We start from the raw sequence: 54860 nt of genomic DNA, 5'->3' as shown, positions 1-54860 counted from the left end.
ACCCAGCGTTGCTGCGCCGGTCGCCGCTCCCGAGCCGGTTGTGGAGCCCGTGCCACAACCCTCCGGCCCGGCCGCCGAGCCGGTTGCGCCTTTCTACCTGCAGCTCTGGCAAGCGGGCCCCTGTATGCTGCTAGTCGAAGTGCCCGAGCCAGGTCTGGAAAGCGCTATGCCGGGGTTCATCCTGCTGCAGGACATTCTGCGCGCCGTACAGCTGCCGGATCGCCCGGCGCTGCTCGGCGACTTCCGCTGGCCGCTGAACCGCAATCCGCAACTCGACCGCAGCGCCGGCGCCGCCAGCCTCGGCTTGCAGGCATTCATGCGCGGGCGGGTAGAAGGGCGCGAGCTGGTGTCGCTGGGCTGCTTTGGCTCTGCCACCACCTTGCTGGTCGACGCCGATCTCGCCCAGGCCGACACCCTGCTGGGCTGCGAAGAGGCGCTGGATGACTTGCCCCCGGCCTGGTTTGCCCCTGATCTTGAGTCGCTATTGCGGCAGCCGGCGCGTAAGGCCGAGTTGTGGGCGTTGTTACGCCGTGTGCGTTCTCGCTGGCAGGGGACACAATGAGCGAATTGAGTTTTCGCCGCATGCAGGAGTCGGATCTGGATGCGGTGCTGGCGGTCGAGTTTGCTGCCTTCAGTCACCCCTGGACGCGTGGCATCTTTCTCGACTGCATCCAGTCCGGGCATGAGTGCTGGCTGGCGTTCAGTGGCCGCCAGCAGGTTGGCCACGGCGTGCTATCGGCTGCCGCAAGCGAGTCGCATCTGCTGAATCTGACCGTCAAGCCCGAGAGCCAGGGCAATGGTTATGGCTATGCGTTGCTCGATCATCTTATGGCGCAGGCGCGCGTGCGGGATGCGGAGGAAGCCTTCCTGGAAGTGCGGGCCTCAAATCAGACCGCTGCACGGCTATACGAGCGCTATGGTTTCAACGAGATTGGCCGGCGCCGCAATTATTACCCGGCCGTTGGCGGACGCGAAGACGCGCTGGTGATGGCCTGCTCGCTGATTGACTGAGCGCACGCATACGGGAGGCCACATGTTTTTTTCCACGCGCCATGGCGCTATCTGCGGACTGGTTATCGGCGCCCTGGCTTGGGCCGGCAACGCCTTGGTCGCGCGTGCCAGTGCTGGCCTGCTGCCTCCGGTGGGGTTGTCATTCTGGCGCTGGCTGACGGCCCTGGCCCTAATACTGCCGTTCACGCTGCCCAGCCTGATACGTCACCGCCATGTACTCGCCGCGCACTGGCCGCGTATTGCCCTGCTTGCCGCGTTGAGCATCGCCTCTTACAACACGCTGATGTATCAGGCAGCGCAAAGCACCACCGCCATCAATATTACGCTTGTCAACACCGGGCTGCCGGTGGCCGCGTTTATCTGGTCCATCTTGCTGCTGCGGCAATGGCCCACGCGGCTCACCTTGGCCGGCACGCTGTTGTCCTTCTGTGGGTTGCTATTCATTCTTGGACGCGGCGAACCGACACAGGTATTGGCTCAAGGAATGAATAAGGGTGATCTGATCATGGTGCTGGCGGTGCTGGCCTGGGGGCTTTACTCGGTGCTGCTGCAGCGCTGGCCGGTGCCTCTTCCGGGCTTCACATTGCTGGCGGCCATGTTGCTGTTTGGGGTACCGATATTGTTGCCGGTTTATCTCTGGGAAGTGTCGCAGGGGGCTAGCATGCCGCTCTCCACTGTCTCAGTTGGCGCCGTGCTGTATACGGCGATCATGGCCTCGCTGGTTGCCTACTCTGCGTGGAATAACGGCGTACGGGTACTGGGCCCGGCCACTGCGTCTCTGTTTAGCTACCTGATGCCGGTATTTACGTCGCTGTTTGGTGTGCTGCTGCTTGGCGAGCAGCTGCATGGCTACCACCTGCTTGGCGGTAGCCTGACCTTTGCCGGTCTGTTGCTGGCCACGTCGCAGGGGCGCAAGGCATGAAGAGCCTGTGCGTGATTGCTGGAGATGGTATTGGCCCTGAGGTAGTACCGGTCGCCGTGGATGCGCTCGAGCGTCTGCTGCCGGGTTTGCGCACCTGTGAGGCTGATGCAGGTTGGGGCTGTTTTGAACGCATGGGCACATCAGTGCCGCAGGCGACGCTGGATCTCATGAAGGATTGCGGGGCCGGTATCTTTGGCGCCGTGTCTTCGCCTTCCCACGCAGTTGCTGGTTACCGTAGCGCCATTCTGACCTTACGTCAGGCGCTCGCCCTGAACTGCAACCTGCGCCCGGTACGCAGTTGGCCCGTAATCTCCCCCCAGCCGAATATCGACATGCTCATCCTGCGGGAAAACAGCGAAGGGCTTTATGTCGGACGTGAGCGCATGGACGGAGAGGGGCGCGCCCTGGCCGAGCGCCAGATCACGCGTCGGGCCAGCGAGCAACTGGCGCAGCGCACGGCTGAGGTCGCCGCCTTGCGTAACGCACGGCGCATTACTCTGGTACACAAAGCCAATGTGCTGCCGCTGACCTGCGGCCTGTTTCGCGACAGCGCCCGGCAGGTGTTGGCCCAGGCGGGGTGGGATGCACGTGTTGACGAGCGCCTGGTGGATGTCGCCGCCCTGCAATTGGTCGCCTCGCCGGAGCAGTTTGACCTGATCGCCACCACCAACCTGTTTGGTGACATCCTCTCCGACCTGGCCTGTCACTGGTCTGGCGGCCTGGGCACCGCGCCGTCGCTCAACTGGGGCGACGGCATCGCGCTGGCCGAACCCGTGCACGGCAGCGCTCCCGACATCGCCGGTACCGGCCGTGCTAACCCCCTGGCCGCGCTACTTAGCGCCGCTCTGCTACTGCGTTATCACTGGCAGCTGCCATCACTGGCGGATCAGTTGGAAGTGGCGGTAAGTGACTTTCTGAAGGACGCAGGCACCGTCGATTTCGCCGACCGCACAACCCGTGTCATTGCCGATGGGGTTTTGGCGCGTCTGGGGTAGGGCCTTAGCGGGGCAGCTGGGCTCAGCCAAAAGGGCATAAAAAAAGGCTTAGCCGAAGCTAAGCCTTTGAAAAGGTTGGTGGCTACACCGGGACTTGAACCTGGGACACCAGCATTATGAATGCTGTGCTCTAACCAACTGAGCTATGTAGCCATCCGAGGCGCGCATTATTCATTTTGGCGGATACCTTGTCAAGCCTGTTGCACTCATTTTTTTGGCTGCCATTTCAATCGCTTAACCGGTGGCGCTGTTGGGCTACTGGCTATCGAGGTGCAGTGGCACGCTGACGCGTTCGCTATCGCTGGTTTGCGGTGTGGACACGTCGATCAGATAAAGGCGTTGGGCGTCCAGACCGCCGCGCTCTACCAGGTAGGCCTTGATCTCGGCTGCGCGGGCCTGGGCCAGGCGGCGCAGCACCAGTTCGTTGGTGCTCCAGTAGGCGAGCACGGCCTGTTCGAGTTGGGAGGCGCGTTCTTCTGGTTCCAGCTCTGCCCATTCGGGCGGTGGTTGGTGCTTCAGTCTACTGCGGTAGATGCCTTCCAGCAGGGCGGGTTTGTCGTCCTCTTCTACTGTCAGCTCATTTGGGCTGGCGGGGACTTTCGCTCCGCTGCGTTGCAGGGACTGAAATAGTAGCTGTTGGTATTCTTCTTCCAAGCGGGCTGCGGCGAGCGGCGGGCCGTCTTCGTTCAGGGTGCTCAGGCCTTCGATTTCCAGTGCCAGGGCAGGGCGCTCCTGCAGGGCGCTGGCCAGCGTGTCGAGGGCGCTTTGGGCGCTGCCGTCCAGTTCTTTCTGTCCGGGGGCAAAGCTGACCTGGCTGAGGTCCTGATCGTCCCCTGAGACTAAGCCTGCGATGAATTTGAACGGCGCCTGGGTGGCGCGCAGCAGCAGATTGCGCAGCGTCTGCCAGACAATCGGCATGACGCTGAACTGCGGGTCTTCCAGGTTGCCGGAGACCGGCAGCGACAGGTCGATATTGCCGTTGGTGTCCTTGAGCAGTGCCACGGCCAGGCGCACGGGCAGGTCGACGGCGTCGGGGCTGTCGACCTTCTCGCCCAGTTGCAGGCCTTCAAGCAGTAGCTTGTTTTCCGCGTTCAGCTGGCCCTGCTCAATGCGGTAGCGCAGGTCGAGATTCAGGCGCCCCTTGCGGATGCGGTAGCCGGCAAACTTGCCGGAGTAGGGTGTGAGCGTTGTCAGTTCAACGTTGCGAAAACGCGTGGCGATGTCGAGGCTGTTGAGCGGGTCAAAGGGGGTGAGGCCGCCTTTGATGGTCACCGGGGCGTAGCGATCAACTCGGCCCTCGATATCCACGCTGGCTACCAGCGGGCGCTGGTTGTCGATGGTGCCGATGCTGCCGTTGAGTTGACCCAGGGCGGTGGCGAAGTTGGGCGTCAGGCTGAAGTCGGCGAAGTTGGCGGAGCCGTCGTTGATTCGGATGCCGCCTATGCGCAGAGCCAGGGGCTTGCTGCTAGCTTGCGGCTGGCTTGCGGGCGTTGATGCAGCGGGTTGCTCGACCAGCAGGCCACTGAAGTTGGTGGTCAGGTTTTCATTGATGATAAAGCGCACATACGGTTGTTGCAGCGCGACGCCATCAATGGACAGGCGATCTGTCTGGTAGTCGATGCCGTTGAGCTCCAGACGTTGCCATTTCAGCAGGTCGCGTTTGCGGGCGCTGTCGACGATGTGCAGCTGCGTGACGTCGGCGTCGCCACTAACGCCGATATCCAGAGGTTGCACTCCGCGCAGTTGCACTTGCAGTTGACTGCCCAGCAGGCCGCTACGCAGTTGGATGCGCACCAGGGGTTCGACGTAGGCACGTACCAGCTGCAGGTTCAGATCACTACTGCTGACCTGCAGGTTGGCGCTCAACGGCGTGAGCGAGACGTCGCCGCTGGCCTGCAGCTGGCCGGTGGTGTTAACGCCGGTATCCAGTGACAGCTGGAAGGGCGCTTGCCCGCTGCTGTCAAAGTCGCGCAGGCTGAGGTTGAGTGGAGCCAGTTCCAGTTTGACGTCTTGCGCGGGTTGACGGTCTTCCAGGTGCAGGCGGTAGTTGTTCAGATCAACGGCGCTGACCTTGAGCTGCCAGGGCGGCGGCGGAGCTGTGGGTTCGATGGCTGTGTCGGTGTTGGGCTCAGCTTCAACGGGTGCAGGGGCGCGGGCGTCGACGGCGTCGGTGTCAGCACTGTCGCTGTTGTTTGCGTCCGGGTCGGTGGCGGGCAGCAGCGCCAGCAGGTCAATGTCGCCCTGTTCGGTGCGTGCAGCCCAGGCTTCCAGTCCTTCGCTTTGCAGGGCGCCCAGGCGCGCCTGGCGTTGGGCCAGGTCCATCGACCCGTCGCTGAGGGATAGCGAGGGGATACGCAGTAGCGGGCGGTCCTCGGCATCAAGGTTGAGGTCCTGCAGGTTCAACTGCGCGTTGCTCAGTGTCACGTCTGTGCGCTCGGACAGGTCGATCCGATAGTCGGTGCTGGCACTTAGCGCCCCGCTTTGCAGGGTGATGGCTACGCGGTCGCGCACGTACGGCCAGATCGTTTGCAGTTGGGCGGCATTAACGCTGACATGGCCGCTGGAGCGTAGCGGCAGCAGGCTGAGCGTACCTTGCCAGTCCAGGCGGGCACCGTAGGGGCCGCTGGCGCTGAGGGTCATATCGCTACTGTTGTCGGGCAGGGTGCTGAGATTGTGCAGCTCCAGCGACAGGTCGTCGTAGGCGAAGACCACCGGCTCGCTGGTGCGCTGATCTTCAAAGTACAGGCTGTTCTTGATCAGCGCGATGCGGTCCAGCTCAACGGGAAAGGGTTGCGAATCCGTTGCGGGCGGCTCTGGCTCGGTGCGCTCGGGTAGGTTGAACAGCTGCAGCAGGTTTAGCTCGCCGTCCTGGTTGAAGCGCACGTCGCCGTGCGCGCGCTCCAGCTCTATGTCGGTCAGGTGCAGTGCGCCGCGCCACAGGCTGTCCAGCGATAGGTTAGCGTACAGGCGGCGGAAGGCGATTTGTGGGGCGTCGGGCTCACCGATGTGCAGGTTCCACAGGGTCGCTTCAAAGCTGAATGGGTTGAACTCCACACGTTCCAGGCGGGCAGGCGCGTTGCTCAAGGCAGTCAACTGCTGGTTGGCAACATGTAAGACGATAGCGGGCAGCAGCAGTATGCCGATCAGGCTGTAGGCAAAGACGGCAACCAACAGTGATACCAGTACGGTTTTTTTGCGTAGGCGCATGGGGATCGTCGCAACAGAGGTCACCAATCAAGTATGGCACGGGAAGTCAGGCCGTGTGCCTCAATATCGGCGTAAATGCCCTGTTTTGAGCGGTGAAGGGACACACAATAGAGGAGAACCAAATGCAGACCGCCGTTACCAGACAGCCAGTGGTCAGGTGCTGAATGCGGCGCAGGCAATCAGTGTGCGGCAGGCATTGCGGGCGATGACCATCAACGCGGCCTGGCAACTGGACATCGAGCAGCAGGCAGGGAGTCTGGAGGTCGGCAAGTGGGCTGATCTGCAGATTGTGGACCAAAGCCCTTACGCGGTGCCGGCCCAGAGGCTGAGCGCACTAAAGGTGGACGAGGTCTATCTGGCTGGCGCACTGCAGTATCGCCGGGAGTAAGGGGCGTCGCCCGCGCATTGCGCGGGCGAGGTTGGTGTGCGGCGCCAGGCGTTGCGCGCCGCAAAAGGAGGTTACCAGGACAGGGTGCCGACTACGCCCAGGGCGCGTGGATCGCCGTAGACAGCGTTGCCGTAGGTGGAGTCTTCGCGGAAGCGCTCGGTACGGTACTCGCGATCGAACAGGTTGTTGGCGTACAGATAAGCGCCCCAGTTGTCCTGCTCGTAGCCGGCTTTCATGTTGACCAGCGCGTAGGCGTCGGTTTCGGTGTCCGGGGTGTTCAGCAATGTGGCACCCTCGCTGGCGTAGGAGACGTTACCGTTGAGGAAACAGCCGTTGGCAAAGCGCCAGGTGCTGGCCACATTACCGGTCCAGTTGCGGGCAAACTGGAACTCTTCACCGGAATAGTCAACGCCGTTGTTCTCAAGCTTGTCGAACTCGGTCTTGCTGTAACCCACACCGGCTGACAGATCCCAGTTGTGGTTGACGGCGTATTTGCCCTCCAGCTCAAAGCCGTACACGTGCGACTCGCCTGCGTTGACGACAAATCGGTCCAGTGGGTGGATGGCGCCAGCGGGCGCGATGGTCACTTGCTGGTCGGTCCAGTCGGTGAAGAACAGGTTGAAGTTGACTGCTAGTCGCTGGTCCAGCAGCAGGGCGCGCAGGGACGATTCGTAGTGGGTGGTGAATTCTTCGTCGTATTCCTGCACCTGGCCGCGGATCGGGTTGGTGGATACCCCGCCCGAGCGATAGCCGCGCTGGACCAGGAAGCCGGTCGACAGGGTGTCGCTCCACAGGTAGTTGAAGCCGATCTTGGGCAACAGGTTAAAGGCGTCGGTTTTGCCGTCTTGCTGACCGGGGCCCATCAATCCGGCGAGGAAACCGTCGATCAGCGGGTCGAAGCCTGGGCCGTAGGAGACGGCGCGCTCAATAGTAGTGCGCACGTCACTCTCACGCTCCTCGTAGTCGGCGCGCAGACCGGCCAGCAGTACCAGTTTGTCGGTCAGGTGGTAGTCGATGTCGGCGAACAGAGCGGCGTTCTTGTAGCTCTCTTCGGTGTAGTTGGAGGAGTTGAGCGCGATGGGGATGGGCAGCAGTCCGCCAGTATCCAGCTCGACGTTGCTGGTGGTATAGCCGTCATCCAGTGTGCCGGTGGATAGATACAGGCCGGTTACCGAGCGGCGCCGATCGCCGTTATAACGCAGCAGAAACTCCTGGTTGAAGGTGTAGTCGTCGGTTTGCTGTTGCAGGGTGGCTTCGCCCGGGCTGCCGTCAAAGTCGTTGTCGCGCTCAAAGTCGCTCTGTACAAAGCCGGTGTTGGCCTCAAAACTCAAGCGCTCGCTCAGCGGTTGCTTGAAGCTCAGAGACAGGCTGTCGCTCATGGTTTCCCAACTGCTGGGGTAATTCAGGCGGCTTTCGCGGCCACTCTGGCGGTCATCCACTGCGGCGTCGCCATCTTCGCGAAAGCGGTTGTGGCTCAGCGTCAGGAGAATCTCGCCGTCGCTTGGCAGCAGGTACAGCAGCTTGCCGCGCAGGTTGCCGTTGTAGCTGCTGTTGAAGTCGCTCTGGTTGAGAAAGTCATTGTTCACAAAGCCGTCGGTACGCTGGTAATCACCGGTGATGCGGTAGGCCAGGTTGTCGGTCAGCGGGCCGGTTTGCATGATCGCGGTCTGGTAGGTGTGGTCTTCATCGTAGACCAGCTTGGCCGCGCCGTTGCTGGCGAACTCGGGATCGCGGGTCTTGAGGGTAATCTGACCGGCCAGCGAGTTGCGGCCGGAGGTGGTGGATTGCGGGCCGCGCAGTACTTCGACGCTTTCCAGGTCCCAGGTGCTGATGGCGTTGTCCTGAATGCTGCGGCTGGTCAGCAGGCCGTTGTCCAGGTACACGCCGATGGTGCCGGCGCCGTTGTCTGCGCCGGTTGGGCCGGCGTTGGCGATGCCGCGAATCGACAGGCTATTGAAGCCACTGGTATTGCCGACGTTGGGCACGCTCTCGATCAGGTCGTAAAGGTTGTCCATGCGCGTGCCGTTGTCGATCTCATCCCCATCGACAACCTGTGCGCTGGCAACGGTTTCCAGCTGGGTGCGCTCAATCTTCTGGCCGGTGATGAGAATTTCCGGCAGCGCCAGTGTGCGGCTGTCGTTTGTCGGCTCAGCGGCCAGCGCGAGGCCGGGGCTGAGAGAGGCGAGCAGGGCGCCGCCCAGACGGTGAGCCTTGTTGATTTTCATTGTGTGATCCCTGAGGTAATTGGCAGATTTATAGTTTGATTGCTAAATGTAGTGCGAATGAGAATCTTAACCAATTGTGATTTGGGCGGGATGTTGGATAGCTGGCGCAGGTGATCGCTGCTTTGGGGCTGGGTCAGGGGAGGGAGTGGGCGCGCGCTCGGGGCGAGGCTGCGCTTCAGGCGTATCACCAGCAGCCTGGTGCTGAGCATGAGAGGGGGCTGATCCGCAGCGTTAATGGGTTATCCGTCAGCAGTAGCCGGGGCGATCTCCCGACTTGGCCCTGCATGCTGCAAACCGCCCGCATCGGTTCAGGCGGCGCTGTGCTCGGCCAGGCTGCGGTATTGGCCCTTGAAGTACAGCAAAGGCTCGCTGGCTGGCGCTTGTTGCAGGCTCAGCCCTTTCACTTCGCCAATGACGATCAGGTGATCGCCGGCGGCGTGTTCTGCGTGGATCTCGCAGTCCAGCCAATGCAGGCTGCCCTTGATGATGGGGCTGCCCAGCGGCGATTGCTCCCAATCAACTTCACGCCATTTGTCTGCACCCTGGCGGGCGAAGGCATTGGAAACCGCGGCCTGCTCATCGGCCAGGATGTTCACGGCAAAACGGCCTGCGCGACGAATCTTGGGATAGCTGAAGGAGTTGGCCATAACGCTGAACGACACCAGTGGCGGACTCATCGACACGCTGTAGAACGACTGGCAGGTAAAGCCGATGGGCTCGTCCTGGTCCTGCGCGGTAATGATGGTGATGCCGGAGGCGTAGTGTCCGAGCGCGTCGCGAAAACGCAGCGGCTCGATGGCGGGAGAGGAAACTGACATGGTAAATCCTGAATAAGAGGTCCGCGCGGCGCGGCTGATCGGGGCGCGCTTGCTCAATACCGCGCGCCCCGACAGCTGTTTAGAGCTCGCCGCGAACGATGGCGGCACCGGCGCTGAGCGCCTGCAACTTGCCCCGGGCAACTTCGCGGGACAGCGGAGCCATGCCGCAATTGGTGCAGGGGTAGAGTTTGTCGGCGTCAACAAACTCCAGCGCCTTGCGCAGGGTGTTGGCGACTTCTTCCGGTGTTTCGATGGTGTTGCTGGCAACATCGATGGCGCCAACCATGACCTTCTTGCCGCGTACCAGCTCGATCAGATCCATCGGCACGTGGGAGTTGTGGCACTCCAGTGAAATCATGTCGATGGTCGACTTCTGCAGCTTGGGGAAGGCCTCTTCGTACTGGCGCCACTCCGAGCCCAGCGTTTTCTTCCAGTCGGTATTGGCTTGAATGCCGTAGCCATAGCAGATGTGCACCGCTGTTTCGCATTTCAGGCCTTCGATGGCGCGCTCCAGTGTGGCAACGCCCCAGTCATTAACCTCGTCAAAGAAAACGTTAAAGGCGGGCTCGTCAAACTGGATGATGTCCACGCCGGCGGCTTCCAGCTCGCGGGCTTCCTGGTTGAGGATCTTGGCAAATTCCCATGCGAGCTTTTCGCGGCTTTTGTAGTGGCCGTCGTACAGGGTGTCGATCATGGTCATGGGGCCGGGCAGGGCCCATTTGATCGGCTGGCTGGTTTGCTGGCGCAGAAAGCGTGCATCCTCAACAAACACGGATTTTGGGCGGCTGACCGCGCCGACCACAGATGGCACGCTGGCATCGTAGCGGTCACGGATTCTGACCGTCTCGCGCTGCTCAAAATCAACGCCGTCCAGGTGCTCGATAAAGGTGGTGACAAAGTGCTGACGGGTCTGCTCACCGTCACTGACGATATCGATGCCGGCGTGCAGCTGCTCCTGCAGCGCTACGCGCAGCGCGTCCTGTTTGCCGTCAGTCAGTTCCCGGCCCGCGAGCTTCCAGGGCGACCACAGCTTTTCCGGCTCGGCCAGCCAGGAGGGTTTTGGCAGGCTGCCTGCGGTCGAGGTGGGTAGTAACTTTTTCATGATCAATGCTGTCGTCTGTGCGGTGATTTAAAGGGCGTAGCTGGCAGACCACTGCTCAAGCACGGTCTGGTAGGGCTTGATGAAGTGCTCTTCAGTGAACTTGCCTTGCTCGATGGCGAGTTGGCTGCGCTCCTTGCGGTCGTACACGATCTGGGTCAGCGAGTGGTCCTGGTTTTTCAGGTTTGGCTGATAGCAGGCACCGGCGGCCGCATTGGCGTTGTAGATCTCCGGACGGTAGATGCGCTGGAACGACTCCATGGTGCTGATGGTGCTGATCAGCTCCAGGTTGGTGTAGTCGTTCAACAGGTCTCCGAAGAAGTAGAACGCCAGCGGGGCAACGCTGTTCGGCGGCATGAAATAACGCACCTGCAGGCCCATCTTCTTGAAGTACTGCTCGGTCAGCGAGGACTCGTTAGGCGTGTACTCAAAGCCGAGGATGGGGTGCTGGTTGTCGGTGCGGTGATAGACCTTGTTGTCCGATACGCTCAGGCAGATGACCGGCAGCTTGGTGAAGTGCTGCTTGTAGGTTTCGGAGTTGATGAAGTACTGGAACAGCTTGCCGTGCAGGTCGCCAAAGTTCTCTGGCACGCTGAACGAGGGCTGGCCCTTGTTGTGATCCAGCAGCAGCACACTGAAGTCGTAGTCACGCACGTAAGACGAGAAGTTGTTACCCACGATGCCTTCGATGCGGGTGTTGGTTTTCTTGTCGAGGATATTGGTTTTCAGGATTTCGATGGCCGGAAAGGTAGCGTCGTTGGCGGCTGCTCCCACGTGCATCTCAACCGAGATGATATCCAGCTCCACGGCGTAACGATCGGCTGTGGGGTTATCCCATTTGGCCAGATTGTTGAAGCGGTTGTTGATCATGGTCAGGGCGTTGCGCAGGTTATTCTCACGATCAGCGCCACGGGCCAGGTTGGCAAAGTTGGTGGTGATGCGGGTGCTTTCGGACGGCTCATATTGCTCGTCGAAACGCAGGGTCTTGATGGAAAAGCTGAAGTCGGTACTCATGATCGTCTGCTGTCCTGATATCCGAAGTAAACCTGAACGCCGTGGCGCCTCAGGGGGAGCAGTGCATGCTCCGGCGCTGCTGGGGCAGTACGCCTTGTCGATGGCAAGCATTCTATGGGTGTCGCCTGATGAGTAAAAATGAACTTATTTCAATCCAGCATTAGTCATTTTCATGTGTTGCTTTAGCGAGGCTGACAGAGAGGCGGCGCGATTCCAAAGGCGCATGAAGGGCGGGTAGCGAGGAGGGTGCGGGCGGCGGAAGAAGCCAACCGGTAGCTGACGGCACATGAGCGCAGCCGGTGAAATGCTATGCAACATTGCGATACTCTTGCTGCATCCTTATTCGCCCGTACTGACATGCCTTTGTACAGCTGAGCAGCCACGTCATGCCCACTCCGCATTTGCCTTCGCTTAACTTGATTCGTGTTTTTGAAGTGGCCGCGCGCCGACTGAGTTTCAAGGACGCCGCAAACGAGTTGTTCGTATCGCCGCCAGCGGTCAGCCATCAGATCAAGGCGCTGGAAGAAAGCCTCGGCGTCGCGCTGTTCAAGCGCGAGAACCGGAAAATATCCCTGACCTCTGAAGGCAAGCGCTATTACCTGCATGTAAAGCGCGGCCTGGACCTGATTGACAGCGCTACGTTGGCCGTACGCAAGGAGAGGAAGAAGCAGTACTTTGTGATCAATACGCTGCCAAATATCGCCAGTTTGTTGCTTTTCCCCAATATTCACGAGTTTCAGGCTGCGTTCCCGGAGCTGAATATTCAGATTGATTCAGATATTTCCAGAATCGATCTGGAGCGCTCGGAAGCTACGGTGGCCATCCGCCACGAATGCGGCAACGAGCCTGGGTTGACCTACCACCCCTTGGTGGAAATCTCACTCACACCAATCTGTACCCGTAGCTATCTCGCCGAGCATCCGGGCTTGAGTACGGGTGATTTCAGCGGCTGCCGGATCATCAAGATAGCCAGCGACACCTACCAGTGGCCCCGTTGGCAAACGCAGTGGGAGTTGCTGCCCGAGATCGCGAACGAGTTGGTTGTCAGTACGGTGCAGTCGAGCATCGAGGCGGTGAAGAGCAATGTGGGCGTTGCCATGGGCTACCTGCCAACGTCCTATCAGTTCATGCGTAGCGACGATGACCTGGTGTTGCCACTGGCAGAAAAAGTAACCCGGCACGGTGAGTGCTTTCTGGCCTATAGCAACAGCAACAAGGATGATGACGTCATCCGGGCCTTTCATGATTGGGTGGTCGGCGTGATCGCCAAAGAATGGTCGGATAAGATTATCTAACCCGAATGCGCTGAATTATTCATTTGTCACCCCCGTGTTCACTGGGGAAGATACACGGCAATCGCAACGGAAAAGTGATCGCCAACATGCCCCTGGATAACCTCGCTAGCGGACTCTCCCACTCAAGCCAGCTGCCGCTGACGCCGCGTGAGCGGCAAGTGCTGCAGGAGCTTGCCATGGGTAAGAGCAACAAGATGATCGCGCACATCTTGTCCATCAGCATGTATACCGTTGATGGCTACGTGAAAGAGATTTATCGAAAGCTCGGCATCAGAAACCGCACCATGGCGACGTTGTTTGCCGTCCAGCACGGGATTCTCAATTTGAATCATCTTGATATGGCCGACTTGTAGGAGGTGGCCATGATGTTGCGGTGTGGTTTTCTTCGCACAAGATAGGGTTGAGCCCTGTCAGGTCAGCGCAGAAGGGGCTTACAGAAGTAGGCTCAAAGCATGGCGAGTGCACACTGCGCCACCCGGTCAATGCGTTTTTTGGGGCTCTACAAACAGCAAGGGCGTTCAACAGGCTAGCCTGCTGAACGCCCCCGAGATCAGACAAGATCGTCAGACGTTGAAGCGGAAGTGCATCACGTCGCCATCCTTGACGATGTATTCCTTGCCTTCCAGACGCCATTTGCCGGCTTCCTTGGCACCGCTTTCGCCGTTGTACTGAATGAAGTCGTTATAGGCGACTACTTCGGCGCGGATGAAGCCCTTTTCAAAGTCTGTGTGAATCACGGCGGCCGCTTGCGGGGCGGTTGCGCCAATCTTCACGGTCCAGGCGCGTACTTCTTTCACGCCGGCGGTGAAGTAGGTCTGCAGGCCCAGCAGCTCGTAGCCTCCGCGGATCACCCGGTTCAGGCCCGGCTCTTCCATGCCCATGGTTTCGAGGAACATCTGTTTTTCCTCGTCGTCATCCAGCTCGGCGATTTCTGCTTCGATCTTATTGCACACCGGTACAACCACGGCGCCTTCTTCGGCCGCGATTTCGCGCACCACGTCCAGGTGCGGGTTGTCTTCGAAGCCTTCCTCGGAGACGTTGGCAATGTACATGACCGGCTTGTTGGTCAGCAGATGGAAACCCTTGGCCAGCTGGCGCTCTTCCGGGCTGAGGTCTTTCAGCAGGGAGCGGGCGGGCTTGCCGTCTTCAAAGTGCGGGATCAGCTGTTCCAGTAGCGCCTTCTGTGCCACTGCTTCCTTGTCGCCACCCTTGGCGTTGCGGGCGACGCGCTGCAGTTGCTTCTCGCAGCTTTCTAGGTCGGCAAAGATCAGTTCCAGATCAATGGTTTCGATATCGCGGCGCGGGTTGACGCTGTTGGAAACGTGGATGACATTGTCGTCTTCAAAGCAGCGAACCACGTGAGCAATCGCATCGGTTTCGCGGATGTTGGCCAGGAACTTGTTGCCCAGGCCTTCACCCTTGGAGGCGCCTTCCACCAGGCCGGCTATATCGACGAACTCCATGCTGGTCGGAATCACGCGCTCGGGTTTGACGATGGCGGCCAGAGCGTCCAGGCGGGCATCGGGCATGGGCACCACGCCGCTGTTGGGCTCGATGGTGCAGAAGGGGAAGTTCTCGGCGCCAATGCCGGCCTTGGTCAGGGCATTGAACAGAGTGGATTTGCCGACGTTGGGCAGGCCGACGATGCCGCAGTTAAAACCCATGGTGTTGTCCTCTGCCGATGGTTCGGCGCAATGAGATTCAGGCCTTGAAGCTGTGCAGGCGTTGCATGACGGCGGTCCAGTTGCCTTCGATCATGCCGGGCAGTTCGCCAATGGCTTCGTCGATGCAGGCATCCAGTGCGTCCTGCTCGGCGCGGGGCGCTCGCCCCAACACAAAGCCGGTCACCTGCGAGCTGTGGCCGGGGTGGCCAATACCGAGACGCAGGCGGTGAAATGCGTTGTTGTTACCCAGTTTGGCGATAATGTCGCGCAAACCGTTGTGCCCGCCGTGTCCGCCACCTTTCTTGCACTTGACCACGCCCGGCGGCAAATCCAGCTCGTCGTGGGCAATCAGAATTTCTTCGGGTGCAATGCGATAGAAGCTCGCCAGCGCGGCAACAGCCTGCCCGCTGCGGTTCATAAAGGTGGTGGGGACAATCAGGCGAACATCCTGACCGGCCACGCTGATGCGTGCAGTCAGGCCAAAAAATTTGCTCTCTGGTCGCAGGCTGGTGTTGTGCCGTGCGGCCAGGCGCTCAACAAAAAGGGCGCCAGCGTTGTGGCGGGTCAGTTCGTATTCCGGACCGGGGTTTCCCAATCCTGCAATCAACTTGATTCCCTGCGTCACAACGGGCGCCCCTCTTCAGAAGTCGTACGGGAGATTACTCCGCGGACTCCTCGCCTTCGGCAGCCGGCGCGTCGTCAGCAGCGGCAACGCGAGCAGCGTGAACGTTGGCAACCGGCAGATCGTGGTCAGGACCCTGAGCCAGGAACGGGATGCTAACGCCTTTCGGCAGTTTCAGATCGGACAGGTGAACGATCTGGTTCAGATCAACGCCAGCCATGTCGACTTCGATGAACTCCGGCAGGTCTTTCGGCAGGCAGTTCACTTCAACTTCGGTCATGGTGTGGGAGATCACGCCACCGCTTTTCTTGACGCCAACGCAGCTGTCTTCGTTGATGAAGTGCAGCGGAACGTGGACGGTTACTTCGTGGCCAGCAACAACGCGCAGGAAGTCAGCGTGCATGATCACCGGCTTGGCCGGGTGACGCTGCAGGGCTTTCAGCAGCACGTCTTCTTTTTTGCCGTCGATGGACAGCTTGATGACGTGGGAGTAGAAAGCTTCGTTTTCCAGTGCTTTTTTCAGTTCACGAGCTTCCAGAGCGATGTTTTGCGGGGCCTTGTCGCCACCGTAAACGATTGCCGGAACCAGGTCAGCGTTACGACGCAGGCGGCGGCTCGCACCTTTCCCCAGGTCGTTACGCGCATTCGCATTCAGAGAGAAGTCGACCATTGTAGTCTCCTTGCTTATTCACCCGGGCACTTGCGACCAGTGCGTCGAGCGAAGGGTTGTGCCCTTGTTGGGCGTAAACCAGCGCGGGTTCCTTAACGGAACATCGCGCTGATGGATTCTTCGTTGCTGATGCGGCGCATGGCTTCGGCCACAATCGGGGCCATGTCCAGCTGGCGGATGCGCTCGCAGGCTTCAGCGGCCGGGCTCAGCGGGATGGTGTTGGTCACCACCAGCTCGTCCAGCACGGAATTGGTAATGTTCTCGATCGCCTTGCCCGACAGGATCGGGTGTGTGCAGTAGGCGTAGACCTGGGCGGCGCCGTGGTCTTTCAGGGCCTTGGCCGCGTGGCACAGGGTGCCGGCGGTGTCGACCATGTCATCAACCAGTACACAGGTGCGGCCTTCGACGTCACCGATGATGTGCATCACTTCAGACTGGTTGGCCTTGGGGCGACGCTTGTCGATGATCGCCAGGTCAACGCCGAGGCTCTTGGCCACGGCACGGGCGCGAACCACGCCACCGATATCCGGCGAGACAATCATCAGGTTGTCAAAACGTTGATCCTGAATGTCGTCGATCAGTACGGGCGAGCCGTAGATGTTGTCGACCGGGATATCAAAGAAGCCCTGGATCTGGTCGGCGTGCAGGTCAACGGTGAGCAGACGGTCAACACCGACGGTGTCGAGCATGTCGGCTACTACCTTGGCGCTGATAGCTACACGGGCCGAGCGCGGGCGACGGTCCTGACGGGCGTAGCCGAAGTAGGGCACCACTGCGGTAACGCGCGAGGCAGAGGAGCGACGCAGGGCATCGGCCATGACCACCAGTTCCATCAGGTTGTCGTTGGTCGGCGCGCAGGTGGGCTGAAGAATGAAGACGTCCTTGCCGCGTACATTTTCGTTCAGTTCAACGTTGACTTCACCGTCGCTGAACCGGCCGACAGTAGCGTCGCCGAGCGGAATGTGCAGTTGACGCACGACGCGCCGTGCCAGATCGGGGTTGGCGTTCCCCGTAAAAACCATCATCTTGGACACGCAGCATTACCTTTTTGGGTAGCGGTCTGGGCGGAAGATTCAGATCTGCGGGAATGCCGGGGGAGGCCTCAACCAGTCAGACATGAATCTGTTCTGTACGTGATTGCTGCCGGAGAGAAAAATGGCAGGGGCGGCTGGATTCGAACCAACGCATGGCAGGATCAAAACCTGCTGCCTTACCGCTTGGCGACGCCCCTGTATCTGTCCGGATGCACGGCTGCATCCGTCATGCTTGCTTTTGCAGTTCGCGGTGTAACGGTGAAACGTTACAACCTCTTGCTACAAAACTTCGCAGTGTGGCTGGCAACCGGGCGCGAACTTTATCAGCTTCGCGTTCGTTTGGGAAGGCCCCAAACAAGCAACTGCCAGTCCCGGTCATCTTAGCCTCACAATATTTGTTTAGCAAGATCAACGTGTTACGAATTTCAGGGTAACGCGTTGTGACAACCGGTAAGCAGTCATTCCGACCACCGACCTCATGGAAGGCCGATAATGTAATGGGCGATGTATCGCGCGTCAACCTCTGGTCGGAAAAAATTTCTGCGGTGCTGACGTGACAGGCCGGTGCAACCACCAGAAACCAGGGTTCATCCAGTTCGACAGGGGTCAGTTTTTCACCCACGCCTTCGGCCCAGGCGGCCTTGCCGTGCACGAATACCGGCACGTCGGCGCCCAGGCGGATGCCCAGCTCGGCCAGTTGTTCAAGGCTGAGGCCGGTTTGCCACAGCTGGTTGAGGCCGAGCAGGGTGGTGGCCGCGTCGGAGCTGCCGCCGCCAATACCGCCGCCCATGGGCAGTATCTTGTCCAGCCGAATATCGGCGCCGAGCTGGCAGCCGCTGGCTTCGCGCAGCAAACGCGCGGCGCGGATGATCAGGTTGTCTTCGGCGTCTACGCCGGCGAGCTCGGTCAGCAGGTTCAACTGGCCGTCGTCCCTCAGGCTGAAGTGCAGGGTGTCGCCGTAATCGAGAAACTGAAACAGAGTCTGCAGTTCATGGTAGCCATTGGCGCGGCGGCCGGTGATGTGCAGAAACAGATTGAGTTTGGCAGGAGCAGGCAGACTGAGTGTGGTGCTGTTCATTCGCTGAGGCCTGGCTTCCATTCGGTGACCACCAGGGTCAGTAGCAGGTCGTGACCGGAGATTTGCAGGCGCTGCGGCAGCTCGACGCCGTCAACCTCCTGGTAGCGGCTGTATTCGACGGTCCAGCCGCTTTGGCTCAGGCGCCCAAGGCGGCTGCTGCTGTCCAGTTGCAGGTTGCTGGGCGAATCCGGGGCCGGCAGGCCGCGTACCCACCAAAGCAGGTGGTCCACCGGCAGGCGCCAGCCAATCTGCTCTTCTACCAGTTGTTCGGCCGAGTCAGCGGTAACCGGGGCGCGCCCGGCGATTTCCAGCGTGGTCTGCTGGCGGTCGCCCTGGATGCGTGTGGCGCCGCGGCCCAGCGGGCCGGACAGGCGAATGTCGTAGTAGTGCTGGCGCTGCAGCCAGAACAGGGTGCCGCTGCCGGACTCCTGTGGGCTACGAATGCCCAGCTTGCCTTGCAGGATCCAGCTGTCGATGGGCTCGACAGCGCTGCGGTGGGTTTTCCAGGCGGCTTCGTCGCCGCCGAGTTCAAGGGTTTCGCGCTGATGCAGGCTGCTGCAGGCAGTCAGGGTCAGCAGCAGGCAGGCCAGCAGGGTACGGTGCAACAGGGGCATGGCTTATTCGGCTTCCAGGCGGTCACGGGTGGCGGGTATCAATTGGCTATCGGGGCTGTGCTCCAGCGCTTCACGCCAGACCCGGCGGGCTTCGCGCTCCTTGCCCTGGCGCCAGAGCACCTCGCCCAGGTGGGCGGCTACCTCCTGATCCGGGTAGGCGGCGTAGGCGTCGCGCAGCAGGGCCTCGGCGCGGTCCAGATCGCCCAGGCGGTAGTAGACCCAGCCAAGGCTGTCCTGAATCGCGGGGTCGCTCGGGTCCAGGGCGGCGGCGCGCTTGATCAGCGCCAGTGCCTCTTCCAGCCGCTGATTGCGGTCGGCCAGTGTATAGCCCAGCGCGTTGAGCGCCATGGCGTTGTCCGGCTCGCGGGCGATGATGGCGCCGAGGTCTTCTTCCAGTCCGCGCGGGTTGCCCAGCATCTCATGCAGCATGGCGCGGCTGTAAAGCAGGTTGCTGTCGTTTGGGTAGGCCTGCAGGGCGGTGTTGGCCTGCTGGATGGCCAGCTCCGGGTGGTTCGGGAGCAGGGCTTCTATTTCGATCTGGAACAGGGCCAGGCCGTGCTGCGGATGCTGGTCGCGATCCTGTTGCAACTGGGCCTGCAGGGCGGCGATGCGGTTTTGCTCCAGCAGCAGGCGCGCCATTTGTACGCGCGAGGTGAGTAGCTCGGTGCCGCTGTCGATGCTCTGCCAGGTCAGCAGCGCGTCGTCCGGGCGGTCGGCGGCCAGGTAGGCATTGCCCAGGTGGTAGCGGGCGGTGTTGTTGCCCGGAGCCAGCTGCAGCGTGTTTTGCAGGTGGATGACGGCGTCGCTGGCTTCGCCCAGTTCCAGTTCGATCAGGCCGAGCGAGAGCTGCAGGTCAGCCTCGTCCGGGTTGTCGCGGGCCAGTTTGGCGTACTGCGTACGAGCATCGGCAAAGTTGCCTTCGCTGACCAGCGTGCGCGCGAGCATCAGGCGCAGGCGGGTGTCATCCGGAAAGCGTTGCAGCCCCCGATACAGAATCTCGGTGGCTTCTTCCGTGTCGTGCTCGGCCACCAGGCGGCTGTGCAGCAGGATCGCGGGTGGGGCTTCATCCGTGTGCGGGTGATCTTCCAGTAGCGCCAGCGCTTCGTCATTGCGATTGGCCTGTTGCAGCAGCAGGGCGCGAGCAAAGACCAGCTGGGTGTTATCCGGGAAGCGCTCGGTCATGCGTTCAAGGCTGTCGAGCAGGGCGTTGCGCGTGGTCGCATCGGTATCGGCTGCGGCCAGGGCAAGAAAGTCGAAATGGGTTTCGCCATGCTGCTCCAGCGCGCGCTGCATCATATCCATGGCCTGCTCGTGGCGACCGGTGCGCGCCAGATGAATGGCGGCCGAGCGCAGGGCTTCCGGGTCTTGCGGCGCAACCTCTACCCACAGGCGCGCCATTTCCAGGGCGGCTGGCTCGTTGCCCAGAAACTCGGCAACGCGCAGGGCGCGCTCGCTGATGCCGGCATCACGGGTGCGGCGTGCCTGGCGCAGGTAGTTGTCCAGTGCCAGGTCAAAGCGGTTGCGCTGGCCGGCAATTTCGGCGCTCAGCAGCTCATAGAGCGTGTCCTGCTGAAAGTTGCCGTAGGTGACCGGGGTGTCGGCTGCCGTCTCGGTTTCGCTGGTGCTTGGCGGCTGGGCCGGTGCGGCTGGCGCGTCCGGTTGTGACAGGCTGCTGCAGCCACTGAGCAGCAGGCCGGCTGCGAGCAGGGCGGGCAGGGTAGACGCGGAAAACACCTTCATAGAATAGGAAGTCTCATGCAAAACGGTTGGCCTGCCTTTTGGGCGCGCGCAAGCGCAGCAAAGCAGGTGGCATCATGACACAGGCGTGCGGGCAAACCCAGCGGCTGCCAGCGGCCTGCGCGGCGATCTGTCGCCATGCCCGGAGGTGCTGTTGGGCATCTGGCGATTGATTGGCTTGAACTAACATAGGACAATTGCACGTTTTTGGCAGCAGCTCCGTTCTCGCAATACGAGGCATCATGGGTTTTATTGCACTGGGCATCAATCATCGGACCGCAGGGGTGGAGGTGCGCGAGCGCGTATCCTTCTCGCCCGAACAGCTGCCCGATGCCCTGCAGCGCCTGCGCGCCGAAGCGGGGGCCGATGAAGTAGCCATCCTTTCTACCTGTAACCGCACCGAGCTGTACTGCGCTCAGGATCGGCTTGACGCCGAGCGGCTGGTGGAATGGGTAGCCCGCTTTCACGGTATGACCGCAGATGAGATTCGCCGTTCAAGTTACCTGCATCAGGATGCAGGCGCGGTAAATCACATGATGCGCGTCGCCGCCGGGCTGGACTCGCTGGTGTTGGGTGAGCCGCAGATTCTCGGGCAGATGAAGGATGCTTGGCAGGCCGCGCGCACCGCCGGCACGCTGGGGCCCTATCTGGATCGGCTGTTTCAGAGCACCTTCAGTATGGCCAAGCAGGTGCGCACCGACACCGCGATTGGTGAAAACCCGGTTTCGGTGGCCTTTGCGGCGGTCAGTTTGGCGCGTCAGATCTTTGCTGACTTGCGCCGCAGCACTGCGCTCTTGATTGGGGCAGGTGAAACGATCGGGCTGGTGGCCCGGCATCTGTTCGAGCAGGGCGTGGGGCGCATTATCGTCGCCAACCGCACCTTGCAGCGCGCCGAGCTGCTGAGCGAGCCGCTGGGCGGTCAGGCCATCGTGTTGACGCAAATCCCGGACATTCTGGCCGAGTGCGATGTGGTTATCAGCTCGACCGCCAGTCCGCTGCCGATCCTTGGCAAGGGGGCGGTAGAGCGTGCGCTCAAGCAGCGCCGGCACAAGCCGATGTTCATGGTCGATATTGCCGTTCCCCGGGATATCGAGCCGGAGGTTGGCAGCCTGTCAGACGTTTATCTGTATACCGTTGATGACCTGCACGAGGTGATCGAGGAAAACCTGCGCTCGCGTCAGGGCGCCGCCGAGGCTGCCGAGCGCCTGATCGAGCTGGGGACTGGTGACTTCATGCAGCGCTTGCGGGCGCTGGCGGCGGTAGATGTGCTGCGCAGCTATCGGCAAAAGGCCGAGCAGGCCCGCGACCAGGAGCTGCAGAAGGCGCTGGCCAAACTGCAACGCGGCGCCGATCCGGCGCTGGTGATGGCCGAAATGGCGCGCATGCTGACCAACAAGCTGCTGCACGACCCCAGTGTGCAGCTCAAGCAGATGACAGCGCAGGGGCGGGTCGAAGCGCTGGCGCTGGCGCAGGAACTCTTTGCCCTGGGCGATTCTGCGCCGGGCAACCGTAACAACTCCGCACAAGGCGACTCATGAAAGCATCCCTGTTGAACCGGCTGGACGCCCTTGGCGAGCGATTCGAAGAATTGGCCGCGCTGCTCAGCGACGCCGAGGTGATCAGCGATCAGCCGCGCTTTCGCAGTTACTCCAAGGAGTACGCCGAGCTGGAAGGCACGGTTAAATGCTATGAGCAGTGGCGCCGTGTGCAGGACGATATCGAGGAGGCGCGCAGCCTGCTCAAGGATAGCGATCCGGACCTGCGGGAGATGGCCGAGGAAGACCTGGAGGCCAATACCGCGCAGCTGGCTGAGCTGGAAGAAGAGCTGAACCGCTTGCTGCTGCCCAAGGACCCGAACGACGACCGCAACGTGTTTCTGGAAATCCGCGCCGGCACCGGTGGCGATGAAGCCGCTATCTTCTCCGGCGACCTGTTTCGCATGTACAGCCGTTACGCCGAACGTCAGGGCTGGCGCGTTGAGGTGCTGTCGGAAAACCCCGGCGAGCACGGTGGCTACAAGGAGGTCATTGCCCGGGTTGAGGGCCAGTCGGTGTACGCCAAGCTCAAGTTCGAGTCCGGCGCGCACCGCGTGCAGCGGGTGCCGGAGACCGAGTCGCAGGGCCGTATTCACACCTCCGCCTGCACCGTGGCGATTCTGCCCGAGATGGACGAGCAGGCCGAGATCGAGATCAACCCGGCTGACCTGCGCGTTGATACCTATCGCGCCTCCGGCGCCGGTGGTCAGCACGTCAACAAGACCGATTCGGCGATTCGCCTGACCCACTTGCCGACCGGCATTGTGGTCGAGTGTCAGGACGAGCGCTCGCAGCACAAGAACCGCGCCCGTGCCATGAGCCTGCTGCAGGCCAAGCTGGTGAATCAGCAGCGCGAAGCGCAGGAGAAGGAGCTGTCCGACACCCGCCGTTCGCTGGTTGGCTCGGGCGACCGCTCTGAACGCATCCGTACCTACAACTTTCCGCAGGGCCGGGTGACCGATCACCGCATCAACCTGACCCTCTATAGTCTGGATGAAGTCATTGCCGGCAACCTCGATAACGTGATCGAGCCGCTGCTGCGTGAATACCAGGCCGATCAGCTGGCAGCGCTGGAGTCGGCATGACGCCGACCCTGGCCGAGTTGCTGGCCAGCGCCGAGCTGCCTGACTCGGACTCCGCGCGGCTGGATGCCGAGCTGCTGTTGTGTCATGCCATCGGCAAACCCCGTACCTATCTGCGTACCTGGCCTGAGCGCCAGCCCGATGCCGAGCAGCTGCGTCGTTTTGAGCAGCTCATGAGTCAGCGCCGTCGTGGCGTGCCGGTGGCTTATCTGCTTGGGTCGCAGGGCTTCTGGAGCCTGCAGCTGGATGTCAGTGAAAGCACCCTGATTCCTCGCCCGGATACCGAGCGCCTGGTCGAGGTGGCGCTGGAGCTGGGCCCCTCGGAGCCTGCCAAGGTGCTTGATCTGGGCACCGGCACGGGGGCCATCGCGCTGGCGCTGGCGGTTGAACGCCCTGACTGGCAACTGACCGGGGTGGATCGGGTGGCCGAGGCGGTGGCACTGGCGCGCGGTAATGCCGAGCGCCTGCAGATTCGTAATGCAGCCTTTGAGCAGAGCGACTGGTTCAGTGCGTTGGCCGGCCGACAGTTTGATCTTATCGTCTCCAACCCGCCCTATATTGCTGCCGATGACCCGCATCTGCAGCAGGGCGATGTGCGCTTTGAACCGGGCAGTGCGCTGGTCAGTGGCACTGACGGTCTGGATGATATTCGCCGGCTCGTGCAACTGGCGCCTGACCACCTGCAATCGGACGGTTGGCTGCTGTTTGAGCACGGCTGGCAACAGGCCGACGCCGTGGCCGAATTGCTGGGCACGCGTGGGTTTGAGCAGGTTCAGAGCTGGCGTGATCTCGGTGGCCAGCAACGGGTAACCGGAGGGCAATGGCGTGGATGACCAGCAGTTGCTGCGTTACAGCAGGCAGATTCTGTTGCCGCAAATCGATATCCAGGGCCAGCAGCGGCTGCTGGACAGTCGGGTACTGATTGTCGGCCTTGGCGGGCTGGGCTCGCCGGTGGCGTTGTATCTGGCTGCGGCCGGCGTCGGCGAGCTGCTGCTGGCGGACCCGGATCAGGTGGATCTGACCAACCTGCAGCGGCAGATCATTCATCACGCAGCCGATATTGATCGCGACAAGGTGGCCTCCGCTGCCGAGCGCGTAGCGGCCATCAACCCGCAGATCAGCTGCCGGCAGCTGCCTACCGCGCTGGCAGGCGAGGCCCTGCTGCACGCGGTGGGTGAGGTCGATCTGGTGCTCGACTGCTCCGACAACTTTGCCACCCGTCACGCCGTCAACGCCGCCTGCGTGCAACTGGGCAAGCCGCTGGTGTCGGGCGCAGCCATTCGTCTCGAAGGGCAGCTCAGTGTGTTTGATCCGCGCCGTGACGACAGCCCGTGCTACCAGTGCCTGTACGGTGAGGGCGACGAGCAGGCCCTCAGTTGCAGCGAGGCGGGTGTAGCCGGGCCGCTGGTGGGTCTGGTCGGCAGCCTGCAGGCACTGGAAGCGCTCAAGTTGCTGGCAGGCTTTGGTGAGCCGCTGGTTGGCCGCCTGTTGCTGATTGATGCGCTGGATACTCGCTTTCGTGAGCTGCGGGTGCGGCGTGATCCGGGTTGTCGGTGCTGCGGAGCTGGCGCATGAGTGCGCCAATCGGGGTGTTCGACTCCGGCGTGGGTGGGCTCTCGGTACTGCGTGAAATTCGCCGCCTGTTGCCCGACGCCGACCTGCTGTATGTGGCCGATAGCGGCCATGTGCCCTATGGCGAAAAGCCGCCCGAGGTGATTCGCGAGCGTAGCCGGCTGATTGCCGAGTTTCTGATTGGTCAGGGCGCGCGCTCGCTGGTGCTGGCCTGCAATACCGCCACTGTGGCGGCGGTCGATGAGCTGCGTGGCACCTTTGATATGCCGATCATTGGCATGGAGCCCGCCGTCAAACCGGCTGCGCGCGCCACCGGCAACGGCCGGGTGGGCGTGCTTGCCACCACGGGCACCCTGCAGAGTGCGACCTTTGCCGCGTTACTGGACCGTTTTGCGCGCGACGTGCAGGTGGTGTCGCAGCCTTGTCCGGGGCTGGTTGAATGCGTTGAGCGCGGCGATTTGGAGGGCCCGCAGGTGCGCGCGTTGCTGCAGCAGTATGTGCAACCGCTGCTGGCTGCCGGCTGCGATACGCTGATACTCGGCTGCACGCATTATCCCTTTCTCAAACCCCTGCTCGGCGAGCTGCTGCCCGCCGGTATCCAGGTTGTGGATACCGGGGAAGCGGTGGCGCGTCAGGTGCTGGCGCGCTTGACCGACAGCGGCTTGCTGTCCGCGCCCGGTGCTGCGACAGTGCACTTCTGGAGTAGTGGCAGCCCGGAGCAGATGCAGGCGGTGCTGCCAGCCTTGTGGGGGCACTCTGGCCCGGTGTCCGCCTTGCCGGTGTGAACCGGGTTGTGATTTTAAAACAGTCGTTGGGAGAACTTTGCGTAAATTCGCGGTCTATTCAGCGTGATTTGTCGATAAATAAGGAGGAAGACGCCATGAGACGTTCATTGATAATCGGTAGCATGCTGTCGATTATGGTTTGCAGTTCATCCGTATACGCCCTGGATGGTATTACCCTGGAAGGCGGTCACACCAACGAATCGACTGATACGCTGCGCCTGGGGCTGCAGTTCGACTTTGGCCGCACCCTGTGGCAAAGCGACGGCGGCGGCGCGGTACTGAGTGGCTATTGGGATGCCGGTTACACTCACTGGAGTGGGCTGGATACCGAGAGTGTCACCCTGACGCCGGTATTTACCCTGAGCTTTCCCGGTAATGGTGGCGTAACGCCCTTTATCGAGGGAGGCATCGGTGCGGCAGTGTTTACCGAAACCAACCTGGATGATCGCCGCGATCTGGGTTCCAAGTTCCAGTTTGAAGACCGTATCGGCGCAGGCATGCGCTTTACCTCCGGTGCCGAACTGGGTCTGCGCTACTACCACTACTCCAACGCCGGCATCAAACAGCCCAACCAGGGTATCAACAAGGCGGCTGTTTACTATCGCCACCCCATCTGACGGGCGTCAGGAAGCATCGCCCCGATGCTTCCTGGCCAGTTGCTGCATGCGGTATTGCTCGCGGTACAGGTGAGCAAAGCCGTGCAGCACTGGCATCACCAGTGCCCAGATGCAGCCGAGCAACACCAGGGTGCTGGTGGTGCCCAGCGGCAAACCGACATCAGCCAGGCGGGCGCCGGCCAGATAACTCAGCGGCCCACCGATTGCGCCCAGTATCACTGCCCGCCAGATAGGTTTTGCGGTCCAGCCCAGGCAGTGGTTCAAGGTTGTCCCCAGCAGCGCCCAGAGCACGGCCAGCCACAGCGGTATCAGGGTGTCCTGCTCGCGAAACTCCAATACACCCAACTGCAGCAGAAACGAGTCCAGTGCGGCGCCGGCCAGCATCACCGAGGCCACCAACTTGCCTTCGGCAGCCCAACTGCTGGTCCAGAAAAAGTGCACCAGCAACGCCACCAGCGGTACCGCTAGCCAATAGCTGTTGCCGCCCAGTACGCAGGCCAGCCAGCCAAGCTGGAACAGCACAGCATTGGCGATCAGTCGCCGGTCAGGCATGTCACTCCCCCAAGATGGTGTCTCCAGGGCGGGCATCGGGTTTGCCGAGCAGAATCTGTGCGGTGCCGATACCGCGCTCTCGAAAGCCCCCCTCGCAGTAGCAGAGGTAGAACTCCCACAGCCGGAAAAAGGCGTCATCATACCCGAGTTGCGCCAGCTCACCACGGTAGCGCTGCAGGTTGTGGTACCAGTGGCGCAAGGTGCGGGCGTAATGCAGGCCGATATCTTCCATATGCAGCATGGCCAGGTCGGTGTGCTTGCGGGTCAGCTCGCCGATGATGCTGACCGACGGCAGCGAGCCGCCGGGGAAGATATAGCGCTGGATGAAATCCACGCTGCGGCGGGCCTGTTCATAGCGTTGATCGCGAATAGTGATGGCCTGCAGAAGCATGAGGCCATCGGGCTTGAGCAGGGCTGCACAGGCCTTGAAGTAGGTGGCAAAGTAGGCATGCCCGACGGCCTCGACCATCTCGATGGAGACCAGCTTGTCGTATTGACCTTCCAGCTCGCGGTAGTCCTTGAGCAGCAGGGTGATGCGGTCCTGCAGGCCGGCTTGTGCAATGCGCTCCCCGGCCAGGCGATATTGCTCCTGCGACAGGGTTGTGGTGGTCACCTTGCAGCCGTAATGCTGGGCGGCATAGATAGCCATGCTGCCCCAGCCGGTGCCAATTTCCAGCAGGTGATCATCTGCAGTCAGCTCCAGCTTGCGGCAGATGTGCTCCAGTTTATTTATCTGGGCGGCGTGCAGGTCGTCGCTCCCAGGCGCAAAGATCGCCGCCGAGTACATCATGCTCGGGTCCAGCAGCCGTTCGAACAGGTCGTTGCCCAGATCATAGTGCGCGCTGATATTACGCCGCGAGCCGCTCAGGCTGTTGCGGTTGAGGCGGTGCAGCCACTGCAGCGCCGGTTGCCCGAGCCGGGCCAGGCCGGTCTCCATGGCGTCGAGCACATCCAGGTTGCGTACAAACAGGCGGGTAACGGCGGTCAGATCTGGCGTGCTCCACATGCCCTGAAAGTAGGACTCGCCGGCACCGACGCTGCCATTGCAGGCAATTTGCCCCCAGGCGGCCGCATCGTGCAGACGAATTTCAGCGTGCAGGCCGTCTTGATCGGGCTGGCCAAAGTCTAGCGCTTCGCCTTCCAGGTGCAGCCGCAGGGTGCCGCGCTGCAGCAGTTGCAGGCGAGACAGCACAGCCTGGCGAAACAGGCGCTGCAGCCAGCCCTCGCGTTCTGGCGCGGTGCTGCAGGTGAGTTCAGGTCTGCTCGGTTTCATGTCCGGACTCCTTGCGCGAATGCGCCGCCACCGATTGCGCGGCGGGCGCATGGTCAAACAACGGTATGCCTTTGAGCAGCAGACGCAGGGCCTGCCAGTAGATGCCGCTGACGGTGCGCAGCACCATAAAGGGGAAGCGGACGGCCTCGCGGCGCAGTAGCGCGGCGCTGAGCGGCTGGCGCTGCAGGCCCATGCTGGCGTCGAACAGTCGCCGGCCGTCCTGGTGGTGTTCTATACGCACTTGCAGGCGCTCGGCCGGCGTACTGAAGTGCATTTGGTACTCGGCGTCGCAGGGCAGAAAGGGGGAAACGTGAAAACGCTTGGCCAGGCTGAAGTGCTGGCGCTGCTGCCCGGGGTCCGCTTCCAGCAGGTAGCTGAAGCGTTCGCCCCAGGGGGTATTGGTGACCTCGCAGATGATCGCGCGCAGTTGACCGCGCAGGTCATGGCAATAGAAGAACGAGACCGGGTTGAACAGCATGCCGAAGCTGCGAATTTGCGTCAGCAAGCGGACCGGACCGTCCAGCGTCAGGCCCAGTTGCTCGTACACCAGGCGCTGGGCGCAGGCTTTCAGGCTTTCGTGCGGCTGGCGCTCGGCGCGCAGGTAGTCGCCCTCGGCAAAGCGCATCGGCGACCACCAGCGGCCGCCCCAGAGCGCACTCAGGCCGAATACCTCACGCTGCTCATCCAGATCGAGCAGCAGCAGGGTAATCCGGTAGCGGAACTGATGCCAGCGCGGCTGATGCCGGCGGTGCTGCAGTTGGCCGCTGTAGAGTGCGCTGGCGAGGCTCATCAGAGGCGCTCCCCGAAGTGCGCGGCAACGCGCAGTGCACTGACTACGCCGTCTTCATGGAAGCCGTTGGCCCACCAGGCACCGCAGAAGAAGGTGTGCTGCTGGCCGAGCAGTGCTTCCCATTGCTGCTGGGCGGCGCTCGCGGCCTGGCTGAACTGGGGGTGGGCGTAGTTGAAGCGCGCGAGTATGCGCGACGGATCAATGTGCTCGGTCTGGTTGAGGCTGACGCAGAAGGTTTCCGGGGCCTGTATGCCCTGCAAGATGTTCATGTTGTAGGTCAGCGCGGCGGGGTTATTCTGGTCGCCGCCGAGGCGGTAGTTCCAGCTGGCCCAAGCTAGCCGCCGGCTTGGCAGCAGGCTGGTGTCGGTATGCAGCACCACGTCGTTGTCGGCATAGCGGATGGCGCCAAGAATGGCCTGCTCCGCGTCGCTGGGCTGCTCCAGCAGGTTCAGCGCCTGGTCGCTGTGACAGGCGAGTATCACCTTGTCAAAGCGCTCTTCGCCCTGCCGGCTGACGATGCTTACGCCCTGGGCATCGCGGCGAATGCGCTGGACCGGGCAGTTCAGGCGTATGTTGCGGGCAAAGGGCGCGGTCAGCGCTGGTACGTAGCTGCGCGAGCCGCCCTGGATAACCCGCCACTGTGGCCGGTTGCTGACCGACAGCAGGCCGTGGTTATGAAAGAAGCGGACAAAAAAGGCCAGCGGAAAGTCCAGCATGTCGCGCAGGGACATAGACCAGATGGCTGACCCCATCGGCACGATGTAGTGGTCGATAAAGCAGCGGCTGTAGCGGCGCTCGCGCAGGTAGTCGCCAAGAGTGGTCTGGGTGTTGGCCTCGGGTTTTTCCAGGTCGGTTAGCGCTTCGCGGTTGAAGCGCAGAATATCGAACAGCATGCGCAAGAAGCTGGGCGACAGCAGGTTGCTGCGCTGGGCAAACAGGCTGTTGAGGTTGTTGCCGTTGTATTCCAGGCCGCTGGCTGGATCACATACTGAGAAGCTCATCTCGGTGGGCTGCGAGGCCACGCCGAGTTTGTCGAGCAGGCGAATGAAGTTGGGGTAGGTCCAGTCGTTGAAAACAATAAACCCGGTATCGATGGCGTACTGCTGTTGCGCCACCTCGACATCCACGGTGTGGGTGTGCCCGCCGACCCAGTCGTTGGCTTCGAACACGGTTATTTCATGGCGACGCGCCAACAGGTGCGCCGCCACCAGGCCGGCAATACCACTGCCGACAATAGCAATTCGCATCAGTTAGCCTCCTGTTGTGCCGTGATTTCAGATTTGCGGCGGCGTCGGGTCAGGGCCACGCGCAGCCCGGCCGGCAGCGCTGCAATCAGGCGCAGTACGCTGATGAAACGGCCGGGGAAGCGGATCTCCCGTTGCCCGCGTTCCAGTCCACGCACTATGCGGCGGGCGGCGTCTTCTGCGCTGACGCGCATAGGCATGGCGAAGTCGTTGTTGGCGGTGAGCGGGGTGTCGACAAAGCCGGGGCTGATCAAGGTGACTGCCACGCCCTCGTCGGCCAGATCCAGTTCCAGCGACTGCATCAGGTAGCGCACGGCGGCCTTGGAGGCGCCGTAGGCTTCGGCGCGCGGCAGTGGCAGGTAGGTCACGCTGCTGCCGACGGCTGCCAGGCGTGGCGCGCTGCTGCGCCGCAGTAGTGGCAGGGCCGCTTCAATGCAGTTGGCGGTACCCAGCACGTTGACGCGCATCACGCGTTCGAGCAGGGCGGCGGAGAAGTGCGGCAGCTCCATGTACTCGCAGGTGCCCGCGTTGAGGACGGCCCAATCCAGCCCACCCCAAGCAGCATCGATACGCTCGGCGGCCTCGCGTACGGCGTGAACGTCGGTCAGATCGGCGGTGACCACCAGGAGCTGATCGGGGTAGCGTTCGGCCAGCGCCAGCAGTGGTTCGCGGCGGCGTGCGGTCAATGCTACCCGGTGGCCTTGTTCAGCCAACTGCTCAGCCAATGCCAGGCCGATGCCGCTGGAAGCGCCGGTCAGCCAGATTCTGCGTTGATGGTTCATGTCAGTCGTCTCTTGAGTAAGCGTATGACGCTGCCGAGCAGCGGTATGTGTTCGTACAGCAGTGCGCCCGCGTCGTAGTGATCCCGGTGTCGGTACACCTTGGCGTCGCGGAACCACACCTGGCTTACGCCCGGAACGCTGACTTCGCGTCCGCCGGCCAGTCGGGGGTGGCGGTAGTACAGGGTCCAGCACAGCAGCGCCTGCTCGTCATCTACCGGCGAGCACTGGCTGAATTCAACACGTACGGATTTCAGGTTGCTGTAGAGGTTGCTGCAATAGGCCTCCAGCGCGGCCAAACCATGCACCTGATGCAGTGGGTCGGTGAACTGCACCTCGGGGTGATACAGCTCGGCCAGCCGATCAAGGTTGTCGCTGTTGAGGCTGGCGAACCCCTGGGCGAAGGCATCGATCTGCTGTTGGCTGATCATGCTGTGTCTCCTGCCTCGCGGAAGGCGTCGATGGCGCGTTGGCGGCTGCTGCGCAGGTCAACGATGGGGGCAGGGTAGGCTGGCTGCTCGGCAAACAGGTCTGCCTGGCGCGGCAGATGGATGTCGCGCGCAGGCAGCTCGGCGAGTTCCGGCAGCCACTGGCGAATAAAGCTGCCGTCCGGGTCGCATTTCTCGGACTGGCTGACCGGGTTGAATACACGGAAGTAGGGCGCGGCATCGGTGCCGGTCGAGGCGCTCCACTGCCAGCCGCCGTTGTTGGCAGCCAGATCACCGTCAATCAGGTGCTGCATGAACCAGCGCTCGCCTTCGCGCCAGTCGATCAACAGGTTCTTGGTCAGGAACATGGCGCTGACCATGCGCAGCCGGTTGTGCATCCAGCCGGTGGCAAGCAGCTGACGCATGGCGGCATCGACCAGCGGAATGCCCGTGCGGCCCTCTTTCCAGGCAGCCAGGCCCTTTGGGTCGTTGCGCCAGCGCACCGACTCGGTTTCCGGGCGGAAGGCGCGGTGTCTTGAAACGCGCGGGTAGCAGACCAGAATGTGCTTGTAGAACTCGCGCCAGAGCAGCTCGTTTATCCAGCTCACGACGCCGGGGTTGCCACCGTCAAATTCGCCCTGATTGATGCGTAGCGCTGCATGCAGGCACTGGCGGGGCGACAGCACGCCGGCAGCCAGATAGGCCGACAGGCGGCTGGTGGCATCAAGGTCCGGGCGGTCGCGGTCTTCGGCGTAATCTTCCAGCAGCTCGGTGCAAAAGTGCTCGAGCCGCTCCAGCGCGGCCTCTTCGCCGGCAGGCCAGAGCGCCTGCTGGTCGTCGGTCGGGCGCTCAAACTGATCAAAGCCTGCCGTTGGCTGGTCGCTCTCGATGTCATGAGCCTGCTGACGCTCGGGTGCTGGCAGGCAGTCCGGCAAGCGGCGATGCAGGCTGGCGTAGGCCTGTTTGCGGAACTGGCTGTAGACCTTGTACATGGTGCCGTTCTGAGTGGTCAGGCTGCCTGGCTCGAAAAACAGCTGGTCGGTGTAGCGCCGGCACGCCAGACCGGCCTCGCCGAAGGCCGCGGCAACAGCTTCATCGCGCGCCTGCTCGTGCAAACCGTACTCGTTATTAAAGTGCAGCGCCTCGGCGTTCAGTTGCTGCGCCAGGTTCACGAGCAGCTCGGGGCAGTCAGCCCATGCCTCTGCCTGCAACAGGCGCAGGGCAATGTTGCGTTCAGCGAGCTGGGCTTGCAGCGCGATCAGGTTGCGGCGCCAGAAGTCGATCTTGATGGGTGCATCGTCGTGCGCACGCCAGTCGTTCGGCGTGGTGATAAACACAGCAACCACCTCGCCTTGCTGGCTGGCATGCCAGAGTGCGTTGTTGTCGTGCAGCCGCAGGTCGCAGCGCAGCCAGCACAGATGCAGGGGGCGGCTCATGGGCGAGCTCCGGTATGGCGGCGCTGACAGGTCAGGTTATTCATCTTCATATCGCGTTGCGCAGGCTGAGTTCGGGCGGATGCGGTTGCAGATAGGCCTGTTGCTGCAGGTAAGGGTCGGGGTGACGCAGCAGGTGATGCTGCAGCAGGGTGACCGGCACAACAAGCGGCACGATACCGCTGCGGTAGTGGTTGATCAGTTGCTGCAGCTCTGCCTTTTCCGGCGGGTTGAGTACCTTCTTGAAGTGTCCGGCCACGTGTTGCAGTACGTTGCTGTGCCCGCGGCGACTGGCGGGACGCCGCAGTGCGGCCATCAGTTCAGCGAAGTAGGCATCGGCGGTGTCGCGCAAGGCGGCGCCGCGACCCGGGTTGGCCAGCATCTGCCCCATTTTGCGGTAGCTGGGTGACTGGTGCGCCATCAGCAGATACTTGTGGCGTGCGTGAAACGCCAGCAGACGGCTGGGGCTGAGCTCCTCGCGCAGCAGTTGCTGCCAGTGCGAGTAAACGATGACGCGGTTGACGAAGTTCTCGCGCAGCACCGGATCATTCAGGCGACCCTCTTCTTCAACGGGCAGCAGCGGATTGGTCTGCATCAGGCGAGCGGCGAAGATGCCCTGGCCGGTTGCCGGCGCAGGGTGGCCGTTGGGCTCGTAAACCTTGACCCGCTCCATACCGCAGCTGGGTGATTTCTGCATGAAGATAAAGCCGCACAGCTCCTCGCACAAAACCGATACATCGTCGGCGTATTGCTGCAGGGCGTCGGTCACGTCGAGGGTGTGATCCACCGTGCCAACGGCGCGGGGGGCTGCCGGGTCGCCGGCAAGGCGGATTGGCTTGCGCGGCGTACCCAGGCCAATGGCAACTTCAGGGCAGAAGGGGCGCAGCTCAAACAGCGCGCCCAGTTGCTCGGTGCACAGGCGCGAATGCTTGTGGCCAGCGTTGAAACGGACCGGGTCGCCAATCAGGCATTGGCTGATGCCGACGGGGATGCGCGCAGAATTGGTAGATCGCATGGCTTATCTCCTGTACAGCTTGAATCGCTTTTGTACAAGGATAAGACTGATTTGGTTATTTTTGTATAAGTTTTTTCGCCTTTCGTCTGTCAGTTGATACCAGTTGTACTGATTTGGTGCTGCAAAGCTGACTGCTCAGCGCTTGCCGAGCAGTACCTGTGCGGCCTCGCGGCCGCTCAGCCAGGCGCCTTCAAGACGGCCGGACTGGCACCAGTCACCGCAGGCGTACAGGTTCAGCTCGGGGGCTGCCAGTGCGCCCCACTCGCGGTCTTCGCCGGGGCGGGCGTAGAGCCAGCGGTGGGCGTGCAGGAAGCGGGTGGCCGGCAGTGTAATGCCAAGCGCCTTTGCCAGGGCGTCGACCAGGTGCTCTGCAACCTCCTGCGCCGGGGTATCCAGGTGATCATTCGCCCACGCGGGCGTGGATTGCAGTACCCAGTTTGCTGCCTCACTGCGCCCGGGCTTGCTGTGGTTGGCACAGACCCAGTCGAGCGGGCCGCAGCGCACGAAGGCAGCGTCCAGATCGATGGCCAGTGGAACGTCAAAGCCGACCGAGACGGCCCAGCCCGGCTCCATCTGCGCCTGCCTGGCAGCATTGGCCAGCGCCGGCGCGGACTCCAGTAAAGGCACTGCCTGAGGGGCGGGGGTGGCAACGATGACCTGCTGATAGGGGCCATAGGTTTGCGCGTCGGTGTCCACCAGCAGCCAGCCAGCCTCTACCTGCTGCAGCTCAGCGATACGGGTGGCGCTGTGTAGCGGTATATCCCCGATCAGGCCGCGACTTAGCGCGGTCATACGCGGGGTGCCGACATAGCGCGGCTGGTCATCGTCCGAGCGGTGCAGGCCCTGCTCATCAATCCGATACAAGCGCGGCTGCCAGGTGGCAACCCAGCCTTGCTCCTGCCAGTGTTCGACGGCAGCGCGGAAGGCGCTGTTTCGAGCGGTGAAGTACTGGGTGCCGACATCAAATTCACCCTGCTCGGTGCGCTTGCTGCTCATGCGGCCGCCGCTGCCCCGGCTCTTGTCGAAGATGTCGACACTGATGCCGGCCTCGTGTAGGTGTCGGGCGGCACTGATACCGGCGATGCCGGCGCCAATTACGGCTACGCTCATAATGTGATTTTGTCCTGTTCAGGGTCGCTGTATGGGGCCGTTTTACCCCGGCGGAACAGGAAAAGCTATACATTGATAGGTTGTTTGTATAAAAATTTATACGTCGTTGGTGTCGCCGCTGTCTCGCATGTTGTCCATTTGGCAGTTTGGCGTGCCCGTGCTTGCCCCGTGGCCTGTCAGGTCATAGTGTGGCGGCTCGAAGTACTGACGACAGGGAGTCCATATGAATCTATTGCTGACCGGCGGTACCGGTCTGATCGGGCGGCAGCTGTGCCGCCAACTGGTAGCGGCAGGGCATCAGGTGTCGGTCTGGAGCCGTCGCCCCGGTGAGGTTGCGGCCCTGTGCGGCGCACAGGTGCGCGGTGTGGCCAGCCTGGAGCAACTGGATGACAGCCCGCTGGATGGCGTTATCAACCTGGCTGGTGCCCCTGTGGCGGATCGGCGCTGGAGCGCCGAGCGCAAAGCGCTGCTATGGCAGAGCCGGGTGACGCTGACCGAGCAATTGGTGCAATGGCTTGGCCAGCGCGCGCAGCGCCCCGAGGTGCTGGTTACGGCGTCGGCGGTGGGTTGGTACGGTGATGGCGGCGATACGCCGCTGACCGAGGCCAGCCCGGCGAAGGTAGAATACACCCACACCCTGTGCGATGCCTGGGAGGCGGCGGCGCGGCGCGCGGCGTCTTATGGTATGCGGGTTTGCGTGTTGCGTATTGGCTTGGTGCTGGCGCCTGATGGCGGCTTTTTGCAGCGTATGCGTCTGCCCTTTAGCCTCGGGCTGGGCGGCCCGCTGGGTTCCGGGCGGCAGTACATGCCCTGGGTGCACCACAGTGATGTGGAGGCGCTGTTGCAATGGCTGGTAGAGCGCCCCGATTGTCGCGGGGTGTATAACGGTACCGCGCCGACGCCGGTGACCAACCGGGAGTTCAGCCGTGAGCTGGGCAAGGCGCTTGGCCGGCCAGCGGTGTTGCCGGCACCGGCTCCGGTGCTGAAGCTGGCGTTGGGCGAGATGTCGCGGTTGCTGCTGACCGGGCAGCGGGCGCTGCCGGCCAAGGCAGAGCAGGAAGGATTTGTGTTTCGTTACCCGCATCTTGAGACCGCACTGGCTCAAGTGCTGCAAAAGCAAAAATGATGGTTGTTGATCCGTTGGAGTGAGTGAATGTCTGAACGTGGGGTTTTGCTGGTTAATCTGGGCTCGCCAAAGAGCACTCAGGTTGCCGATGTGCGGCGCTATCTGAATCAGTTTCTGATGGACCCCTATGTGGTAGATCTGCCCTGGCCGGCGCGCCGGCTGCTGGTCAGCCTGATATTGCTCACGCGTCCCAAGGCCTCGGCGCATGCCTACGCCTCAATCTGGTGGGAGGACGGCTCGCCCTTGCTGGTGATCAGCCGGCGGGTGCAGCAGGCGCTGCAGCAACAACTGGATATGCCGGTGGAGCTGGCGATGCGCTACGGCGAGCCGTCCATCGAGCAGGGGCTGCTGGCGCTGGCGGCCCGGCCGGGGATACGCGAGGTGTTGTTCATGCCGCAGTACCCGCAGCATGCTGACAGCACCATCACCACCTCGGTGCACGAGGCGCAGCGGGTGATCAAACAGCATGGTCTGGACATTCGCTTGAACGTCGTACCGGCGTTTTATGACCGACCTGATTATCTCGCAGCGCTGGCCGACAGCATGCGGCCCTATCTGGCGCAGGGGTTTGATCACCTGCTGCTGAGCTACCACGGCTTGCCCGAGCGACACCTGCGCAAGGCCGACCCGACGGGGGCACACTGTCTGGCGTCCGGCGACTGCTGCGAACGCGCTTCTGCTGCCCACGCCACCTGCTATCGCGCGCACTGCAGCTACGTCAGCCGCGAACTTGCGGCCCGCCTGGAGCTGGCGCCAGAGCAATGTTCAATGGCTTTTCAGTCTCGCCTGGGGCGTGACAAGTGGATCGAACCCTACACTGAAAATCGCATCGATGAGCTGGCAGCCCAGGGCGTCAAACGGTTGCTGGTAGCGTGCCCGGCCTTTGTGGCCGACTGCATCGAGACGCTGGAGGAGATTGGTGACCGTGCTCGCGAGCAGTTTGTCGCGGCCGGCGGGGAAGAGCTGGTGCTGATCCCCTGTCTGAATGATGACCCTCAATGGGTCAAGGTGCTTGCCGACTGGGCGCGCAACACGCCCGTGCAAGCCTGAGGTTGGCGCGGCTCAGCCGCGCTTGAACCACTGTGACAGGGCCAGATGCAGCCCCAGTGCGATCAGCACGCCGCCCATCATCCGGTCGAACCAGTGACCCATGCGATGAAAGCCGCGACGCACCGCATCGCGGCTGAACAGCAGAGCCACCAGGCAGAACCATGCGCCTGTTGCTACCGCCGTATAGACGCCATAGCCAGCTTGCACCAGCAGCGGTGTGTCATGGCTGATGACCACGGTGAACAGTGACAGAAAGAACAGCGTCGCCTTGGGGTTCAGGCCGTTGGTGATAAAGCCCTGACGAAACGCTTGCGCGGCGCTCATGCTGCGTTGCTTGCTGACCTGCTGGTCGGCTGAGGCCGGCTGGGCGCGCAAGGCGCGAAAACCGATATAGAGCAGATAGGCGCCGGCGACCAGCTTCAGCAGATTGAACAGCCAGACCGACTGCGACACAATCAGGCCAATGCCCAGCAACGAGTAGGTCACGTGCAGGAAAATGGCGCTGCCAACGCCGATTGCGGTGTACAGGCCGGCGCGGTGCCCGGCGCTGACGCTGTTGCGAATAACCACTGCAAAATCCGGTCCGGGGCTGACCACCGCGAGCAGGTGGACCAATGCCACCAGCGCAAATTCATTCCAATACATTGCAGGTCCTCCTGAGGGCGGGCGATTATACTGCGCCGTCTCCCTGCAATACAGGTACAGCCAGCATGCAAGAAGCTCTCTCCACTGTTTTTCTCGATCGCGCCAGCCTCGACCAGGGCGACCTGGACCTGAGTGCGCTGGAAGGTGCCGCAGGCGTTTTCACCAGTTATCCACGCACCGCTGCCAGCGAGGTCAGCGAGCGCTTGCAGGGCCAGCAGGTGGTGATTACCAACAAGGTGGTGATTGACCGCGCGCTGATGCAGGCCAATCCGCAGCTCAAGCTGATCCTGATTGCCGCAACCGGCACCAATAATGTCGACCTCCAGGCCGCGCGAGAGCAGGGGATCGTGGTGTGCAACTGTCAGGCCTACGGTACCCCGGCGGTGGCGCAGCACACCCTGATGTTGATGCTGGTGCTGATTACCCGCTTCGAATCCTACCGTCAGGCGGTGCGCGACGGCGCCTGGCAGCGCAGCGAGCAGTTCTGTCTGCTGGACTACCCGATCGGCGAACTGTCTGGCCGCACCCTGGGTATTCTTGGCTACGGCGAGCTGGGGCAGGCAGTGGGCCGGCTGGCCGAGGCCTTTGGCATGCGTGTGCTGGTGGGCGCGCTGCCTGGGCGTGAGCGTGAAGGGCGCCCGGCACTTGAGCAGTTTCTGCCAGAGATTGATGTGCTCAGCCTGCATTGCCCGTTGACCGAGGCAACGCGGGATCTGATCGGCGCGCCTGAGCTGGCGTTGATGAAGCCGGGCAGCCTGGTGATCAACGCCGGGCGCGGCGGGCTGGTCAATGAGGCGGCGCTGGCGGCGGCGCTGCGCTCCGGGCACCTGGGTGGCGCGGCCTGTGATGTGCTGACGGTTGAGCCGCCGGTCGATGGCAATCCGTTGCTTGATACTGATGTGCCGAATCTGGTGATTACGCCGCACAGCGCCTGGGGCAGTCGCGAAGCGCGCCAGCGCATTGTTGGGCAACTGCTTGACAATCTGCTCGGCTTTGTCAGCGGCCAAGCCCCGCGCCAAGTCGGCATCTGATAACTTCCTCACACCTTGGCAGCGGCCCTCACCCAGAAGGGTGGTGGTCGCGTGGGTGCTGCCTTTTACGGTGAACAGCGTCATCGGATGACGTTCGCCGGGTACCTGCAGTCCGGCTGATCCGCCACGGAACCGGGCCTGCAGGCATTGCTGCGCAGGTCCTTTGGCACAGGACCTGCCTTATGCCGGCCAATCACTCCTCCACCGCCTGCGACCCGCCGGCCCAGCGCGGTTTTTCGCTGCTTGAAGTGCTGGTGGCGTTGCTGCTCACCACCTTGGGCGTGTTAGGCGCCATTGGCTTGCAGCTCAATGCCCTGCGCTTCAGCGCCGATAGCGCGCACCGTGCCCAAGCGCTGCTGATTACCAACGATCTGCTAGAGCGCATGCGCGCCAATCGTGGCGCCTTGCCGCTGTATGCCATGACGGCTAGCGGTGACTGCCCGGAGCAGGCCGCAGAAAACCTGCCCTTGCTGCAACAGGACCGCGCCGACTTTGCCAGCGCCGTGACCTGCCAACTGCCCGGCGGCGAGGCGCGGGTAACGGTAGAGCAGGGCGTGGCGCGGGTACTGGTGCGCTGGTCGCAGGCGCGTATCAGCGAGCAGGGGCCTGCCAGCCTGCAGCTTGATGTGCATATCGGGGAGCTGCCGTGAGGGGCCGGCTGAGCGGCTTTGGTCTGGTCGAACTGCTGGTGTCCATGGCGCTTGGGCTGCTGCTGACCATGGCGCTGATGCAGACCTTGCTGGGTAGTCGCGACAGTCTGCTGTTGCTACGCCACGGTAATCAGTTGCAGGAGGATGCGCGCTATCTGATGGGGCGTTTGGCTACTGATCTGCGCGCAGCAGGCAGTGAGGGCTGTCTCGACCTGCAGCTCGGCTCTGGTCTGGCGTTGCCGGAGCCGCTGGCCCAACCCGTCAGCTATCAGGGCGGTGTACTGCAGATCGTTACCGCCTTGCCGGTCAGGGTTCAGGCTGACGCAGCCACCACCTATCGCCCCGGCACCTTTGGCGCGCGCTGGCTGGTGGCCGGTAATTGCCGGGACCGGGTAAGCATCACCGAAGACACGGTGCAGTTGCAGCCCGGTGACTGGCTGCTGGCGCTGCGTCAGCTGGAATACCGCCAGCAGGATGATCGGGTGCAGGTACGCCTCAATGGCAGCGGCAACTTTGAAACGCTGATTGAGCAGGTGGTGGATTTTCGCGTGCAGTTTGCCCTGGCGAGCGATGCAGCCCTGCCTGATGCCGGCGGCCGCTACCAGCCAATGCTCACGCCCGGGGAGCAGCCCCGGCTGCGCAGTGTGCGGGTAAGCCTGGCGCTCAGTGACAATCCGGGCAGCCCGCAGGCCGGGCGCCTTCTCACGCAGCGCTTTACGCAGGTTACGCGCCTGCGCAACCGACCTGATCAATAAGGGAGAGATATGAGCAGGCCACTTTCGTTACGGCGACAGCAGGGCGCCGCGTTGCTGATCAGCCTGGTGTTTCTGCTGCTGATGGTGGTGGGCGCGCATGCTGCAGTGCGCGGCGCTACTCATCAGCAGCGGCAGGTTGCCAATCTGGCGCAGCGCCAACTCGGCTTTCAAGCTGCCGAAAGCGCATTGCGCACGCTGGAGGCGCAGATTCGCGCGCAGGAGCTGGACCTGCCCGGTCAGCCCTGTAGCGCAGCTGATTGCAATCTGGCCGATGCGGGTTGGCAAAGCCTTGCCTCGGCCGCGACCGAGGTGACGGTGGCCTATCGAGTCGACTGGTTGGGCGCCAGTGCGATACCGGCCCACCTGCACAGCAGCGCTGAGTCGCAGGTGTACCGGCTTAGCGTGCGCAGTGAAACCGGGCGGCGTCGCACCGAACTGGAGGCTGTGTATGCACTGGCCTACCAATAAGCTGGCAACGTTGCTACTGAGCGCTGTGCCCGCTGCGGCACTGGCCTTTCAGCCGATCAGCGGCCCGGTGAGCTCGCGTAGCGCCGCACCGGCCAATGTGGTCCTGCTGCTGGATAACTCCTCCAGCATGGTGCTCAACAGCGCAGGCGGGCGAACCCGGTTGGCAGTGATGCAGGAGGCCGCCACTCAGCTGCTGCACCAGCATCGGGATCTGCGGTTTGGCCTGTTTGCCTTCAACCCGGCCTCGGGGGCGGGGGCGCAGCGTGACACGGCCGGCGGACGACTGCTGATGCCCGTTGACGGGATTGGGCATGACGCAGCCGGCCTGCAGCACCTGCAACGGCTGGAGCAGGCCATTGCCAACCTGAACCCCGCAGCCGGCAATGACCCGGACCTGTACACCTGGACGCCGCTGGCCGAAACCCACTATGAAATCAGCCGCTACCTGCGCGGCATGTCGTCCTTCTACGAGCCCTCCGCACCCCGTTACCAGAGCCCTTTGCAGTGGCGCTGTCAGGCCAATGCGGCAGTTGTGCTGACCGACGGACTGCCAACCCACGACAGTGACTTCCCCGCCTCGTCGCAGCAGGAACCGGCTGGTCAGAACCCGCATGTGCCCGGCAACTGGCACCTGCCGGACTGGGATGGCGACGCCAGCAATGATACGTCCGGTGCAAGCCTGCAGGACCCGGGAAGCACCTTTTATCTGGATGATATGGCGGCCTTTGCCCGGGCGCTCGACCTGCGTCAGGGCGGCGTGGATGCGGCCGGGCAGAGCTGGGACGACCCGGCCTATCCAGCGCAAAACCTGCGCACCTACACCCTTGGCTTTGCCATTGATGACCCGCGTTTGCGCGCTGCGGCGCGGGCTGGCGGTGGCCGCTACCTGAGCGTTGCCGACGCCGGCGGGTTGTCCGATGCGCTGGGGCGCATTGTGGGGGAGGTTGGCGCGCATAGCGGCTTTGTTTCGGCAGCGACGCTGGACGGCCAGACCTTGAGCGCTGGCCGCCTGCGCGTGCGCTCGCAATACCATGCCCGCGACTGGAGCGGGGAGCTGGAGCTGCTGGCGCTGGACAAAAGTGGGGCAGAGCAGGGCGTGATCTGGCGCAGCGACAGCCAGTTTGTACCGGGCGGGCTGCGCGGTCGATACCAGAGCTGGCGCCAGGCTGATGGGCTGCAGCCAGCAGGCCCGGTGACCTTGCGTGGCGCAGGGTTTACCGCGCTGGCGCTTGCCCAGCAACAGCAGCTACTGGCGATGGCCACGGGGCTTGGCTTGCATGGCGCCAACGCCGGACAACAGTTGCTCGATTGGGCGCGTGGCGTGCCGGTGCAGGGGCTGCGCGAACGCACCCGCCTGCTGGGCGACAGCGTGCGCAGCGCGCCTAGGCTTTTGATGGCCGGGGCGCCCCTGTTGGCCAGCGAGGAGGCGGACTACCACGCCTATCTGCAGCAACGCCGGGCTTTGGGTGATCTGCTCTTGGTGGGCGCCAATGACGGCTTCCTGCATTTGTTCGAGGCGGGCGGTCTGCACCGCTACGCCTACTTGCCTGCGGCCGTGCAGGGCAACCTGGAGCATTGGGCCGCCCCGGCCTACGGTGCAGGGTACGGGCATCACTCCGGGGTGGACGGCCAGATCGCGCTGACTGATGCGCGCCTGTCGGCAGGCTGGAGCACGCTGGCCGTGGCCGGATTGGGTGCCGGCGGCAAAGGGCTGTTTGCCGTGCGGCTGTATGACCAGACTGATGCCGGCAACGCCCTTGGCGCGCTCTGGGAAGTGGACGCCGCGCTGCCGGACTGGCAAGCGCTTGGCCATGTCTACGCCGCCCCGCAGGTATTCAACAAGGCCGGGCGAGCGCTGCTGATCACCGGCAACGGCTACGGCAGCGCTACGGGCCTGGCCAGTTTGCTGGTGCTGGATGCCGAAACCGGCGAACTGCTCAGGCAGCTGGACCTGCCTTCCAGAGCGGGCACGCCCGAGGCCAACGGCTTGTCTGCCGTGACCCTGCAGCGTGATGCCGGTGAAAACGTAGTGGCAGCGTACGCCGGTGACCTGCATGGGCAGCTGTGGGGCTTTGATCTGAGCGCGGATGATCCGCAGCACTGGCAGGTGATCAACCGCAGCGCGCCGTTGTTTGCCGCCCCGCTTGGCCAGCCACTGACGGCTGCGCCGCTGCTGCACCTCAGTACGCCGGCCAGAGCGCCACTGTTGCTATTTGGCAGTGGCCGCCTGCTGGCCCAGGGCGATGCGCAAAGCCGTGAGCAGCAGGCAATCTATGCGCTGCGCCTTGCGCCCTCAGGGCGAACGCTGGGCGTGGCTGATCTGGCGCAGCGCAATCTGCAGCAGGGCGATACGGTCAATGTCCGGAGAGTGGATGGTGCTGCGCTGGACTGGCAGCAGCAGGCGGGCTGGTATGTGCCGCTGCCGGTTCACCCGGTCAGCGCCGAGCGGGTGGTCGAGGCGGCAACGGTCGTGGGTAGCCGGGTGCTGTTCAGCACGCTGATCCCGCGCCGCAGCGCCGCAGACCCCTGTCGCCATCAGAGCAGCGGCTGGCTGCTGTCACTGGCGCTGGATACCGGTTTGGCGCCGCCTTTCGCCAGTCTGGATGGCAACGCTGATCTGCAGGTTAATGACGCAGACATTGGCGTGGTCGGCATCGAGCTGGATATCGGCTTGCCTGGTCTGCCGCAGGTACTGCGCGCGGAGGCAGACCCGGAGGTGGCGCTGCCCGGCTGCGAGAGCGAGCACTACCTGCTGCAGGGCAGTGAAGGCAGCACGCTGCTGGCCGGCGGCGGGCGCTGCGTGTTTGCGCGGATTCACTGGCGGCAATTGCTATGAAACGCGCGTGCGGCTTTACCTTGCTGGAGCTGATGGTGGTAGTCGCGATTGTTGGCCTGCTGGCGGCTATTGCCTACCCCGGTTACCAGGAGCATGTTCGCAAGGGGCAGCGGGCTGAGGTCAGTGGTTTGCTGCTGGATAATGCCCAACGCCTTGAGCATCACTATGCGAGCACCGGCAGCTACGACGAGGGGACAGTCGACGGCTTGTGGCAGCAGAGTCCGGCGCAGGGGGCTGCGGTTTTTCAGCTGAGTGTGGAGCGTTATGAGGAGCGCTTTGTGCTGCGTGCCCAGGCGGTGCCGGGAGGGTTGATGGCCGGTGATGTCTGCGCCGTGCTGGCGCTCAATCAGTTGGGGCAGCGTACGCCGGCCGACGTGCGCTGCTGGCGGCGCTGACCCGCAGGCTGCGGGTTCAGCGCCTGTCGTGCGTTATTGATGCGGCAGGGCGTTCTCGTCCTCGCCCTTGGGCAGGATCAGGTTAAGCACAATGGCGACCACGCCGCACAGGCTGATGCCCTGCAGGCTGAAGCTGTCATTGCCGATAACCATGCCGCCGATGCCAAATACCAAGGTGACCGAGACGATGCACAGGTTGCGTGCCTGTGCCAGGTCAACCTGATTGCGTACCAGGGTGTTCAGGCCGACAACAGCGATTGAGCCGAACAGCAGGCAAAGAATGCCGCCCATGACCGGTACCGGCATACCCAGCAGCACCGCACCAAACTTATCGACAAAGGCCAGGCCAATGGCAAACACGGCTGCCCAAATCATCACATTGGGGTTGAAGTTGCGGGTCAGCATCACCGCACCGGTCACTTCCGAGTAGGTGGTGTTTGGCGGGCCGCCCAGGAACGCTGCTGCCGAGGTAGCGATGCCGTCACCCAGCAGGGTGTTTTGCAGGCCGGGTTTCTCCAGGTAGTTCTTGCCGGTGACGCCGCCAATGGCCAGCACGTCGCCGATGTGTTCGATGGCCGGCGCAATGGCAACCGGAATCATGAACAGGATGGCCGCCATGTGAAACTCCGGCGCAACAAAAGCCGGCACTGCAAGCCAGGGTGAGTCTGCAACTTGGCTGAAGTCGACCACACCCAGCAGCCAGGACAGCACATAACCTACCAGCACGCCGGCCAGAATCGGCACCAGACGGAACAGGCCTTTGGCATAGACCGCCACCACAATGGTGGTAGCCAATGACGCTGCAGCAATCAGAATGGCCGTGTTGTAATCCACCAGTTGCTGGCTGCCGTCACCGGACTTGCCCATCGCCATGTTGACGGCGGTGGAGGCCAGGCCCAGACCAATGACCATGATCACCGGGCCAACCACTACCGGCGGCAGCAGGCGCTGGATAAAGCCCGGGCCACGCCAGCGAATGATCAGGCTGAGCAGGATATACATTACCCCGGCGGCGACCAGACCACCCAGCGTGGCCGGCAGGCCCCAGGTCTGGTTGCTGTACATGATGGGGGCGATAAAGGCGAAGCTTGAAGCCAGAAAAATCGGGATCTGGCGACGGGTAGTGAACTGGAACAGCAGTGTGCCGATACCTGCGGTAAACAGTGCGACGCTTGGGTTCATGCCGGTAATCAGCGGCATCAGCACCAGTGCGCCAAAGGCGACGAACAGCATCTGTGAGCCGGCCAGCGCGGTGCGCCAGCCCTGGGTCTGTACGCCTTCCATCAGACGATATCCTTCTGCTTGGTGCCGAAGATCTTGTCGCCGGCGTCGCCCAGGCCCGGAATGATGTAGCCCTGTTCGTTCAGGCGCTGGTCAACCGAGGCGGTGTAGATCTGCACGTCGGGGTGGGCATCGTTGACGCGTTTGATGCCCTCGGGCGCGGCGACCAGCACCAGCGCGCGAATCTCGCGGGCGCCGGCCTTTTTCAGCATGTCGATGGTGGCGACCATGGAGCCGCCGGTGGCCAGCATCGGGTCGATGATCAGGGCCATGCGCTGGTTTAGTTCGCCGACCAGCTTTTCCAGATAGGTGTCTGCTTCCAGCGTTTCCTCGTTGCGTGCCAGACCGATCACGCTGACCTTGGCACTCGGCACCAGGCTGAGGACGCCATCAAGCATGCCCAGACCGGCACGCAGGATGGGCACCACGGTAACTTTCTTGCCGCTGAGCTTCTCGACCTGCACATCGCCGCACCAGCCTTTGATGGTATGGGCCTCAACCGCCATGTCCTGCGTTGCCTCGTAGGTCAGCAGGGCGGCAACTTCCTGGGCCAGTTCGCGAAAGTTCTTGGTGCTGATGTCGTTGCGGCGCATCAGCCCCAGCTTGTGTCGGATCAGGGGGTGGCGGATTTCTTTGACGTTCATCGGAAAGGTACTCTGTTGCGAGAAGGGCGCGGCAATTATGGCACAGCCGGGCCAGTGTCAACATGCCGCAAGGGCGTGTGGAATCGATCAATGGGCCCTATACTTGTGCTTTCGCGACGACAGGGGTATTTTTCGCCCCTTTTTCCGGCACCCGCGGAGGTCAGTCATGGCGGTAGAGCTGCAGCATATTAAAGAAGTGATGGCGGAGGCGGACTGTCTCTTCACCGAGGCAGACGTCGAGGCAGCGCTGCAGCGCATGGCCGATGACATCAACACCCGGTTGAGTGACAGCAACCCGATCGTCTACAGCGTGATGAACGGCGGCCTGATCATCAGTGGCAAGTTGCTGCCCAAGCTGCCCTTTCCGATGGAAGTGGGCTACCTGCACGCCACGCGTTACCGCAACAAGCTGTCGGGCGGCGAGCTGTTCTGGAAGGCGCGCGCCGAGCACTCGCTGGCAGGTCGCACTGTGCTGATCATCGATGACATTCTGGACGAGGGCCATACCCTGGCTGCGATCGTCGAGTATTGCCGTGACGCGGGTGCCGAGCACGTCTACACCGCAGTGCTGCTGGATAAGCAGCATGATCGCAAGGCCTATCCCGGTATGCGCGCCGACTTTACCGGGATGGATGTCGAAGACCGCTACATCTTCGGTTACGGGCTCGACTACAAGGGCTACTGGCGCAACGCCGCCGGTATCTTTGCGCTCAAGGGGCACTAAGCGATGCGCGCCTGGCTGCTGGGAGTGGGCTTGAGTCTGTTGGCGCCATTGCTGGCGGCCCAGGTCAGTTTGCCGCACGACGAGTACCTGCCGGCCGATCCCTTTGGCCAACGGCAGGACAAGCCCGAGCAGGTGCTGTTTGAAGTGCAGCGCTACAGTCTGACCGTGGGCAGCGAGCTACGCCCCGGCGGACGCCCTAATCAGGCTGAAGCCGGGGTCTGGCTGCTGCTGGAAGGGCGCTCCTTGCTTGCCGGCAGTCCGGTAGAGCGAGCGCGCCTGCACTTTGTCGAGGGCGGCGCCGGTTTGCGCGCGGCCCGGCTGGAGGATGACGCCAACACGCTGGTCATCACCTACCCGCTGAGCCTGCTGCCGGTCATTCGCCAGCAGCTGGATGCGCCTGGTGCCGATTATGTGCAGGGGCGCTTTTACGGCAACGGGCTGATCTGGGCGGACCTGCACTCGGCACCGCAGTCTGGCGCCCGCTGAGCTGGTGGGGCGTGCGGCGGATGGTTACAATGCCCGCCCTGAGCCAGTGAGGAAGCATCATGCGTAAAGATAAAGAAAAGGTGATCGGCGAGCCGATGACCGACGAGCAGGTCGCGGTATTTCTCAATGCGCGTCCTTATAACAGTGACGAATCAGCCGACTATCACCTGCTGGTGCGCGCCTACCGTGGTCTGCGTATCGAGGACTTTGAGCGTTTTCTGGTGATGTTCAAGGCCGAAGGCTTTGACCTGAATGCCGTGAACGGTGAAGGCCGCACCTTTGCCGAGACTGTGCGTGAACACGCCCAGGGCGAAGAGTACGTCGCCGTGCTGGAAGCTGCCGGCGCGCGTTGAGGGTTGTTTGCCGCCGGCTCAGGCCGGCAGCAGGCGCCACTGGTTGCGGCGGGCGTTGCGGATAACGCGGGCGCTTGCCGGCAACGGCTTGCCGATCCAGCGCGGTTCCATCTCGCACACCTCGACCCAGTGTCCCTGACGTGGAGCGTCCTTGAGTTCCCACAGGGCGAGACACAGCCCTTGGGGGCTGAGCTGTGCATAGCAGCGGCGACGCTTGAGCAGAGCGTTGAGCATGGGGGTAGACTCCTCAGTCATTCTGGCCGCCAGCTTGGCCTATCTGCATTGCAGGATGATGACAGTGCAGGCCCTCTGTCAGCGGCCTCGGAACCGGAGTATGCTGCGCCTGTCCAAACCGGCAGCAATCCGGTGACAAACCGACTTTTTCGATAGATGGCAGGAGTAAGCTACTTATGCTCAAGCGTTCAGGCATGGTGTTGCTGGCAGCGCTGACGGCGGCCCTGGTGGGTTGCGCGCACAGCCCGCAGCAACTGACAGTACAACCGCAGATCAACAAGCCGCTCAACCCGGTTGCCCAACAGCAGCCGGTGACCGTGCAGGTGCAGGACACGCGCCAGAGCAAGATTCTGGGCACCCGCGGCGGTATCTATCCCGATTCCAGCAATATCACCATCAGCGACAGTACCCTGCCGGCGGTCCGTCAGCAGGTCGAGAACGCGCTGCGCCAGCTGGGCTTTAACGTTGTGCCGCAGGGCACGCCGAATGCCAACAGCCTGACCCTTAACCTGTCTGACTTGAGCTACCAGTCGCCCAAGAGCTCTGTCTACGTGACCCAGGCCGATATCAGCGCCACCTTTGTTGCCGAGGCGCGCAACATGAACAAGAACTACCAGGGCCGTTACAGCTCCTCGCTGCAGCAGCGCTTTGGTTATGCGCCGAACGAGCAGACCAATACCCAGCTGGTGACTGATGTCATGAGCGACGCCCTGACCCGCGTATTCCAGGATCCGGCGATCATTCAGATCCTGCAGCAGTAAGGTCCTGGCACAAAAAAAACCGGCCCATGCGCCGGTTTTTTTGTGCCTGACAGCTGTTGGTGTCAGGTGGTAGGAGGCTGAAGCATTTCGTCGTGCTCGGCCATATTCCACGGCAGTACGCCCGGGGAAATGTGCAGGAAGTGCAGGTACTTCTCGAAGTGATCCAGAATGTCGCCGATGATTTCCTGCTCGTCGTAGCCGTAGACATCGTAGGTCTGGCCGCCGCGACGCAGGAAGACTTCTGCCCGGTAGTAATGCTGCTGCTCGTTGTTGTCGGTGCGGCGCATTTCGGGGTAGGCAAAGTCGGGGCGCAGATACTCACGCAGACGCACCTCGTAGATGAAGTCGAGCTGATCCGGCTTGTGGATTTCCAGATACACCCGACCGTTCTCCGGGTCGCGCTCTGCCTTGGTTGGCCAACCCTGCTCAACCAGCGCATCGCTCAGGCGCTGCATCGCTGGCATGACGGTCTTGTTGATAAAGCCTTCCACCGCCGTGCGGTCAGGAAAGTTGACGATACCGGCCAGGCGCTTTTTCCAGTTGGTAGCCAGGCTGTTGTCGCTGTAGCGACTGACTTGCATCTGGTGCTGCAGACTGACGTCGCGGTGCCCTTCGATCACCAGTGCCCGCCACATGCCGAGCATGGCAATGATCATGATGATGGCAAAGGGCAGGGCGGTGACGATGGTCATGGTTTGCAGGGCGCTCAGGCCGCCGGCAATCAACAATACTGCCGCTACAACGCCCTCCAGAATGGCCCAGAACGCGCGCTGCCAGACCGGCGTCTGCATCACACCGCCGGAGGCCAGCGAGTCGATCACCAGCGAGCCCGAGTCAGAGGAGGTCACGAAGAAGGTTACGATCAGCACCACCGTGATGAAGGACACGGTCGAGGTCAGCGGCAAGTGTTCGAACAGCTTGAACAGGGCGATGGCCTTGTCTGCCTGCACTTCGCTGATCAAGGTGGTGTAACCCTCGTTCATGATCAGGTGCAGGGCCGTGTCACCAAAGACCGAGAACCACAGGAAGGTGAACATAGTCGGCACCAGCATCACGCCAAAAACGAACTGGCGAATGGTGCGCCCACGGCTGATTTTGGCGATAAACAGCCCGACAAAGGGCGCCCAGGCGATGGTCCAGCCGAAGATGAACAGCGTCCAGTTGCCGATCCAGTCGCTATGGGTGTAGGCCTGCAGGTTGAAGGTGCGCTCGACAATGTTATTCAGATAGCTGCCGGTATTCTGCAAGAATGCCTCGAGGATAAAGATCGACGGGCCAACCAGAAACACGAACAGCATCAGCGATACTGCCAGCACCATGTTGAGGATGGAGAGGTTCTTGACCCCCTTGTCCAGGCCGGCCACCACCGAGAACAGCGCCAGGCCGGTGACCACCGCAATGGCGGTGACCTGCACGTTGCTGGCCACTGGAATGCTCGGCCAGAGGTAGTTCAGCCCCGCATTGATCTGCGCCACCGAGAGGCCCAGGGTGGTGGCGATACCGAACAGGGTGCCGAGAATGGCGACCACGTCCACGGTGTGCCCGATGGGGCCGTGAATGCGCTCACCAATCAGCGGATAGAGGGCTGAGCGCATCGACAGCGGCAGACCGTGGCGAAAGGCAAAGTAGGCCAGCACCAGGCCGACCAGCCCGTAGATCGCCCAGATATGAAAGCCCCAATGAAAGAAGGCGATCTGCATCGCCTGCTTGGCGGCGTCCAGCGTCTCCGGGGCGCCTGCGGGCGGGCTGGCAAAGTGGGTGACCGGTTCGGCCACGCCAAAGAACAGCAGGGCGATGCCGTAGCCGGCAGAGAACAGCATGGCGAACCAGGCCGGGAAGCTGTACTGCGGCTCCGAGTGATCCGGCCCTAGGCGGATATTGCCCCAGCTGCTGCAGGCGACCAGCACCACGAACAGCAAAAAGCTGGCGACCGCCAGCATGTAGAACCAGCCAAAGGTTTCGGTGATGTAGGCCAGCGTACTGGAGAACAGTGAGCCGGCCAGCTCAGGGTTGCTGATGGTGCCGATGACCAGCAGCAGGGTGACAATCACGGCAGGGGCAAACACGGGAACCAGTACGGTTGATTGCCAGCCACGCTTGGCGTCAGTCATGCAGATCTCCTTGTCCTGCGTATGCCGGTCAGGTGACCGGCTCGGTGGGCGAGCAGCACGCGGCCGACAGTCGACCCACAGGGCGCCGATGTCCGCTTTGTTTCCACTCGTTACCTGATAGAGGATAGCCCGCAGGAGCAAAGGTTCCGTTTATTCGCTTTGCTGGTCCGGGTCCAGCACCTCGATACGCACCCGTGCGCTGCCGGCGCGAATCATGCCGAGCAGCTCCGCGGCGCTCTGTGACACGTCGATGATTCGGTGGCCGACAAAGGGGCCGCGGTCGTTGATGCGCAGAACAACCGAACGGTTGTTGTACAGGTTGGTCACCTCAACCAGGGTGCCGAAGGGCAGCTGCGGATGAGCTGCGGTGAGGTCGGTTTCATCATAAGGCTCGCCGCTGGCGGTGCGCCGACCGTGCAGGCGGGAGGAGTAGTAGGAGGCTTTGCCGGTCTGGGTCCAGCCGGGGTCGCCCAGCGAGAGATCGTCGGCCATGACGCTGCTGGCCAGCAGGGTAGCGATGACGATCAGTAGCGCGCGAAGCATGGGGAGAGTCCCGGGTGGCGGAGGCGCGATCTGAGACCACGCCGCCGCCCGCCGGTTCAGCCTTCCAGCTTCTTGCGCAGCAGTTCGTTAACCTGCTGCGGGTTGGCCTTGCCCTTGGAGGCTTTCATAGCCTGGCCGACAAAGAAGCCAAACATCTTGCCGCGCTTGGCTTCGTCGCTGGCGCGGTACTGCTCGAGCTGCTCGGCGTTGGCCGCCAGGACCTCATCCAGCATGGCCTCGATCGCGCCACTGTCGGTGACCTGCTTCAGCCCTTTGGCTTCGATGATGGCATCGGCGGAGTCGCCTTCGCCCGCTGCCAGTGCCTCGAACACCATCTTGGCGATCTTGCCGCTGATGGTGTTGTCCTTGATGCGCAGGATCATGCCGCCCAGCTGATCGGCGCTGACCGGCGACTGCTCGATATCCAAACCTTCCTTGTTGAGCAGGCTGGACAGCTCGCCCATCACCCAGTTGGCGGCCAGCTTGGCGTCACCGCAGGTTTTTTGGACCTGTTCGAAGTAATCGGCCAGTTCGCGGCTGGCGCTCAAGACGCTGGCGTCGTAGGTCGACAGGCCAAACTGGCTTTCGAAGCGCTCGCGCTTCTGTTGTGGCAGCTCCGGCAGCTCGCCTCGCACCTCATCCAGGAAGCGCTGCTCAAGAACTACCGGCAGCAGATCCGGGCAGGGGAAGTAGCGGTAATCGTTGGCTTCTTCCTTGCTGCGCATGGAGCGGGTTTCGTCCTTGTTCGGATCGTACAGGCGGGTTTCTTGTACCACTTTGCCGCCGTCTTCGATCAGCTCGATCTGACGCTGGACTTCGGTGTTGATCGCCTTCTCGATAAAACGGAACGAGTTGACGTTCTTGATCTCACAGCGGGTACCGAATTCGGTCTGACCCTTGGGGCGCACGGAGACGTTGCAGTCGCAGCGCAGCGAACCTTCGGCCATGTTGCCGTCGCAGATGCCCAGATAGCGCACCAGCGAATGAATGGTCTTGGCGTAGGCGACCGCCTCCTTGGCGCTGCGCATATCCGGCTCGGAGACGATCTCCAGCAGCGGGGTGCCAGCTCGGTTGAGGTCGATGCCGCTCATGCCGTGGAAGTCTTCGTGCAGGCTCTTGCCGGCGTCCTCTTCCAGGTGTGCGCGGGTCACGCCGACGCGCTTGACGGTGCCGTCTTCCAGGGTGATGTCCAGGTGCCCCTTGCCGACGATCGGGTGATCCATCTGGCTGGTTTGGTAGCCCTTGGGCAGGTCCGGATAGAAGTAGTTTTTGCGGGCAAAGACGTTGGTCATGCCGATCTCGGCGTCGATCGCCAGACCAAACTTGACCGCGTTACGCACGGCCTGGGCATTGAGCACCGGCAGGGTGCCCGGCATGCCCAGGTCAACCAGACTTGCCTGGGTGTTGGCTTCGGCGCCGAAGGTGGTGGCGCTGCCGGAGAAGATCTTCGACGCGGTGGTGAGCTGGGCGTGGATTTCCAGCCCGATGACGATTTCCCATTGCATTGCTGTCAATCCTCTCAGTAGCCGGCCGGAGCGCGCTGGTGCCAGTCGGTAACCTGCTGGTACTGGTGCGCGATGTTGAGCAGACGGGCTTCGCTGAAGTAGGGCCCCAGCAGTTGCATGCCCAGCGGCAGGCCGTTGGCAAACCCGGCCGGCAGGGCAACGCCCGGTACGCCGGCCAGGTTGGCGGTAATGGTGTAGATGTCGGTCAGGTAGAGGCTGACCGGGTCGTCGATCTTCTCGCCGATCTTGAACGCCGGGGTCGGCGAAGTCGGGCAGAGGATGACGTCGACCTGCTCATAGGCGGCCATGAAGTCGTTCTTGATCAGGCGGCGAATCTTCTGCGCCTGCAGGTAGTAGGCGTCGTAGTAGCCGGCGGACAGCGCATAGGCGCCAACCATGATGCGGCGTTTCACTTCGGCGCCAAAGCCTTCGGCGCGTGAGCGCTTGTACAGGTCGGTGAGATCGGCCGGGTTTTCACAGCGGTAGCCAAAGCGTACACCGTCAAAGCGTGACAGGTTGGAGGAGGCTTCAGCTGGCGCGATGACGTAGTAAGCCGGGATCGCCAGCTCGGCATTTGGCAGGCTGATTTCCTTGACCTCGGCGCCGAGCGCCTGGAACTGCTTGACCGCAGCACTGATGGCATCGGCGGTGGCGGCATCCAGACCGGCGGCGAAGTATTCCTTCGGCAGACCGATACGCAAGCCCTTGAGCGAGTCGTTCAGGGCGGCGCTGTAGTCCGGTACGGGCTGGTCGACACTGGTGGAGTCCTTGGCGTCAAACCCGGCCATGACCTGCATCATCAGCGCGCAGTCTTCGGCGGTGCGGGCCATCGGGCCGCCCTGATCCAGGCTGGATGCGTAGGCAACCATGCCCCAGCGCGAGACGCGACCGTAAGTCGGCTTCAGGCCAGTCAGTGCGGTGAAGCCCGCCGGTTGGCGGATGGAGCCGCCGGTATCGGTGCCAGTGGCAGCCGCGCACAGGCGTGCGGCAACGGCAGAGGCTGAACCGCCGGAGGAGCCGCCGGGTACGCGGTCGGTATCCCACGGGTTGCGAGTCGGGCCATAGAAGCTGGACTCGGTAGAGGAGCCCATGGCGAATTCGTCGAGGTTAGTCTTGCCGAGGCTGACCGAGCCGGCATCCAGAAAACGCTGGGTAACGGTGGACTCGTACGGCGAGATGAAGTTGTCGAGCATCTTCGAGCCGCAGCTGGTGCGCTGGCCCTGGGTACAGAACAGGTCCTTGTGCGCCAGCGGGATGCCGGTCAGGGCGCTGGCGTTGCCGGCGGCAATGCGCGCATCGGCGGCCTTGGCCTGCTCCAATGCGGACTCGGCGGTAACGGTGATATAGCTATTGAGGCTGCCATCAAGCTGCTCGATGCGCTTGAGGTAGTGCTGGGTCAGCTCGACGCTGGACAGCGCCTTGCTCTGCAGGGCCTGGGACAGTTCGGCCAGCGTTTTTTCGTGCATGGGGGTAGTCTCTTGTCGGCGCGGCAGGGTTATTCGATGACCTTGGGAACCAGGTACAGGCCTTCTTCGGTGGCCGGTGCGATGGCCTGATAGGCGTCGCGCTGGTTGCTTTCGGTCACTTCGTCGGTGCGCAGGCGCTGGGTGGTTTCCAGCGGGTGGGCGAGCGGTGTGACGTTGCTGGTGTCCACCGCTTGCATGCGATCGATCAGGTCCAGAATGCCGGACAGTTTGGCGGTAGTAGCGGGGATTTCATCCTCGCTGATGGCGATACGGGCCAGATGCGCGATCTTTTCCACATCGGTGCGGTCCAGGGACATGTGTAAAGCTCCATGTAGCCGGAAGAATTCCGGTTGGCTGCTGGCGACAGGCGCCGTTGGGTGGTTCGCCACGGGAAATGCGGGCAAAGGCGGGAATTTACCACAGCGCGCCTTGCCCAAAAACCCCGCCATTGTTAGAGTTGCGACACTTCCGGAAGTACCGATCAGCTACCTGTTTGCCCTGTTTTCTAAAGGCCTTTTGCCGCTATCCATCCCTGCGGCAATGCAGCGGACAGGTGGCTTATCAGTGCTTTCTTTATTTTTTTACCATTAACCCACGCGTCCTCGGGGTCTAGTCAACGCATGTTCAAAAAAATTCGTGGCATGTTTTCCAGTGATTTGTCCATCGACCTGGGCACTGCCAACACCCTCATTTACGTCCGCGATCGTGGCATTGTGCTGGACGAACCGTCGGTGGTTGCCATTCGCACCACCGCCGGCAATCAGAAAAGTGTTGTTGCCGTTGGTACTGATGCCAAGCGCATGCTGGGACGCACGCCCGGCAACATCCAGGCCATTCGTCCGATGAAAGACGGCGTTATCGCCGACTTCAGCGTCTGCGAAAAGATGCTGCAGTACTTCATCAACAAGGTGCATGAAAATAGCTTTATCCAGCCGAGCCCGCGTGTGCTGATCTGCGTGCCGTGCAAGTCTACTCAGGTTGAGCGTCGTGCGATCCGTGAGTCTGCCCTGGGTGCTGGCGCCCGCGAGGTGTACCTGATTGAAGAACCGATGGCTGCTGCCATTGGTGCCGGCCTGCCGGTTGAAGAGGCGCGCGGCTCCATGGTCGTGGATATCGGTGGCGGTACCACTGAAATCGCGCTGATCTCCCTTAATGGCGTGGTGTACGCTGAATCTGTCCGGGTTGGCG

At 62.4% G+C, this 54860-nt stretch carries 56 protein-coding genes and 2 tRNA genes (2 of these 58 running past the window's edge); 26 read left to right on the top strand and 32 right to left on the bottom strand.

Annotation, left to right across the window (positions count from 1 at the left end; genetic code table 11):
• The 4 genes in view from BM116_RS02745 to BM116_RS02730 are tightly spaced (at most 22 nt apart) and all read left to right on the top strand, a layout consistent with a single transcriptional unit that may run on beyond the window.
• Positions 1-562, top strand: partial view of a hypothetical protein gene (locus tag BM116_RS02745; RefSeq protein ID WP_083726054.1) — the 3' portion only. It extends 203 nt beyond the left edge of the window; 562 of the gene's 765 nt are visible here — the last part of the coding sequence; its start codon lies off the left edge, out of view; it ends in the stop codon at positions 560-562.
• Positions 559-1011 (top strand): ribosomal protein S18-alanine N-acetyltransferase, encoded by a 453-nt coding sequence (gene rimI / locus BM116_RS02740; protein ID WP_083726056.1) that lies wholly within the window; start codon positions 559-561, stop codon positions 1009-1011. Before BM116_RS02745 ends, rimI begins: the two co-directional genes overlap by 4 nt.
• Before the next feature lie 22 nt (positions 1012-1033).
• Complete coding sequence (locus tag BM116_RS02735) at positions 1034-1933, top strand: DMT family transporter (RefSeq protein ID WP_083726058.1); 900 nt, start codon at positions 1034-1036, stop codon at positions 1931-1933.
• On the top strand, positions 1930-2928 hold the full coding sequence (locus BM116_RS02730) for an isocitrate/isopropylmalate family dehydrogenase (RefSeq protein WP_083726060.1): 999 nt from the start codon (positions 1930-1932) through the stop codon (positions 2926-2928). Before BM116_RS02735 ends, BM116_RS02730 begins: the two co-directional genes overlap by 4 nt.
• Before the next feature lie 76 nt (positions 2929-3004).
• On the opposite strand, the gene BM116_RS02725 is transcribed toward BM116_RS02730, so the two are convergent.
• Positions 3005-3081, bottom strand: a tRNA-Met gene (locus tag BM116_RS02725).
• 102 nt (positions 3082-3183) lie between these two features.
• Positions 3184-6135, bottom strand: coding sequence for a DUF748 domain-containing protein (locus BM116_RS02720; RefSeq protein ID WP_083726062.1), 2952 nt, complete (start codon positions 6133-6135; stop codon positions 3184-3186).
• On the opposite strand from BM116_RS02720, the gene BM116_RS19065 reads away from it, so the two are divergent.
• Entirely contained in the window at positions 6134-6523 is a 390-nt protein-coding gene (locus BM116_RS19065; RefSeq protein WP_083726064.1) for an amidohydrolase family protein, read from the top strand. The genes BM116_RS02720 and BM116_RS19065 overlap by 2 nt on opposite strands.
• Positions 6524-6594: 71 nt before the next feature.
• On the opposite strand, the gene BM116_RS02710 is transcribed toward BM116_RS19065, so the two are convergent.
• The 4 genes from BM116_RS02710 to BM116_RS02695 all read right to left on the bottom strand — a co-directional run bounded on the left by BM116_RS02710 (position 6595) and on the right by BM116_RS02695 (position 11679).
• Positions 6595-8748 carry a TonB-dependent receptor gene (locus BM116_RS02710; protein ID WP_083726066.1) on the bottom strand — a complete coding sequence of 718 codons (2154 nt, stop codon included), beginning with the start codon at positions 8746-8748 and terminating at the stop codon, positions 6595-6597.
• A 308-nt stretch (positions 8749-9056) separates the two neighbouring features.
• Positions 9057-9566, bottom strand: a complete 510-nt coding sequence (locus BM116_RS02705) for a flavin reductase family protein (protein ID WP_083726068.1) — start codon at positions 9564-9566, stop codon at positions 9057-9059.
• Between the two features lie 79 nt (positions 9567-9645).
• Positions 9646-10668, bottom strand: a complete 1023-nt coding sequence (locus BM116_RS02700) for a methionine synthase (protein WP_083726070.1) — start codon at positions 10666-10668, stop codon at positions 9646-9648.
• Between the two features lie 27 nt (positions 10669-10695).
• Positions 10696-11679 (bottom strand): DUF1852 domain-containing protein, encoded by a 984-nt coding sequence (locus BM116_RS02695; protein ID WP_083726072.1) that lies wholly within the window; start codon positions 11677-11679, stop codon positions 10696-10698.
• Between the two features lie 386 nt (positions 11680-12065).
• Here BM116_RS02695 and BM116_RS02690 point away from each other — a divergent pair, with 386 nt between their 5' ends.
• Together BM116_RS02690 and BM116_RS02685 are read left to right on the top strand one after the other, a co-directional pair.
• Positions 12066-12974: a LysR family transcriptional regulator gene (locus tag BM116_RS02690; protein WP_083726074.1), complete on the top strand. Its 909-nt coding sequence runs from the start codon at positions 12066-12068 to the stop codon at positions 12972-12974.
• A gap of 86 nt (positions 12975-13060) precedes the next feature.
• A complete protein-coding gene (locus BM116_RS02685) occupies positions 13061-13327 on the top strand; it encodes a response regulator transcription factor (protein WP_083726076.1) in 267 nt (88 codons plus the stop codon).
• 210 nt (positions 13328-13537) lie between these two features.
• Here BM116_RS02685 and ychF read toward each other — a convergent pair whose 3' ends face one another.
• From ychF to BM116_RS02645, 8 genes are all read right to left on the bottom strand, one after another.
• The gene (ychF, locus tag BM116_RS02680; RefSeq protein WP_083726078.1) at positions 13538-14638 is read right to left on the bottom strand and encodes a redox-regulated ATPase YchF; all 1101 of its coding nucleotides are present in this window, start codon (positions 14636-14638) and stop codon (positions 13538-13540) included.
• A 37-nt stretch (positions 14639-14675) separates the two neighbouring features.
• A complete protein-coding gene (pth, locus tag BM116_RS02675) occupies positions 14676-15251 on the bottom strand; it encodes an aminoacyl-tRNA hydrolase (protein WP_083726222.1) in 576 nt (191 codons plus the stop codon).
• A gap of 46 nt (positions 15252-15297) precedes the next feature.
• Positions 15298-15930, bottom strand: a complete 633-nt coding sequence (locus BM116_RS02670) for a 50S ribosomal protein L25/general stress protein Ctc (protein ID WP_083726080.1) — start codon at positions 15928-15930, stop codon at positions 15298-15300.
• Between the two features lie 92 nt (positions 15931-16022).
• Positions 16023-16964, bottom strand: a complete 942-nt coding sequence (locus BM116_RS02665) for a ribose-phosphate pyrophosphokinase (protein ID WP_083726082.1) — start codon at positions 16962-16964, stop codon at positions 16023-16025.
• Positions 16965-17086: 122 nt separating this feature from the next.
• Positions 17087-17161: transfer RNA gene (locus BM116_RS02660), tRNA-Gln, on the bottom strand.
• A 29-nt stretch (positions 17162-17190) separates the two neighbouring features.
• Complete coding sequence (ispE, locus tag BM116_RS02655; RefSeq protein ID WP_328586197.1) at positions 17191-18042, bottom strand: 4-(cytidine 5'-diphospho)-2-C-methyl-D-erythritol kinase; 852 nt, start codon at positions 18040-18042, stop codon at positions 17191-17193.
• A complete protein-coding gene (gene lolB, locus BM116_RS02650; RefSeq protein WP_083726086.1) occupies positions 18039-18656 on the bottom strand; it encodes a lipoprotein insertase outer membrane protein LolB in 618 nt (205 codons plus the stop codon). The genes ispE and lolB overlap by 4 nt, the downstream gene beginning before the upstream one ends.
• A gap of 3 nt (positions 18657-18659) precedes the next feature.
• Positions 18660-20396: a tetratricopeptide repeat protein gene (locus BM116_RS02645; protein ID WP_083726088.1), complete on the bottom strand. Its 1737-nt coding sequence runs from the start codon at positions 20394-20396 to the stop codon at positions 18660-18662.
• Positions 20397-20635: 239 nt separating this feature from the next.
• On the opposite strand from BM116_RS02645, the gene hemA reads away from it, so the two are divergent.
• From hemA to BM116_RS02615, 6 genes are all read left to right on the top strand, one after another.
• Positions 20636-21931 (top strand): glutamyl-tRNA reductase, encoded by a 1296-nt coding sequence (hemA, locus tag BM116_RS02640; RefSeq protein ID WP_083726090.1) that lies wholly within the window; start codon positions 20636-20638, stop codon positions 21929-21931.
• Positions 21928-23013, top strand: a complete 1086-nt coding sequence (gene prfA / locus BM116_RS02635; protein ID WP_083726092.1) for a peptide chain release factor 1 — start codon at positions 21928-21930, stop codon at positions 23011-23013. The genes hemA and prfA overlap by 4 nt, the downstream gene beginning before the upstream one ends.
• Positions 23010-23843: a peptide chain release factor N(5)-glutamine methyltransferase gene (gene prmC / locus BM116_RS02630; protein WP_083726094.1), complete on the top strand. Its 834-nt coding sequence runs from the start codon at positions 23010-23012 to the stop codon at positions 23841-23843. Before prfA ends, prmC begins: the two co-directional genes overlap by 4 nt.
• Complete coding sequence (locus BM116_RS02625; RefSeq protein ID WP_083726096.1) at positions 23836-24585, top strand: molybdopterin-synthase adenylyltransferase MoeB; 750 nt, start codon at positions 23836-23838, stop codon at positions 24583-24585. Before prmC ends, BM116_RS02625 begins: the two co-directional genes overlap by 8 nt.
• On the top strand, positions 24582-25367 hold the full coding sequence (gene murI / locus BM116_RS02620) for a glutamate racemase (RefSeq protein ID WP_083726098.1): 786 nt from the start codon (positions 24582-24584) through the stop codon (positions 25365-25367). Before BM116_RS02625 ends, murI begins: the two co-directional genes overlap by 4 nt.
• 95 nt (positions 25368-25462) lie before the next feature.
• Positions 25463-25984: an acyloxyacyl hydrolase gene (locus tag BM116_RS02615; protein WP_235846673.1), complete on the top strand. Its 522-nt coding sequence runs from the start codon at positions 25463-25465 to the stop codon at positions 25982-25984.
• A gap of 6 nt (positions 25985-25990) precedes the next feature.
• Here BM116_RS02615 and BM116_RS02610 read toward each other — a convergent pair whose 3' ends face one another.
• The 9 genes from BM116_RS02610 to BM116_RS02570 form a co-directional block, all read right to left on the bottom strand.
• Positions 25991-26536, bottom strand: coding sequence for a DUF2878 domain-containing protein (locus tag BM116_RS02610; protein ID WP_083726099.1), 546 nt, complete (start codon positions 26534-26536; stop codon positions 25991-25993).
• Position 26537: 1 nt separating this feature from the next.
• On the bottom strand, positions 26538-27809 hold the full coding sequence (locus BM116_RS02605; protein ID WP_083726101.1) for an SAM-dependent methyltransferase: 1272 nt from the start codon (positions 27807-27809) through the stop codon (positions 26538-26540).
• Positions 27790-28599, bottom strand: coding sequence for a DUF1365 domain-containing protein (locus BM116_RS02600; protein WP_083726103.1), 810 nt, complete (start codon positions 28597-28599; stop codon positions 27790-27792). The genes BM116_RS02605 and BM116_RS02600 overlap by 20 nt, the downstream gene beginning before the upstream one ends.
• Complete coding sequence (locus BM116_RS02595) at positions 28599-29846, bottom strand: NAD(P)/FAD-dependent oxidoreductase (RefSeq protein WP_083726105.1); 1248 nt, start codon at positions 29844-29846, stop codon at positions 28599-28601. Before BM116_RS02595 ends, BM116_RS02600 begins: the two co-directional genes overlap by 1 nt.
• Positions 29846-30625, bottom strand: a complete 780-nt coding sequence (locus BM116_RS02590; protein ID WP_083726107.1) for an SDR family NAD(P)-dependent oxidoreductase — start codon at positions 30623-30625, stop codon at positions 29846-29848. Before BM116_RS02590 ends, BM116_RS02595 begins: the two co-directional genes overlap by 1 nt.
• The gene (locus BM116_RS02585) at positions 30622-31053 is read right to left on the bottom strand and encodes a nuclear transport factor 2 family protein (RefSeq protein ID WP_083726109.1); all 432 of its coding nucleotides are present in this window, start codon (positions 31051-31053) and stop codon (positions 30622-30624) included. Before BM116_RS02585 ends, BM116_RS02590 begins: the two co-directional genes overlap by 4 nt.
• Positions 31050-32474 carry a deoxyribodipyrimidine photo-lyase gene (phrB, locus tag BM116_RS02580; RefSeq protein WP_083726226.1) on the bottom strand — a complete coding sequence of 475 codons (1425 nt, stop codon included), beginning with the start codon at positions 32472-32474 and terminating at the stop codon, positions 31050-31052. Before phrB ends, BM116_RS02585 begins: the two co-directional genes overlap by 4 nt.
• Positions 32475-32532: 58 nt before the next feature.
• Entirely contained in the window at positions 32533-33498 is a 966-nt protein-coding gene (locus BM116_RS02575; RefSeq protein WP_083726111.1) for a YbgA family protein, read from the bottom strand.
• A 135-nt stretch (positions 33499-33633) separates the two neighbouring features.
• On the bottom strand, positions 33634-34608 hold the full coding sequence (locus tag BM116_RS02570; RefSeq protein WP_083726113.1) for an NAD(P)/FAD-dependent oxidoreductase: 975 nt from the start codon (positions 34606-34608) through the stop codon (positions 33634-33636).
• Positions 34609-34831: 223 nt separating this feature from the next.
• On the opposite strand from BM116_RS02570, the gene BM116_RS02565 reads away from it, so the two are divergent.
• On the top strand, positions 34832-35734 hold the full coding sequence (locus BM116_RS02565) for a TIGR01777 family oxidoreductase (RefSeq protein ID WP_083726115.1): 903 nt from the start codon (positions 34832-34834) through the stop codon (positions 35732-35734).
• 27 nt (positions 35735-35761) lie between these two features.
• The gene (gene hemH / locus BM116_RS02560; protein WP_083726117.1) at positions 35762-36784 is read left to right on the top strand and encodes a ferrochelatase; all 1023 of its coding nucleotides are present in this window, start codon (positions 35762-35764) and stop codon (positions 36782-36784) included.
• Positions 36785-36796: 12 nt separating this feature from the next.
• Here the strand turns inward: hemH and BM116_RS02555 are convergent, their stop codons facing one another.
• Complete coding sequence (locus tag BM116_RS02555; RefSeq protein ID WP_083726119.1) at positions 36797-37429, bottom strand: LysE family translocator; 633 nt, start codon at positions 37427-37429, stop codon at positions 36797-36799.
• Positions 37430-37494: 65 nt separating this feature from the next.
• Here BM116_RS02555 and BM116_RS02550 point away from each other — a divergent pair, with 65 nt between their 5' ends.
• From BM116_RS02550 to BM116_RS02525, 6 genes are all read left to right on the top strand, one after another.
• A complete protein-coding gene (locus tag BM116_RS02550) occupies positions 37495-38460 on the top strand; it encodes a 2-hydroxyacid dehydrogenase (protein ID WP_083726121.1) in 966 nt (321 codons plus the stop codon).
• 182 nt (positions 38461-38642) lie between these two features.
• The gene (gene pilV / locus BM116_RS02545; protein WP_083726123.1) at positions 38643-39110 is read left to right on the top strand and encodes a type IV pilus modification protein PilV; all 468 of its coding nucleotides are present in this window, start codon (positions 38643-38645) and stop codon (positions 39108-39110) included.
• A complete protein-coding gene (locus BM116_RS02540) occupies positions 39107-39865 on the top strand; it encodes a PilW family protein (protein WP_083726125.1) in 759 nt (252 codons plus the stop codon). The genes pilV and BM116_RS02540 overlap by 4 nt, the downstream gene beginning before the upstream one ends.
• A 9-nt stretch (positions 39866-39874) precedes the next feature.
• Complete coding sequence (locus BM116_RS02535) at positions 39875-40333, top strand: pilus assembly PilX family protein (protein WP_083726127.1); 459 nt, start codon at positions 39875-39877, stop codon at positions 40331-40333.
• Positions 40314-43169 (top strand): PilC/PilY family type IV pilus protein, encoded by a 2856-nt coding sequence (locus tag BM116_RS02530; RefSeq protein ID WP_083726129.1) that lies wholly within the window; start codon positions 40314-40316, stop codon positions 43167-43169. Before BM116_RS02535 ends, BM116_RS02530 begins: the two co-directional genes overlap by 20 nt.
• Positions 43166-43564: a type IV pilin protein gene (locus BM116_RS02525; RefSeq protein WP_083726131.1), complete on the top strand. Its 399-nt coding sequence runs from the start codon at positions 43166-43168 to the stop codon at positions 43562-43564. The genes BM116_RS02530 and BM116_RS02525 overlap by 4 nt, the downstream gene beginning before the upstream one ends.
• A 33-nt stretch (positions 43565-43597) precedes the next feature.
• Here BM116_RS02525 and BM116_RS02520 read toward each other — a convergent pair whose 3' ends face one another.
• Together BM116_RS02520 and upp are read right to left on the bottom strand one after the other, a co-directional pair.
• Positions 43598-44848 (bottom strand): uracil-xanthine permease family protein, encoded by a 1251-nt coding sequence (locus BM116_RS02520; RefSeq protein WP_083726133.1) that lies wholly within the window; start codon positions 44846-44848, stop codon positions 43598-43600.
• Positions 44848-45489: a uracil phosphoribosyltransferase gene (gene upp / locus BM116_RS02515; protein WP_083726135.1), complete on the bottom strand. Its 642-nt coding sequence runs from the start codon at positions 45487-45489 to the stop codon at positions 44848-44850. The genes BM116_RS02520 and upp overlap by 1 nt, the downstream gene beginning before the upstream one ends.
• A gap of 166 nt (positions 45490-45655) precedes the next feature.
• On the opposite strand from upp, the gene BM116_RS02510 reads away from it, so the two are divergent.
• From BM116_RS02510 to BM116_RS02500, 3 genes are read left to right on the top strand one after another with little or no spacing between them, the layout of a single operon-like run.
• Positions 45656-46213, top strand: a complete 558-nt coding sequence (locus BM116_RS02510; protein ID WP_083726137.1) for a hypoxanthine-guanine phosphoribosyltransferase — start codon at positions 45656-45658, stop codon at positions 46211-46213.
• Between the two features lie 3 nt (positions 46214-46216).
• Complete coding sequence (locus BM116_RS02505) at positions 46217-46699, top strand: hypothetical protein (protein ID WP_083726139.1); 483 nt, start codon at positions 46217-46219, stop codon at positions 46697-46699.
• 59 nt (positions 46700-46758) lie between these two features.
• Entirely contained in the window at positions 46759-47052 is a 294-nt protein-coding gene (locus BM116_RS02500) for a PA4642 family protein (RefSeq protein ID WP_083726141.1), read from the top strand.
• Positions 47053-47070: 18 nt separating this feature from the next.
• Here the strand turns inward: BM116_RS02500 and BM116_RS02495 are convergent, their stop codons facing one another.
• Positions 47071-47286, bottom strand: coding sequence for a hypothetical protein (locus BM116_RS02495; protein ID WP_083726143.1), 216 nt, complete (start codon positions 47284-47286; stop codon positions 47071-47073).
• Between the two features lie 176 nt (positions 47287-47462).
• Between BM116_RS02495 and BM116_RS02490 the strand changes: the two genes are divergently transcribed.
• Positions 47463-48047: a YajG family lipoprotein gene (locus BM116_RS02490; protein ID WP_083726145.1), complete on the top strand. Its 585-nt coding sequence runs from the start codon at positions 47463-47465 to the stop codon at positions 48045-48047.
• A gap of 62 nt (positions 48048-48109) precedes the next feature.
• On the opposite strand, the gene BM116_RS02485 is transcribed toward BM116_RS02490, so the two are convergent.
• The 5 genes from BM116_RS02485 to gatC all read right to left on the bottom strand — a co-directional run bounded on the left by BM116_RS02485 (position 48110) and on the right by gatC (position 53989).
• A complete protein-coding gene (locus tag BM116_RS02485; protein ID WP_083726147.1) occupies positions 48110-50158 on the bottom strand; it encodes a BCCT family transporter in 2049 nt (682 codons plus the stop codon).
• Between the two features lie 150 nt (positions 50159-50308).
• Positions 50309-50650 (bottom strand): septal ring lytic transglycosylase RlpA family protein, encoded by a 342-nt coding sequence (locus BM116_RS02480; protein ID WP_235846676.1) that lies wholly within the window; start codon positions 50648-50650, stop codon positions 50309-50311.
• Positions 50651-50757: 107 nt separating this feature from the next.
• The gene (gatB, locus tag BM116_RS02475) at positions 50758-52206 is read right to left on the bottom strand and encodes an Asp-tRNA(Asn)/Glu-tRNA(Gln) amidotransferase subunit GatB (protein WP_083726151.1); all 1449 of its coding nucleotides are present in this window, start codon (positions 52204-52206) and stop codon (positions 50758-50760) included.
• Between the two features lie 14 nt (positions 52207-52220).
• Positions 52221-53672, bottom strand: coding sequence for an Asp-tRNA(Asn)/Glu-tRNA(Gln) amidotransferase subunit GatA (gene gatA / locus BM116_RS02470; protein WP_083726153.1), 1452 nt, complete (start codon positions 53670-53672; stop codon positions 52221-52223).
• 29 nt (positions 53673-53701) lie between these two features.
• Positions 53702-53989, bottom strand: a complete 288-nt coding sequence (gatC, locus tag BM116_RS02465; protein ID WP_083726155.1) for an Asp-tRNA(Asn)/Glu-tRNA(Gln) amidotransferase subunit GatC — start codon at positions 53987-53989, stop codon at positions 53702-53704.
• Between the two features lie 303 nt (positions 53990-54292).
• Between gatC and mreB the strand changes: the two genes are divergently transcribed.
• Positions 54293-54860 carry the 5' portion of a rod shape-determining protein MreB gene (mreB, locus tag BM116_RS02460; protein WP_083726157.1) on the top strand. Its footprint extends 473 nt past the window's final position, so only the first 568 of its 1041 coding nucleotides appear in the window; its start codon is at positions 54293-54295; its stop codon lies beyond the right edge, outside the window.

This window comes from Halopseudomonas pachastrellae, assembly GCF_900114765.1.
In the GTDB taxonomy this organism is placed as follows: domain Bacteria; phylum Pseudomonadota; class Gammaproteobacteria; order Pseudomonadales; family Pseudomonadaceae; genus Halopseudomonas; species Halopseudomonas pachastrellae.
This window is presented reverse-complemented; position numbering and strand designations above follow the sequence as displayed.

What these genes read in the sequence shown, in the direction of transcription:
- rimI (WP_083726056.1), top strand. Translation starts at nt 559, where the DNA reads ATGAGCGAATTGAGTTTTCGCCGCATGCAGGAGTCGGATCTGGATGCG.
- BM116_RS02685 (WP_083726076.1), top strand. Translation starts at nt 13,061, where the DNA reads ATGCCCCTGGATAACCTCGCTAGCGGACTCTCCCACTCAAGCCAGCTG.
- lolB (WP_083726086.1), bottom strand. Translation starts at nt 18,656, where the DNA reads ATGCCCCTGTTGCACCGTACCCTGCTGGCCTGCCTGCTGCTGACCCTG.
- BM116_RS19065 (WP_083726064.1), top strand. Translation starts at nt 6,134, where the DNA reads ATGGGGATCGTCGCAACAGAGGTCACCAATCAAGTATGGCACGGGAAG.
- BM116_RS02735 (WP_083726058.1), top strand. Translation starts at nt 1,034, where the DNA reads ATGTTTTTTTCCACGCGCCATGGCGCTATCTGCGGACTGGTTATCGGC.
- BM116_RS02570 (WP_083726113.1), bottom strand. Translation starts at nt 34,608, where the DNA reads ATGAGCGTAGCCGTAATTGGCGCCGGCATCGCCGGTATCAGTGCCGCC.
- BM116_RS02555 (WP_083726119.1), bottom strand. Translation starts at nt 37,429, where the DNA reads ATGTATTGGAATGAATTTGCGCTGGTGGCATTGGTCCACCTGCTCGCG.
- BM116_RS02525 (WP_083726131.1), top strand. Translation starts at nt 43,166, where the DNA reads ATGAAACGCGCGTGCGGCTTTACCTTGCTGGAGCTGATGGTGGTAGTC.
- BM116_RS02690 (WP_083726074.1), top strand. Translation starts at nt 12,066, where the DNA reads ATGCCCACTCCGCATTTGCCTTCGCTTAACTTGATTCGTGTTTTTGAA.
- BM116_RS02700 (WP_083726070.1), bottom strand. Translation starts at nt 10,668, where the DNA reads ATGAAAAAGTTACTACCCACCTCGACCGCAGGCAGCCTGCCAAAACCC.
- gatA (WP_083726153.1), bottom strand. Translation starts at nt 53,672, where the DNA reads ATGCACGAAAAAACGCTGGCCGAACTGTCCCAGGCCCTGCAGAGCAAG.
- upp (WP_083726135.1), bottom strand. Translation starts at nt 45,489, where the DNA reads ATGAACGTCAAAGAAATCCGCCACCCCCTGATCCGACACAAGCTGGGG.
- BM116_RS02575 (WP_083726111.1), bottom strand. Translation starts at nt 33,498, where the DNA reads ATGCGATCTACCAATTCTGCGCGCATCCCCGTCGGCATCAGCCAATGC.
- BM116_RS02585 (WP_083726109.1), bottom strand. Translation starts at nt 31,053, where the DNA reads ATGATCAGCCAACAGCAGATCGATGCCTTCGCCCAGGGGTTCGCCAGC.
- BM116_RS02490 (WP_083726145.1), top strand. Translation starts at nt 47,463, where the DNA reads ATGCTCAAGCGTTCAGGCATGGTGTTGCTGGCAGCGCTGACGGCGGCC.
- BM116_RS02610 (WP_083726099.1), bottom strand. Translation starts at nt 26,536, where the DNA reads ATGCCTGACCGGCGACTGATCGCCAATGCTGTGCTGTTCCAGCTTGGC.
- BM116_RS02480 (WP_235846676.1), bottom strand. Translation starts at nt 50,650, where the DNA reads ATGGCCGACGATCTCTCGCTGGGCGACCCCGGCTGGACCCAGACCGGC.
- prmC (WP_083726094.1), top strand. Translation starts at nt 23,010, where the DNA reads ATGACGCCGACCCTGGCCGAGTTGCTGGCCAGCGCCGAGCTGCCTGAC.
- BM116_RS02705 (WP_083726068.1), bottom strand. Translation starts at nt 9,566, where the DNA reads ATGTCAGTTTCCTCTCCCGCCATCGAGCCGCTGCGTTTTCGCGACGCG.
- BM116_RS02730 (WP_083726060.1), top strand. Translation starts at nt 1,930, where the DNA reads ATGAAGAGCCTGTGCGTGATTGCTGGAGATGGTATTGGCCCTGAGGTA.
- BM116_RS02500 (WP_083726141.1), top strand. Translation starts at nt 46,759, where the DNA reads ATGCGTAAAGATAAAGAAAAGGTGATCGGCGAGCCGATGACCGACGAG.
- BM116_RS02695 (WP_083726072.1), bottom strand. Translation starts at nt 11,679, where the DNA reads ATGAGTACCGACTTCAGCTTTTCCATCAAGACCCTGCGTTTCGACGAG.
- ychF (WP_083726078.1), bottom strand. Translation starts at nt 14,638, where the DNA reads ATGGGTTTTAACTGCGGCATCGTCGGCCTGCCCAACGTCGGCAAATCC.
- BM116_RS02520 (WP_083726133.1), bottom strand. Translation starts at nt 44,848, where the DNA reads ATGGAAGGCGTACAGACCCAGGGCTGGCGCACCGCGCTGGCCGGCTCA.
- gatC (WP_083726155.1), bottom strand. Translation starts at nt 53,989, where the DNA reads ATGTCCCTGGACCGCACCGATGTGGAAAAGATCGCGCATCTGGCCCGT.
- hemH (WP_083726117.1), top strand. Translation starts at nt 35,762, where the DNA reads ATGTCTGAACGTGGGGTTTTGCTGGTTAATCTGGGCTCGCCAAAGAGC.
- BM116_RS02550 (WP_083726121.1), top strand. Translation starts at nt 37,495, where the DNA reads ATGCAAGAAGCTCTCTCCACTGTTTTTCTCGATCGCGCCAGCCTCGAC.
- BM116_RS02565 (WP_083726115.1), top strand. Translation starts at nt 34,832, where the DNA reads ATGAATCTATTGCTGACCGGCGGTACCGGTCTGATCGGGCGGCAGCTG.
- BM116_RS02510 (WP_083726137.1), top strand. Translation starts at nt 45,656, where the DNA reads ATGGCGGTAGAGCTGCAGCATATTAAAGAAGTGATGGCGGAGGCGGAC.
- BM116_RS02605 (WP_083726101.1), bottom strand. Translation starts at nt 27,809, where the DNA reads ATGAAACCGAGCAGACCTGAACTCACCTGCAGCACCGCGCCAGAACGC.
- BM116_RS02670 (WP_083726080.1), bottom strand. Translation starts at nt 15,930, where the DNA reads ATGGTCGACTTCTCTCTGAATGCGAATGCGCGTAACGACCTGGGGAAA.
- murI (WP_083726098.1), top strand. Translation starts at nt 24,582, where the DNA reads ATGAGTGCGCCAATCGGGGTGTTCGACTCCGGCGTGGGTGGGCTCTCG.
- BM116_RS02530 (WP_083726129.1), top strand. Translation starts at nt 40,314, where the DNA reads ATGCACTGGCCTACCAATAAGCTGGCAACGTTGCTACTGAGCGCTGTG.
- BM116_RS02595 (WP_083726105.1), bottom strand. Translation starts at nt 29,846, where the DNA reads ATGCGAATTGCTATTGTCGGCAGTGGTATTGCCGGCCTGGTGGCGGCG.
- BM116_RS02720 (WP_083726062.1), bottom strand. Translation starts at nt 6,135, where the DNA reads ATGCGCCTACGCAAAAAAACCGTACTGGTATCACTGTTGGTTGCCGTC.
- BM116_RS02505 (WP_083726139.1), top strand. Translation starts at nt 46,217, where the DNA reads ATGCGCGCCTGGCTGCTGGGAGTGGGCTTGAGTCTGTTGGCGCCATTG.
- BM116_RS02485 (WP_083726147.1), bottom strand. Translation starts at nt 50,158, where the DNA reads ATGACTGACGCCAAGCGTGGCTGGCAATCAACCGTACTGGTTCCCGTG.
- prfA (WP_083726092.1), top strand. Translation starts at nt 21,928, where the DNA reads ATGAAAGCATCCCTGTTGAACCGGCTGGACGCCCTTGGCGAGCGATTC.
- BM116_RS02600 (WP_083726103.1), bottom strand. Translation starts at nt 28,599, where the DNA reads ATGAGCCTCGCCAGCGCACTCTACAGCGGCCAACTGCAGCACCGCCGG.
- BM116_RS02710 (WP_083726066.1), bottom strand. Translation starts at nt 8,748, where the DNA reads ATGAAAATCAACAAGGCTCACCGTCTGGGCGGCGCCCTGCTCGCCTCT.
- BM116_RS02590 (WP_083726107.1), bottom strand. Translation starts at nt 30,625, where the DNA reads ATGAACCATCAACGCAGAATCTGGCTGACCGGCGCTTCCAGCGGCATC.
- BM116_RS02645 (WP_083726088.1), bottom strand. Translation starts at nt 20,396, where the DNA reads ATGAAGGTGTTTTCCGCGTCTACCCTGCCCGCCCTGCTCGCAGCCGGC.
- pilV (WP_083726123.1), top strand. Translation starts at nt 38,643, where the DNA reads ATGCCGGCCAATCACTCCTCCACCGCCTGCGACCCGCCGGCCCAGCGC.
- BM116_RS02615 (WP_235846673.1), top strand. Translation starts at nt 25,463, where the DNA reads ATGAGACGTTCATTGATAATCGGTAGCATGCTGTCGATTATGGTTTGC.
- BM116_RS02495 (WP_083726143.1), bottom strand. Translation starts at nt 47,286, where the DNA reads ATGCTCAACGCTCTGCTCAAGCGTCGCCGCTGCTATGCACAGCTCAGC.
- BM116_RS02535 (WP_083726127.1), top strand. Translation starts at nt 39,875, where the DNA reads ATGAGCAGGCCACTTTCGTTACGGCGACAGCAGGGCGCCGCGTTGCTG.
- gatB (WP_083726151.1), bottom strand. Translation starts at nt 52,206, where the DNA reads ATGCAATGGGAAATCGTCATCGGGCTGGAAATCCACGCCCAGCTCACC.
- ispE (WP_328586197.1), bottom strand. Translation starts at nt 18,042, where the DNA reads ATGAACAGCACCACACTCAGTCTGCCTGCTCCTGCCAAACTCAATCTG.
- hemA (WP_083726090.1), top strand. Translation starts at nt 20,636, where the DNA reads ATGGGTTTTATTGCACTGGGCATCAATCATCGGACCGCAGGGGTGGAG.